Annotated in this window: 47 protein-coding genes and 1 tRNA gene; 27 read left to right on the forward strand and 21 right to left on the reverse strand. The window is 36.0% G+C overall.

Annotation, left to right across the window (positions count from 1 at the left end; all coding sequences use genetic code 11):
- The first annotated feature begins 1,092 nt into the window (after positions 1-1,092).
- Positions 1,093-1,386: a hypothetical protein gene (locus tag QNJ66_RS11560; protein WP_300506733.1), complete on the forward strand. Its 294-nt coding sequence runs from the start codon at positions 1,093-1,095 to the stop codon at positions 1,384-1,386.
- Between the two features lie 69 nt (positions 1,387-1,455).
- Here QNJ66_RS11560 and rpiA read toward each other — a convergent pair whose 3' ends face one another.
- Together rpiA and QNJ66_RS11570 are read right to left on the reverse strand one after the other, a co-directional pair.
- A complete protein-coding gene (rpiA, locus tag QNJ66_RS11565) occupies positions 1,456-2,157 on the reverse strand; it encodes a ribose-5-phosphate isomerase RpiA (RefSeq protein ID WP_300506735.1) in 702 nt (233 codons plus the stop codon).
- Between the two features lie 127 nt (positions 2,158-2,284).
- Positions 2,285-2,737: an RNA-binding protein gene (locus QNJ66_RS11570; RefSeq protein WP_300506738.1), complete on the reverse strand. Its 453-nt coding sequence runs from the start codon at positions 2,735-2,737 to the stop codon at positions 2,285-2,287.
- Positions 2,738-3,436: 699 nt separating this feature from the next.
- On the opposite strand from QNJ66_RS11570, the gene QNJ66_RS11575 reads away from it, so the two are divergent.
- On the forward strand, positions 3,437-3,601 hold the full coding sequence (locus tag QNJ66_RS11575) for an NblA/ycf18 family protein (RefSeq protein ID WP_300506739.1): 165 nt from the start codon (positions 3,437-3,439) through the stop codon (positions 3,599-3,601).
- Positions 3,602-3,657: 56 nt separating this feature from the next.
- Positions 3,658-3,834 (forward strand): NblA/ycf18 family protein, encoded by a 177-nt coding sequence (locus tag QNJ66_RS11580; protein WP_300506742.1) that lies wholly within the window; start codon positions 3,658-3,660, stop codon positions 3,832-3,834.
- Between the two features lie 493 nt (positions 3,835-4,327).
- On the opposite strand, the gene QNJ66_RS11585 is transcribed toward QNJ66_RS11580, so the two are convergent.
- A complete protein-coding gene (locus tag QNJ66_RS11585) occupies positions 4,328-4,654 on the reverse strand; it encodes a hypothetical protein (RefSeq protein WP_300506744.1) in 327 nt (108 codons plus the stop codon).
- 60 nt (positions 4,655-4,714) lie between these two features.
- Here QNJ66_RS11585 and QNJ66_RS11590 point away from each other — a divergent pair, with 60 nt between their 5' ends.
- Positions 4,715-5,335, forward strand: coding sequence for a molybdenum cofactor guanylyltransferase (locus QNJ66_RS11590; protein ID WP_300506747.1), 621 nt, complete (start codon positions 4,715-4,717; stop codon positions 5,333-5,335).
- A 79-nt stretch (positions 5,336-5,414) separates the two neighbouring features.
- Positions 5,415-5,732, forward strand: a complete 318-nt coding sequence (locus tag QNJ66_RS11595) for a hypothetical protein (RefSeq protein ID WP_300506750.1) — start codon at positions 5,415-5,417, stop codon at positions 5,730-5,732.
- A 24-nt stretch (positions 5,733-5,756) separates the two neighbouring features.
- Here the strand turns inward: QNJ66_RS11595 and QNJ66_RS11600 are convergent, their stop codons facing one another.
- The 4 genes from QNJ66_RS11600 to QNJ66_RS11615 all read right to left on the reverse strand — a co-directional run bounded on the left by QNJ66_RS11600 (position 5,757) and on the right by QNJ66_RS11615 (position 8,120).
- Positions 5,757-6,089, reverse strand: coding sequence for a hypothetical protein (locus tag QNJ66_RS11600; RefSeq protein ID WP_300506753.1), 333 nt, complete (start codon positions 6,087-6,089; stop codon positions 5,757-5,759).
- 113 nt (positions 6,090-6,202) lie between these two features.
- On the reverse strand, positions 6,203-6,295 hold the full coding sequence (gene psaM, locus QNJ66_RS11605) for a photosystem I reaction center subunit XII (protein ID WP_300506756.1): 93 nt from the start codon (positions 6,293-6,295) through the stop codon (positions 6,203-6,205).
- Positions 6,296-6,394: 99 nt separating this feature from the next.
- A complete protein-coding gene (locus tag QNJ66_RS11610) occupies positions 6,395-7,249 on the reverse strand; it encodes a universal stress protein (RefSeq protein WP_300506759.1) in 855 nt (284 codons plus the stop codon).
- 85 nt (positions 7,250-7,334) lie between these two features.
- Positions 7,335-8,120 carry a pentapeptide repeat-containing protein gene (locus QNJ66_RS11615; protein ID WP_300506762.1) on the reverse strand — a complete coding sequence of 262 codons (786 nt, stop codon included), beginning with the start codon at positions 8,118-8,120 and terminating at the stop codon, positions 7,335-7,337.
- Positions 8,121-8,288: 168 nt separating this feature from the next.
- Here QNJ66_RS11615 and QNJ66_RS11620 point away from each other — a divergent pair, with 168 nt between their 5' ends.
- Together QNJ66_RS11620 and QNJ66_RS11625 are read left to right on the forward strand one after the other, a co-directional pair.
- Positions 8,289-8,834, forward strand: coding sequence for a Uma2 family endonuclease (locus QNJ66_RS11620; RefSeq protein WP_300506764.1), 546 nt, complete (start codon positions 8,289-8,291; stop codon positions 8,832-8,834).
- Between the two features lie 7 nt (positions 8,835-8,841).
- A complete protein-coding gene (locus QNJ66_RS11625; protein ID WP_300506767.1) occupies positions 8,842-9,714 on the forward strand; it encodes a sulfotransferase domain-containing protein in 873 nt (290 codons plus the stop codon).
- 8 nt (positions 9,715-9,722) lie between these two features.
- Here the strand turns inward: QNJ66_RS11625 and QNJ66_RS11630 are convergent, their stop codons facing one another.
- The 5 genes from QNJ66_RS11630 to QNJ66_RS11650 all read right to left on the reverse strand — a co-directional run bounded on the left by QNJ66_RS11630 (position 9,723) and on the right by QNJ66_RS11650 (position 14,029).
- Positions 9,723-10,277, reverse strand: a complete 555-nt coding sequence (locus QNJ66_RS11630) for a Uma2 family endonuclease (protein WP_300506770.1) — start codon at positions 10,275-10,277, stop codon at positions 9,723-9,725.
- A 66-nt stretch (positions 10,278-10,343) separates the two neighbouring features.
- On the reverse strand, positions 10,344-10,709 hold the full coding sequence (locus tag QNJ66_RS11635) for a hypothetical protein (RefSeq protein WP_300506773.1): 366 nt from the start codon (positions 10,707-10,709) through the stop codon (positions 10,344-10,346).
- A 15-nt stretch (positions 10,710-10,724) separates the two neighbouring features.
- A complete protein-coding gene (locus tag QNJ66_RS11640) occupies positions 10,725-11,204 on the reverse strand; it encodes an aspartyl protease family protein (RefSeq protein WP_300506775.1) in 480 nt (159 codons plus the stop codon).
- A 97-nt stretch (positions 11,205-11,301) separates the two neighbouring features.
- Positions 11,302-12,045: a response regulator gene (locus QNJ66_RS11645; protein ID WP_300506778.1), complete on the reverse strand. Its 744-nt coding sequence runs from the start codon at positions 12,043-12,045 to the stop codon at positions 11,302-11,304.
- Positions 12,046-12,220: 175 nt separating this feature from the next.
- A complete protein-coding gene (locus QNJ66_RS11650) occupies positions 12,221-14,029 on the reverse strand; it encodes a GAF domain-containing sensor histidine kinase (protein ID WP_300506781.1) in 1,809 nt (602 codons plus the stop codon).
- Between the two features lie 121 nt (positions 14,030-14,150).
- On the opposite strand from QNJ66_RS11650, the gene cbiT reads away from it, so the two are divergent.
- Both cbiT and QNJ66_RS11660 read left to right on the forward strand, forming a co-directional pair.
- Positions 14,151-14,741: a precorrin-6Y C5,15-methyltransferase subunit CbiT gene (cbiT, locus tag QNJ66_RS11655; protein WP_300506784.1), complete on the forward strand. Its 591-nt coding sequence runs from the start codon at positions 14,151-14,153 to the stop codon at positions 14,739-14,741.
- A gap of 143 nt (positions 14,742-14,884) precedes the next feature.
- Positions 14,885-15,772 (forward strand): phosphatidate cytidylyltransferase, encoded by an 888-nt coding sequence (locus QNJ66_RS11660; protein WP_300506787.1) that lies wholly within the window; start codon positions 14,885-14,887, stop codon positions 15,770-15,772.
- 48 nt (positions 15,773-15,820) lie between these two features.
- Here QNJ66_RS11660 and QNJ66_RS11665 read toward each other — a convergent pair whose 3' ends face one another.
- Entirely contained in the window at positions 15,821-16,873 is a 1,053-nt protein-coding gene (locus QNJ66_RS11665; protein WP_300506790.1) for a dipeptide epimerase, read from the reverse strand.
- Positions 16,874-17,074: 201 nt separating this feature from the next.
- Between QNJ66_RS11665 and QNJ66_RS11670 the strand changes: the two genes are divergently transcribed.
- The gene (locus tag QNJ66_RS11670) at positions 17,075-17,320 is read left to right on the forward strand and encodes a HypC/HybG/HupF family hydrogenase formation chaperone (protein ID WP_300506792.1); all 246 of its coding nucleotides are present in this window, start codon (positions 17,075-17,077) and stop codon (positions 17,318-17,320) included.
- 17 nt (positions 17,321-17,337) lie between these two features.
- On the opposite strand, the gene QNJ66_RS11675 is transcribed toward QNJ66_RS11670, so the two are convergent.
- Positions 17,338-18,096, reverse strand: a complete 759-nt coding sequence (locus QNJ66_RS11675) for a response regulator transcription factor (RefSeq protein WP_300506795.1) — start codon at positions 18,094-18,096, stop codon at positions 17,338-17,340.
- A 106-nt stretch (positions 18,097-18,202) separates the two neighbouring features.
- Between QNJ66_RS11675 and QNJ66_RS11680 the strand changes: the two genes are divergently transcribed.
- Complete coding sequence (locus tag QNJ66_RS11680) at positions 18,203-18,949, forward strand: creatininase family protein (protein ID WP_300506797.1); 747 nt, start codon at positions 18,203-18,205, stop codon at positions 18,947-18,949.
- On the opposite strand, the gene QNJ66_RS11685 is transcribed toward QNJ66_RS11680, so the two are convergent.
- A complete protein-coding gene (locus QNJ66_RS11685) occupies positions 18,946-19,935 on the reverse strand; it encodes a glycosyltransferase family 2 protein (RefSeq protein ID WP_300506800.1) in 990 nt (329 codons plus the stop codon). The two genes, QNJ66_RS11680 and QNJ66_RS11685, sit on opposite strands and share 4 nt — an antisense overlap.
- Positions 19,936-20,079: 144 nt before the next feature.
- Between QNJ66_RS11685 and purM the strand changes: the two genes are divergently transcribed.
- From purM to murD, 5 genes are all read left to right on the forward strand, one after another.
- Positions 20,080-21,102: a phosphoribosylformylglycinamidine cyclo-ligase gene (gene purM, locus QNJ66_RS11690; RefSeq protein ID WP_300506854.1), complete on the forward strand. Its 1,023-nt coding sequence runs from the start codon at positions 20,080-20,082 to the stop codon at positions 21,100-21,102.
- A gap of 90 nt (positions 21,103-21,192) precedes the next feature.
- Positions 21,193-22,107: an ABC transporter permease gene (locus QNJ66_RS11695; RefSeq protein WP_300506803.1), complete on the forward strand. Its 915-nt coding sequence runs from the start codon at positions 21,193-21,195 to the stop codon at positions 22,105-22,107.
- A gap of 91 nt (positions 22,108-22,198) precedes the next feature.
- Positions 22,199-24,904, forward strand: coding sequence for a family 10 glycosylhydrolase (locus QNJ66_RS11700; protein WP_300506805.1), 2,706 nt, complete (start codon positions 22,199-22,201; stop codon positions 24,902-24,904).
- A 390-nt stretch (positions 24,905-25,294) separates the two neighbouring features.
- Positions 25,295-26,242, forward strand: coding sequence for a homogentisate phytyltransferase (locus tag QNJ66_RS11705; RefSeq protein ID WP_300506808.1), 948 nt, complete (start codon positions 25,295-25,297; stop codon positions 26,240-26,242).
- Between the two features lie 250 nt (positions 26,243-26,492).
- A complete protein-coding gene (gene murD / locus QNJ66_RS11710; RefSeq protein WP_300506811.1) occupies positions 26,493-27,869 on the forward strand; it encodes a UDP-N-acetylmuramoyl-L-alanine--D-glutamate ligase in 1,377 nt (458 codons plus the stop codon).
- A gap of 162 nt (positions 27,870-28,031) precedes the next feature.
- Here the strand turns inward: murD and QNJ66_RS11715 are convergent, their stop codons facing one another.
- Positions 28,032-29,096, reverse strand: a complete 1,065-nt coding sequence (locus tag QNJ66_RS11715; protein WP_300506814.1) for an LOG family protein — start codon at positions 29,094-29,096, stop codon at positions 28,032-28,034.
- A gap of 165 nt (positions 29,097-29,261) precedes the next feature.
- Here QNJ66_RS11715 and QNJ66_RS11720 point away from each other — a divergent pair, with 165 nt between their 5' ends.
- Positions 29,262-29,819 (forward strand): metal-dependent hydrolase, encoded by a 558-nt coding sequence (locus QNJ66_RS11720; RefSeq protein WP_300506817.1) that lies wholly within the window; start codon positions 29,262-29,264, stop codon positions 29,817-29,819.
- Positions 29,820-29,979: 160 nt separating this feature from the next.
- Here the strand turns inward: QNJ66_RS11720 and QNJ66_RS11725 are convergent.
- Positions 29,980-30,066: transfer RNA gene (locus QNJ66_RS11725), tRNA-Ser, on the reverse strand.
- 152 nt (positions 30,067-30,218) lie between these two features.
- Here QNJ66_RS11725 and psaK point away from each other — a divergent pair.
- The 3 genes from psaK (at position 30,219) to QNJ66_RS11740 (ending at position 31,500) form a co-directional block, all read left to right on the forward strand.
- Positions 30,219-30,479: a photosystem I reaction center subunit PsaK gene (gene psaK, locus QNJ66_RS11730; protein ID WP_300506819.1), complete on the forward strand. Its 261-nt coding sequence runs from the start codon at positions 30,219-30,221 to the stop codon at positions 30,477-30,479.
- A gap of 253 nt (positions 30,480-30,732) precedes the next feature.
- Positions 30,733-30,963 (forward strand): DUF4327 family protein, encoded by a 231-nt coding sequence (locus tag QNJ66_RS11735; RefSeq protein WP_300506821.1) that lies wholly within the window; start codon positions 30,733-30,735, stop codon positions 30,961-30,963.
- Positions 30,964-31,035: 72 nt separating this feature from the next.
- On the forward strand, positions 31,036-31,500 hold the full coding sequence (locus tag QNJ66_RS11740; protein ID WP_300506856.1) for a biopolymer transporter: 465 nt from the start codon (positions 31,036-31,038) through the stop codon (positions 31,498-31,500).
- On the opposite strand, the gene QNJ66_RS11745 is transcribed toward QNJ66_RS11740, so the two are convergent.
- Positions 31,497-31,820 carry a muconolactone Delta-isomerase family protein gene (locus tag QNJ66_RS11745; protein WP_300506824.1) on the reverse strand — a complete coding sequence of 108 codons (324 nt, stop codon included), beginning with the start codon at positions 31,818-31,820 and terminating at the stop codon, positions 31,497-31,499. The genes QNJ66_RS11740 and QNJ66_RS11745 overlap by 4 nt on opposite strands.
- A gap of 91 nt (positions 31,821-31,911) precedes the next feature.
- Between QNJ66_RS11745 and QNJ66_RS11750 the strand changes: the two genes are divergently transcribed.
- The 6 genes from QNJ66_RS11750 to QNJ66_RS26180 all read left to right on the forward strand — a co-directional run bounded on the left by QNJ66_RS11750 (position 31,912) and on the right by QNJ66_RS26180 (position 38,898).
- Positions 31,912-33,603, forward strand: a complete 1,692-nt coding sequence (locus tag QNJ66_RS11750) for a hypothetical protein (protein ID WP_300506827.1) — start codon at positions 31,912-31,914, stop codon at positions 33,601-33,603.
- 117 nt (positions 33,604-33,720) lie between these two features.
- Complete coding sequence (locus QNJ66_RS11755; protein WP_300506829.1) at positions 33,721-33,933, forward strand: aspartate kinase; 213 nt, start codon at positions 33,721-33,723, stop codon at positions 33,931-33,933.
- A gap of 311 nt (positions 33,934-34,244) precedes the next feature.
- Entirely contained in the window at positions 34,245-36,887 is a 2,643-nt protein-coding gene (gene topA / locus QNJ66_RS11760) for a type I DNA topoisomerase (protein ID WP_300506832.1), read from the forward strand.
- A 472-nt stretch (positions 36,888-37,359) separates the two neighbouring features.
- Positions 37,360-37,926 (forward strand): sigma-70 family RNA polymerase sigma factor, encoded by a 567-nt coding sequence (locus tag QNJ66_RS11765; protein ID WP_300506835.1) that lies wholly within the window; start codon positions 37,360-37,362, stop codon positions 37,924-37,926.
- 202 nt (positions 37,927-38,128) lie between these two features.
- A complete protein-coding gene (locus tag QNJ66_RS11770) occupies positions 38,129-38,425 on the forward strand; it encodes a hypothetical protein (protein ID WP_300506838.1) in 297 nt (98 codons plus the stop codon).
- Positions 38,426-38,787: 362 nt separating this feature from the next.
- A complete protein-coding gene (locus tag QNJ66_RS26180) occupies positions 38,788-38,898 on the forward strand; it encodes a PEP-CTERM sorting domain-containing protein (protein WP_366146281.1) in 111 nt (36 codons plus the stop codon).
- Positions 38,899-39,014: 116 nt separating this feature from the next.
- Here the strand turns inward: QNJ66_RS26180 and QNJ66_RS11775 are convergent, their stop codons facing one another.
- Both QNJ66_RS11775 and uvrA read right to left on the reverse strand, forming a co-directional pair.
- The gene (locus QNJ66_RS11775; protein WP_300506841.1) at positions 39,015-39,245 is read right to left on the reverse strand and encodes a toxin-antitoxin system HicB family antitoxin; all 231 of its coding nucleotides are present in this window, start codon (positions 39,243-39,245) and stop codon (positions 39,015-39,017) included.
- 176 nt (positions 39,246-39,421) lie between these two features.
- Entirely contained in the window at positions 39,422-42,283 is a 2,862-nt protein-coding gene (uvrA, locus tag QNJ66_RS11780; RefSeq protein ID WP_300506844.1) for an excinuclease ABC subunit UvrA, read from the reverse strand.
- A 382-nt stretch (positions 42,284-42,665) separates the two neighbouring features.
- Between uvrA and QNJ66_RS11790 the strand changes: the two genes are divergently transcribed.
- Positions 42,666-42,869 carry a hypothetical protein gene (locus tag QNJ66_RS11790; RefSeq protein ID WP_300506849.1) on the forward strand — a complete coding sequence of 68 codons (204 nt, stop codon included), beginning with the start codon at positions 42,666-42,668 and terminating at the stop codon, positions 42,867-42,869.
- 44 nt (positions 42,870-42,913) lie between these two features.
- Here QNJ66_RS11790 and QNJ66_RS11795 read toward each other — a convergent pair whose 3' ends face one another.
- Positions 42,914-43,078 (reverse strand): hypothetical protein, encoded by a 165-nt coding sequence (locus QNJ66_RS11795; RefSeq protein WP_300506852.1) that lies wholly within the window; start codon positions 43,076-43,078, stop codon positions 42,914-42,916.
- Positions 43,079-43,170 lie beyond the last annotated feature (92 nt).

Consider the following 43,170-nt stretch of genomic DNA (forward strand, 5'->3'; position numbering starts at 1 on the left):
TGTCCTTGATTGATAATAGTTGATCTGATTAATTTCCCCCCGTCTCCCCATCTCCCCGTCTCCCCGTCAAACTCCAAGAATAAGTTTTTTGCAAAAATGGGATGCTCCCAAAGACAGGAGTTGATCTCTCTCAAAATGTAAATTAGTTATTATTTACTAACCTGATTTATCTAAATACAAATACTGTGGTTGATTTACCCAAGTATTGTCGTGTTTTTACTATTACTAAATTGATGAAAATGAAGATAAGATAAATTCATGTTGATTGAGAGCAGACCAATTTTACTGATGATACGATTTTAGGATATTTATTATCTTCATCTGCCGTTGCTCCGTCGAGATACACTTATAGCAATGGTCTGCTCCTTATTTATTTAAACCATATCTAATAACTTGTGTCATTTCATTTATCATTTAACATTTATCATTTATCATTCGTTTGAAAGTAGGCTTGAAACCTCTCTCAAACTTCTTTTTCCCTAAAGGGAGAGGTTTGAAACCAAAATGTTTAATGTTCAATGTTCAATGTTCAATGTTTGGTTAAGATGCTTTACCTTGACAGAAATGGGGTGGAATCATAGCTGATTCTCTCCTTTTTAAATTAAACAGAAGAATGATAAAATGGAATAGATTACATTATATTCTCAAGTATAAATGCTATGAGAAGATAACCAAGCGTGTGCCGATTAAGCCATGAGAAAAGGACATCTTGTCTTCCTTGTCTTGGTTTTGATTAGACTAATGTAGCTTGGTGGAAATAACCCACCAGTCGCAAAAGCCTAAAATCCTTACCAATCGATACTTTTGCCTTTTGACTTTTTACTTTTTACTTTCGCGTAGCGGCACTAGGCTCTATTCTTTACATTTGAATACAAAACTTCATATAAATTAACACTAAGGTTAGATAACTTGATGAAATGTAGCAATATAGGCACATTGACATATCATTTAATTGCTGTTTACCAAGTTTTTTAATAAAGATTTAAGATTTTGTCACATTAGCCCCTAGACAAACAAAAAGAAATTATTGTAAAAGGATAGCAAGTGAAACTAATCCCACTGTGAGATTAGTTAGGCTGTATTAATTGGGAGATGACCACCGTGTCTAACTTATTTCGTTCCCTACTCTTAAGTGTCTTGCTCAGTTTCGTTACCCCTGTCTTTTTTCTCGGGGCAGTTTTGGGAGCATTACTCACCCTCAGTTATATTCCAGGAATTGCCTTATTAGGTCAAATGGGACAAGAACTGGTTTTATCGTTTCTTTCCACCTTTGGAGAAGGATATCCCCTACAAGGAGTCTTAACCATCGGGGTAACTTGTGGAATGGTTGGCGGTTTATTCGATGTTTTTAATTTTTGTTTATATCAGGATATTCGTAGTCAATAGCTAATTAACTAAATACACCAAAAAAGAGGACAAAAATAATTGTCCCCAGAATATTGCGAGAATATTGGTTTAAATTTCTCGAACAACAGGCTTATTATCAATAATTTCACCCACTAAAACCACATCTGTCACCCCAACAAATAAACCATTTTCCAGAACACCAGGAATGTTATTAATGGTTTTTTCAAGGGTTGCAGGGTCGTCGATGCTGTCAAACTTAACATCAACTACTAAGTTACCTTGATCGGTTACCACAGGGCCAGCTTTTTTAACTCCCATGCGTAAATCTGGTTTGCCGCCTAACTGTTCCAACTTGCGCATCACAGGAACAACGGCTTTAGGGATAACTTCCACTGGCAAAAGAAAAGTTGAACCCAACTTATCCACCAGTTTACCGCCATCAACAACTACAATAAACTCTTCTGCCAAACTATCGACAATTTTTTCTTGGGTATGTGCCGCGCCACCACCCTTAATTAAATTCTTTTGAGGATCAACCTCATCAGCCCCATCGATGGCTACGTCGATGCGATCGACCACATCTAGGGTGCTTAAAGGGATATTATACTTTCTCGCCAAGACTTCTGCTTGAAACGAAGTGGTAACACCAACAATATTTTTTAAGTCTCCCGATTGCAAGCGTTCACCAATATATTGTATGGCGTAGGCAGTGGTTGAACCTGTCCCTAAACCAACAATCGAATCTGACTTAACGCGGGCTGCTGCTGCTTTACCCACCTCTTGTTTCATCATCACAACCGGATCTGACATGGACGATTTCCTATAATAATCAATGGTGTCATTTTATACAGTTTTGAGAATTAAGAATAGGGGATAAGTTGGCCTTCAATCAACTATTTCAGGCCACTGAGTCAATCCCTTATCTTTTGTCCAATCCTTAATTATTAGAAGAAGCGGTCAACATTTCTTTGAGTTGAGCTAATTGATCAGCCCAACGGGGATCGGGTTGAAAGCTTTCGTTAGAAGAACCGCCACTGGATGAGGTAGAACGATTATTGCGTTTTTTGCCACCACCTTTTTTGGACTTGGTTGGTGCAGGTTTACTTTCTACATTTTCCTCTTCACCCTCTTTCCCTTTGCTACGAGGTAATGCCTTCTCAATTTTGAGAGGATTATCCATGAAAGTCTGACCATTGTATTTTTCAATAAATGCGTCAGCTAATTCGTCATTGGGAACGGTAACGAAGGCAAAACCACGACATTTGCCGGTCTTGCGTTCTTTAATGACCTTAATAGATACGATTTCGCCCCCATCCACGAATAATTCTTCTAGGGTTTGACGTTCTAGATTGTCCTTGGGTAAATTACCTACATATAAGCGAATAGGCATTTAAGAGATACCTCCAGTAATTGAGTTGATAAAAAACTTGCTCAAGCTGCCTGTTTGGGGGCTCGTTTGGCTAAAAGTCCATAGAAAATAAGAAACGACTCTACTATGACTTTCCAAGCCATAAGAAAGGCTTAGTTGCCCCTTATTGGCTTGTGCCATTGAAATCACTTTTTCTTTAACGATACTAAGATCAGACGATTGCATCATTGAGACTTGGCTTTTTCCTGTTCTATTGATAGAAATGGATTGAACGGATAATGCCCTATTAGATTATTACAGATTGTATAGACGATTCGTCAAATTATCCTCTAAAAAAAAAATAATTTTCTTATCAGCTAATTAGATAGCTTGACTCGCTGCTATCTATTATCCACTGTTTCTTGCCTAAAAGCTAGGGTTAAACTTTCTGTATATTGTTATCTTTTCAGTATATTTTTACCACTATTGTTCACTTTGAGCAACTTTTTGTTAAAAAACTTGCTAAAAATGATGTTGTGTGCATAGTCATGCAACTTGCCTGGGTACTCTAAAAACGAACAAGGAACTTTGACCCACAAGGATGAGTCACCGTATTTCACACACAAGGTAGACATTCTGTCAATTCTTTGTTACATTACTTTATTATTGAAGGTAAGTTATTGAATTAACTGCTCACTCAAGTATTGCAACAGCAAATCTTTGATTAAATAAGGAGCCATTATGGAAAACACTTCATGTAATTTAACATTAGAACAACAATTTGAAATGAAACGGATGCGTGATGCTGCCAACCAAATGAGTCGGGAGCAAGCATTAGATTTATTAATGCAAGCATCAAGATTACTAATGGTTAAAACCAATGTTATTCGCAATTTGGGCAAATAACTCCTTTTTTAACCGTTAATACCGAGCTAATTTTTAATTAACATAGAGAGGTCATTATGGACGCAAAAGCATTTGAATTGTCCCTAGAACAACAATTTCAACTCCAATGTTTACAAAAGGAGTTCCAAGACTTAGAAAGAGACCAAGTCATCGATTATTTAGTTGAGACAATGCAGCAAATCATGGCTAGAGACAATCTGATCAGAGATTTGATGAAAAACGAACTCTTCTAGTGTCTTTAGATTAGACATTCTCCATCTCGTGTCAAGCTTCTGCTTCATGAAACCTACACAAACCTACACGGGTTTACTGCTCAGTCCCTATGTCGACCGATGTAGACGACTCCTTATAGTCCACAGGAGTTCATCGATAAGCTAACGGCGTTTTCAACAAATTATTGTTGTTTTTCGAGATTAGTAACAGGTTTCTAGAACTTATTGATAGTTTCTTTCCTTTACTTTTTCCAGCTTGGTCTTCACTCATTTGAGGAAGGATAACCTGAGTAAGCCTCTGTTGTAACCGTAGTCATTCTAGCACTTAATTTCAAGGTAAGTCAATGTTTGACTGATAAAGGTTTGTTAATAAAGACTAGACACTAGGTCTAGTATTGTAGAGATTTTTTTCTTGTAGAAAAAGCTATTATCTTCTACGCAAATGCAGAAGAGGGACAAGGGGTGTTGGGAGGTCAATCTATAGCTCGAGACTCTATGCTAAGGAAATGTTATTTTAATTTTTTCTTCGCCAAACCCGAAACATCAACCCCAAACAGACTAAAATGTAACCCGATGTGAGCAGGCCGTTAAAATATAGTAATCGGAATGTAAGTGTTTCCGATGTTTGTAAAGAGCTTAACCAGAGTAAGCTATAAGCTATTGCCCAAATAAAGGTTAGTTTGAGGGAAAAACGACTGGCCGACAATACTTTATTGCTCCCTTGATGATGGTAAACTGTCCAAAGCGCAGGAACCCAACCAACTACAGGGATAAGACGGGTTATTTGTGCTAACTTTTCTAGTTTTTGCTCTTGAAATGGATCATTATGGCGATTCTTCATTATTCTAGCCCTTAAATGATGGACAATTGATAAATAATTAATTGATTATATTTTGATAATATGGAAACACCTTTGAAAAGGGATCTTAGTGCCATTATCCTTGCAGGAGGAAAAAGTTCTCGTATGGGTAAAGATAAAGCACTGATAGAGATACAAGGTGTTCCCTTATTACAGCGTACTGCTACCTTTATTAAAGGATATGCTAACCCAGTTTATATTATTACCCCTTGGATAGAACGTTATCAAAGGATTGTTCCTGCAAACTGTCAGTTATTGCGAGAAAATTGTCCTTCTGGGAAAACTCAAGGTCCCTTAGTCGGATTCGCTCAAGCATTAGTTTATGTTAAGACAGAATGGGTTTTGTTGTTAGCCTGTGATTTACCTAATCTAACCATTCAAGCAGTAGAAGAATGGTTAAAACAGTTACAGAAAGTTGATGATCAGGCCATCGCTTGTTTACCCCGTCATCAAAAAGGATGGGAACCCTTGTCTGGGTTTTATCGTTCTTCGAGTTTAACTTCCTTAGATAGCTTTATTCAAGCAGGAGGGCGATCATTTCAACAATGGTTACAACTTCATTGTGTTCAAGAATTATTGGTGAGCGATCGCTCAGTTCTTTTTAATTGTAATACCCCGATGGATCTTACAAGAGTGACATTCTCGCACGCTAACTACGTTTAGGGTACTTGACCATAGACATTTGAGTATTTTTTGTCTTAATATGGATGTACGATACGCCTGAATAGCGAGAAGAAGATTAATGTCAACAGTAACCGAAAATGATCTCAAACGACTGGAGGAATTGATCAACAACCGTTTTGATCGCTTAGAAGAGGGACAAAAAGCTTTAGAAGAGGGACAAAAAGCTTTAGAGAAAGGACAAATAGAGATAAAAGAAAGATTAGCAGTCATCGAAACTCGTCAAGAAGACTGGAAACCATCCATTGACAAAATATCAGATTTAGCTGAAAAAGTCGGAGAATTAAAAAATTGGAGACAAATAGTAATTATCGCTATTACAGCAAGTATTAGTGGTGTTGTTGGTTGGGTACTTCGGGGAGGAACTTTTAAACCCTAAATTAATCTAATTTAAGATTTTTCATTAATTCAACCAAAAAATCTTTCTTTGTGTTGGGTGTAAACGGGGACTTTGTTCTTCCATCACTTTATCAATTTTATGGGGATCAAAATTGTGTCGAAAATCATCCCTTAACTGAGAAACTCGTTTTTCTGTTTCTTCTACTTCTACTCTAATCTCTTTTAACTGCGCTTTTTGTGACCATTGATGGGGAATTAATTGAAATAAGCTAACCATGGCCACGGCAGATAAAATGCCATTAATTGCTAATTTAATTGTGATTTCTGTGGCTACCCATTGATGTTCAGAGTTAGCAGTGGCAACTGGTTGACGACGGGAACGACGTTGTCTAGACATGGATGTATGTTAAACAGATAACTTTTCTATAACAATCTATCCACCCCAAAGAAAAACCGAAAACAATGGCTTTTATTGGGATGAATAGCTATCTGTTTTATTAAACGAAACAGTTACTTATAAAGTTCCGTGGCTAAGCGAAAAGCGAGAAAGCCGGGAAGCAAAGAAATCAGTAAAGCAATTACAATTTGGGTTTCAGATAACATCGATAGTGATCTCCTAGAATCGGATTAGTTTTATCCTTACTTTGCATCATCAATGCCTCTTTGTGAAACATTCTGTTACAAAGGTTTAACTTTTCTTGTCTACAGGCCCTCTTTACGAACCATGAGGACAGGACAGTTTGCTTTAACCCGAACATAATCTGATAGAGATGTTCCTAAGAGGCGATCCAAGTCTGGTATTGCTTTGGCGATGGAAGGACGGCGATCGGGCGATCCCAACAACAGTAAGTCCACGTTGTATTCTTCTGCCAAACTACAGATTTGTTCGGCCGGCCGACCCCCTGTGACAGCACAACGATAAGGAATACCCATCCGTTTCACTTTTTGCGCTGCTTCTGAGACAATGGGGTTATTCTCCATTTCTGCTTTTGAGAGAGGCAGTAAGTCTGATTTAATATCAGGGTTAACCCTACCAAGGATTAATTCTGCTCCTTGATAGTCTCGTAATAGATACAAGGCTAAATCTAGGGCATATTGGGACGCAGGAGACTTATCTAGGGCAACCATGACCCGTTTAATCTTTTTCACATAGACATCATCCTTAACCAACAACATGGCGTGATTGCTGAGTTGGAAGACGTATTGACTGACAGATTGGTTTAAGATGGCTTGGAGACGTTGTAGACCCCGTGAACCCATAATAATTAAATCGGCATCGATCTCATCAGCAACCTTACAAACGGTGTCTTTGGGGTCTCCTTGGCGTAGCATGGTGGAGACACGAGTGGGATCTAATTCCAGTTTTTCGAGGGTACTGGCCACCAATTTTCCCCCTTCTTCCCATTTATCGCTGATTTCCGTGGTGGTGATCTGAGGAGGGACAACGTGCAGAATATTCAAAGCTGCTCGTTGAATAGCAGGAAGATCCATCAACACTTCCAGCATTTCTTGGGTTTTTCCTTTTCCTGATTCAGTATATAAGATTTTTTCGAGCATGGATTGAATCTCAATTATTAACCATGATTAACTGTTTATTACTATTAGAATACTGCTATTTTTTGCCATTATATTTAACATTTTATTAAGCTCGAATGGTCTCTGATAGGTCTACACCCCTTAAGTTAGTTTGTTCTAGATTGGTTCCTACTAAATTTGCTCCCCGTAGGTTGACTCCTTCTAGGTTGGCATAACTGAGATTAGCATAACTCAAATTTGCTCCTTGTAAACTCGCTCCTTGTAGGTTAGCGTGGGCTAAATTACTCCATCTTAAATCCAGGCGATCGCCTTTAATTTCTTGTAGATTGGCATGAACAAAATAACTATGACATAAATGGCATTGAATCAATTGTGCCTGAGATAAATTAGCTCGATAAAAATAAGATGATTGTAATTCAGCTTCATACAAACTAGCTTGGGAAAGATTGGCTTCACAAAAGTTAGTTTCTTGTCCATAAACTTCACTTAAGTTAGTACGATTGAGTTGAGCTTGACTAAAATTTGCTTTTTGGATTTGACTATTTCTTAGGGATGTTCCAATTAAATTTGCTTGATATAAATGAGCTTGAATTAAGTTACTTTGGCGTAGATTTGCTCCCATTAAGTTAGCTTGTTTGAGGTTGGCGTAACTGAGGTTTGCTGCGGTTAAGTTGGCCTGGTTTAGCTGTGCTTTTTCTAAGTTTGCCTGGATGAAATTGACTCTTTCTAAATTAGCTTTACTTAAATTAACTTGGCGAAAATTCCCTTGTTTAAGATTTTTTCCTCTTAGATCAATTTCTTGTAAATCTGGGCTAATTTGAGGGTTATTTTTTCGCCAAACCATCCATATATTTTCTTTTTCTAAGATTGCTAAATGTTCTTGATTGGCCATAATTATACTTGCTTTTTGAATTGCCTTTATTAATACTTTACCAAATTATGGTAAGGTTTGACTTTTTTTTATATATTTTAGACATATATTTTCAAATTAAACAAATATGCTAAGATGACAAAGATCAAGATTGTCGTGACAATTATTTGAGGAGAATTAACAATAATTATGTATAGTGTTGCTAAATGGTCAGTAGCAGATTATCACAAAATGATTGAGGCGGGAATTTTAAGCGATCGCAGTGTAGAATTAATCTCAGGAGAAATACTAGAAATGAGTCCAGAAGGTCCTTTTCACCACTATCTTAATATTAGTATTGTTGAGTATCTACGGTCACTGTTAGGAACAGAAGCTGTTATTAGTGAGGGACATCCTATTACTTTAACTGACTCGGAACCAGAACCAGATATTGCTGTTGTTCGTTCCCCTTATAAATTGTATCTTAATCATCATCCTTACCCAGAAGATATTTACTGGTTAATTGAAATTGCTGATAGCACTTTAGGCAAAGATTTAGGTATTAAAAAAACAATTTATGCTACCGCTAATATTCAAGAATATTGGGTAATTGCTCTCAATTCAAAAACATTAAAAGTCTTTCAATATCCTGAAAATAATGATTATAAAATCAAAAAAGACTATAATAGTGGTTTTGTTTCTCCCTTATCCTTTCCTGAAATTAAAGTCTCTGTTAATACACTATTAGGAAATTAGATTAAGTATGTCAATTACGAGAAAAAAACCAAGTTATTACAATCATAACGGATTTTTAATGCCGATGGGATTCCCCGTTGAAGGGTTTACTTCTGCACTAAAATATCAAGCACAACCGTCAGATATTTTTCTTGTTACTTATCCTAAATGTGGTACAACTTGGACACAATATATTCTATTGTTAATGCAGCATAAAGGAAAACCTTTATCCCCCTCAGAAAAATTAGAAACTTATATCCCTCATTTAGAAGAAGTAGGAAAAGAATCTATAGAAAAGTTACCTCAACCTAGAGTTATAAAAACCCATTTACCTTATAATTTAACCCCTTATCATCCACAAGCAAAGTATATTTATGTTGCTAGAAATCCTTTTGATTGTGCGGTATCATTTTATCATCATACTCGGGGTTTTATTAAACATTATAATTTTGCTGATGGAAGTTTTAATGACTTTTTTGAATGTTTTATAAGGGGAGAAGTTGACTTTGGAGATTATTTTGATCATTTAATTCCTTGGTATGAACATAAAGATGATGAAAATGTTTTATTTTTTACCTACGAAAGCATGAAAGTTAATCTTAAGATAATAATTATAAAAATAGCAAACTTTCTAGGAGGAGATTATTTAAACTGTATAGAAAATGAGCAAATTTTAAACAAAATTATTGATAATAGTTCGTTAAAAAACATGAAAATCAATCAACAGCGTTGGTCTAGTAAACGTCCTGAAAATATGCCATCTTTTATTAGGAAAGGAGAAATAGGAGACTGGAAAAATTATTTTTCGGATGAACAGCAGCAAAGATTGAAAGAAAAGTTTATGATGAGATCTGCTGGAACTAGATTAGAAAATATTTGGTTAGATAAAGGTATTTTTTAGATAATTAACTATTCTAAAGCCATCAACTTTTTAACATCAATTTCTACTTTTGGGAAAGCAAGAGGATTGATAATTTCTTCTTGATATGTTTTGGTGATTTTATAATCATCTGCTTGAGGATTTTGGAAAACGTATAATATTTTATTCTTAATATCAATTACCCAGTATTCAGTAATATTAAATTTAGCATATAAAGCCTTTTTGTCTATTAAATCTTTATTAAGGGTACTATCTGCAATTTCGATAAGCCAATAAATATCTTCAGGATAGGGATGACGATTAAGATATAAAGTATCTGGACTGCGAACAATGGTAATATCTGGTTCTGGTTCTGAATCTAATAATGTGATGGGATGAGATTCCATAATTTCTGCTTCATTGCCTAAAATTGATCGTAAGTATTTAACCCCTCGATGATTTAGAAAACGATGAAAGGTTTCTTCAGGACTCATTTCGATAATTTCTCCTGAAATTAATTCTACATGATGATTATTGATAATTCCAGCTTCAATCATGCGGTGATAATCTTCTATTGTCCATTTCATTAAAGTGTATGTGGTCATATCATTAAACCTGTTAAAACAAGTTGAGAAAGATTATTATAAAGAGATGTTTTAATTTATAATATTTTATTTATTTTGATCAACCTGAAAAAATGCTCCTAAAATTCCACCAAACCAACCTAAAGTAGTAAAAAATACGTTTTGCATAAAATCAGGTGTTGATTTATCTGGATAAACCAAAGAATAAATAAAGATAAAGACAAACGAAGTGATACACACCCCCATTAATAGTTTGTTGATCTGAGTAATAATTCTAAGTTTTATTTCTCTCTCAGTAAGTTTTATTTCTTTCTCAGAAGGCTCCTCTGTATTAACTTCATTAATCTCAATGATCCTAGTTGCATCAACATTGACTTTTTCTTGATTAAAATTAGTTTTACCTAACCAAATAAACCTAATATATTTAGAGAAAAACTCTGTTAATTTATTCATTATTTCCTATTACTCCTAACTAGAGGTATCACAAGATCCTGGACACTGATAAATCCATCTTTTCTCTTGTCCATCAAACATTACTTTATTTTGGTTAAGAATATCTCTACCAATTAGTCCATAGCTTTTAGGAGTAGCTATCACTTCAATATTAGAAAAGCTCTCATCTCCCAATCTAATATTAACAAAATAAGTTGTTCTTTCAACAGTAGTATCGTTAACACCACGAACATTAACGGAACTATAGTTTAATCCACCTAGTTGTTTAATTTTTTTTTCTGGCAAACAAGTCATCACTGCTGCAGTATCAAAAATAGCATCAATATCTATCTTTTTTGAATCATCAGATGGGTTAAAGACTGTGATAACAGTATCTGGACTGGGTAAATCTTGATGTTGAAGATTTCCATATTTTCCTTTTATGGGCATGGGAATGATTTTGTGAAAAACTAAATATTCTTCATGATAAGACCACGAAGAATACCATGATAACAATATTTCTAATGAAAATCAAAACCTTGTCTTAAGTCGTAAGTTAGACAATATTTTTTGATTATCAAATAAATTTCAAAACTGAGTTGTTATTAACAATTTAGACTAGCTCATAATAGGGTAACTCAATGGTATCATTATATTGTTGAATTTTTTTTAAAAAACAGGATTCTTTAGGATGATGGTGTTGTAGTCGTTGAAGTAATTTTGTTTTATTCAAATCACTATCAATAATGTTTCCATTTAGAAAAGCAATATACTGACCTTTATATTGATTTAATGATTCCTTTGAATTAATCAAATTTTCATAAGCTTGAACATTAGGATCTAATTTTTTGTAAAGTTTTTCAAGTTCATCTCGAGTATCTTGTAAACCCGCTTCTAAAACTTGTTCATGGGCTTCTAAAACTCCAAGTGCATGCTTCAAAATTTCAGGTTCTATTTTACTACGAATAACTTCTTTTAAATCTGCTTGTTTGTGGATAAAACCATCAGCATTCAAGTTATTTGCAAGTGTTTCATATTGTTGATGAGCAGATAGAACAAACACAGGAATATTACTATTAATTCCTTTGATTTCTTCTAAAGCATTCAATCCTTCTTGTTCTCGACTTTCTCCCATGTGTACATCAAGAAGAAAAAAGTACGATTCTTGATCACCTGCTGGAGAAACTGTTGTTTGTGTCTTATCAATTAGAGAAACTGCTGTTTGTGTATTATCGATTAAGGTAACACGAAAATTCAACTCTTCTTCTAAAATATCTTTGACCGTGTTTTGAATTACACTATCATTTTCCATTAAAATGACTTCTACTCTTGGTCTTGGAATCAAAGGAAAAACCATTTTAAAACCTCCTTAAAAATAGAGAAACTAAGTTTATATAAGTAGTTAGACAAAGTTAACATGAACTATGAAATCAATGAACAGGAAATAAGCACAAGACAATAGTTTAAGCTTAATTGATCTGACACTTGCCAACACAAAATCTTCTATCTATGACTACTGATAACACATTTTCCTAAGATTTTGTTGTTATGTAACGTCTCAGAGGGATTTTAACATAAAATTTACTTCCTTTTCCAATTGTAGAATTAAAATAGATTTTCCCACCATATTGATTTAGTATTTGCCGCACAACATATAGACCTAATCCCGTACCGCCTTCACTTTTTTTCGTTGTAAATCCTTTCTCATATACTCGCTCACCAATATCATTACTAATCCCTATTCCATTATCTTCAATAGTAATTAAGATATATTCAATTGTTTGCGACCTGTCAATACAGGTTTCAATGGAAATCTCTCCTTTTTTGGGTGCGGCTTTATGAATAGCTTTTTCAGCATTAGTCAGCAAATTGAAAATAATATGTTTGATTTTTCTCTCATCAATAGCAATAACAGGAATTGTATCATCAGATTTTAGATTAACTTCAATGTCTAAATTACTTAAGTCAAACCAAAAATTTTGAATAACTTCTTTGATGGCTACATTAACATTAACAGAAATAGGTTCATCTGTTTTTAAGTCATTAATTACTTCTTTAATACGTCGATTGATAAACTGCATTTGTTTTTCAATTAAATCTCTATTTCTATTGCTTAGATTACCATTATGAACTAATTTTTGACAAACCTGATAAAAGTTAATTAATTCGGTTTTGTATTGATGTAAAATCCTATGAGATAAATTATCAATACTTATCAAAAGAGATATATTTCGCTGATTATTAAGCATTTCATTGATTTTTTTGAGTATATGAATAATTTTTACCCTAGAAATAATTGCTGCTGTTAAAAAGGCGATTTGCTCTAGAAAATTTTTATGATCTTGATAAAATTTGTGTTTATATTGGGTATAAACAGATATAGTTCCAACGCATTCATCTTGGACATATAAAGGAAGACAAGCAATAGATTTAAGATGATTATTTTTAATCCATTCTTGATTATTAAATCTTTTGATTTCAAACTCATTAATATCCTCAATATATATAGGCTTTTGGCTTTCATAAACTTGTCCAACAATCTTACTTCCCGCTTTCACAGAACCATCTTTTCTTCCTTCCCAAGAAATATTATGAGTGCTAGATCCAATTTTAAGATATAAATCATTGTTGTCATCAGGAATACGAATAATACATACTTGATAAGGCAAAAAATCTGCTGTTAAACTTTTTCCAACTAGATCATAAACTTCTTGTAAATTAAAGTTTCTTTGGGAACGTTCTAACTCAACTAATTTTTTAATTAATCTTTTATCAATGCCTAAAGATTGTTTTTGCTTAAATAAAGAAATAAAATCAGCAACCACTCTACCAATCATCATTAACCAATAAACATCTTCTCGTTTAAATCTTTTTGATTTTCTTTTATTAAAAACTGTAAGGGTACCAAAGGTTCGATAGGAACCATTTAGAGGAACTGAAATTCCGCACTTTAATTCACCTAATTTTTCTTTATACAAATCTCCATTTACCATTGAATATTCCTTCTCAAGGTTATTAGAATATTGGGGATCTCCATGACCATACTCAGCATCATAAGGAGGAATAGCTTTTCCTGAAAAACTTTCTCCTGGTAGATATTGTTCATCAGGAAACCAGGAATTATCTATTTTATTTCCATCTTTATCAATGCCATCAATTCCTATTCGTTTAATTATGCCATCTTTAGAAAACAAAAATAAAGAAGCAACTTGAACATTCAATTGTTTACGAACTTCAGCTAATGCCATCCTAACAACTTCATCAATACTCTGACAGTGCGTTAAATTCTTACTAATATCATTGAGATTTTTTAATTCTTGACGAAGTTCTTCAGTGTTCATTTTTAATACTCAATGTAATTTCTGACAATCCACGTTCTACAATATTAAACAGCCCAAAAAGAAGATTCCTAACAGTGGGACAAATTGTTACTTTATTTAACTTCCAAAAGGTTATACAATCATGCTTTGGCCTTATAAAACCCCTGGTATTCCTGATAATCTCTTTGCAAGACTACCAGGTATCCCCCTCAGTAAACGAGAAGTGCGTCTACTGCTCATTTCCGCCTTAAGATTGAAACAAAACTCAGTAGTGTGGGATATTGGTGCAGGAACCGGTACTATTCCCGTTGAACTTGGCCTATTATGCCCTGATAGTCAAATTATTGCAGTTGAACGAGACGAAGAAGTGGTTAGTCTCATTGGTCAAAACTGCGATCGCTTCGGTGTAAAAAACGTGAAGATTTTTGAAGGACAAGTCCCTAACTGTCTCAACGAACTAGATCCATTACCTGATCGCATCTGCCTCGAAGGGGGAAAACCCATCAAAGATATCCTAACAGAACTTTGGCAACGATTAAAGCCCGAAGGAAGGCTAGTAGCCACTGCTTCTAACTTAGAAAACCTTTATCTGATTTCAGAGGGTTTATCAGCCCTCCAAGCGCGGAATATAGAGGTAGTTCAAGGAGGGGTGAACCGTCTCGAAACCAGAGGAATTTCTCAAACTCTGGCTGCGGTTGATCCGATATTTATTCTCAGTGGTGAAAAATTTTAAGGTTTTGTAGGATAGAAAAAGAGGCAATTACTAAGAATTCTGGAAAATTGGTCGGGTGAAGGGAAAAAAATTTGTTAACCTTTCATAAGGAATCCTTAATCTTATTGGTTCATAACTCCTCACCTTAATCTATTTCTATCATTATGCCTTGGACTCGAATTATTACGGCCATTGTTGCTATTTTCCTCGCCTTGGGAATGTTAATTGTCGGGGGATGGTATTTTACCGTCGGACTCTGTGTTATCGTCTTTTTGGGACAACTGGAGTATTTTCAATTAGTTCGCGCTAAAGGGATCGCCCCGGCAGCGAAAACAACTCTGGTGGTATCTCAAATATTATTGATCAGTTCCGCCATCGCCCCACCCCTGACGGACGCTTTATTTCCCTTAACTGGGGCTTTAATCTGTTTTTACCTATTATTTCAGCCAAAATTAGCCAGTATTGCTGATATTTCCACCTCAGTCTTAGGACTATTTTATGGAGGTTATTTACCAAGTTATTGGGTAAGATTACGAGTAGGTTTTGCCCATGCTGTTCCTACTGTGGATGTAGCGAGTAGCAATTTACCGTTTATGGGTTATTGGCCGGAATCCTGGACCGAACCCAAATTATTTCCCCCTGCTTTAACCGTCACTTGTTTAGCGTTTGGTTGTATTTGGGCGGCGGATATTGGGGCTTATATTATGGGAAAATGGTTAGGGAGAACCCGTCTGTCTGATATTAGTCCCAAAAAAACAGTAGAAGGGGCATTATTTGGCTTATTAGGAAGTATTATTGTTGGAGAAATTGGTGCTTGGTATTTGGGATGGCCTTATTGGTATTTAACAGGAATGGTTTTAGGGCTATTAATTGGTATTGTTAGTTTATTGGGCGATTTAACAGAATCGATGATGAAAAGAGATGCGGGAGTTAAAGATTCTGGTCAATTAATTCCTGGCCATGGTGGCATTTTAGATCGAACGGATAGTTATGTTTTTACTGCCCCTTTAGTCTATTATTTTGTTACTTTATTCTTACCTTTATTACAGTAAATAGAGTTAACTGTCTTAACAGTGTCAACCTCACTCCTGCCTCCTGCCTCATGCCTCCTGCCTCATCTCAATCCCTAATCCAGCTAAATTATTAAGGCTTAATTTTCCTTCTTTTAGACTAACTCCTTGAAAGGGATCATCTATTAAGTTTAAGTGACTATCTAAGTCTAAATAATCAGCATAAGCAGCTAAATGAGTCATAGCAGTATTAGCTAAACTACTATCAGAATAACAACCATACATAACTTGTAATTTACAAGTTTTAGCTACGGCGATCATTCTCATTACCTCACTTAATCCTCCTGCTTTCATTAGTTTAATATTAATGCCATGAATATAGGGAGATAGTTTGATAATATCTTCACTTTGAAAACAACTTTCATCCACAAAAATAGGTAAAGGCGATCGCTGATATAATTGGGGTAAATTGCCCTCATCTCCTACTTTTAAAGGTTGTTCTAAATATTTAACATTTTGTTTAGCTAACCAATCACTCATAACAATAGCTTCTTTTAATGTCCATCCTCCGTTAGCATCTACTGTTAAAGGAAGATGGGGAGTTGCTTCACGGATAGCTAAAATCATCGCTTTATCTGCTTCTATTCCCTCTGGAGAACCCAACTTAATTTTTAATAGTTTTACATCCATAAAATTGAGCCAATTTCTCACTCTTTCAACTGCTTTTTCTGGGGAACTAATTCCAATTGTTACAGAGGTAGAAAAACAGCGATCGTCTTTTAATCCCCAAAGTTTCCAAAGAGGTAAATTAACCTTTTTTCCTAACCAATCATACAAAGCAGTATCAATGGCAGCGCGTAGGGAAGAATTCAGCTTACTTTCTAATAAAATGCTTTCTATTTCTTGTCTTTGTAAGGGATGATATTTTTCTAGATTAGGAATAATTTTTATTAATTCTTGTTTTAATTTTTCACTATTTATACTACTTTTTTTTGTTACTGAGAAAGGAGAAGCTTCGCCCCAACCTTCTATTTCTTCTGCTTCTATTTTGATCCATAAATTAGTATTTTTAGCAGTAGTTCCCCGACTAATGGTTAAAGGAAAGCGTTTATGAACGGTAAAAGGTTGAATGGTAAGACGCATCAAATTTACGAAAGTTTATTAACAAGCAACAAACCCTAAAAAATTAATTAATCAACTAAGGGAATATTTATTGTTACTGTATCATAAAAGCTAATCCATCAGGTAAATTTACTTATGGATTATTATCTGAGAGTCTTTAGCAGAAAAGAAGACAGAGAACACATTTCTATCCCATATCCATCCATTGAGGTTTAAATAATTATGTGTTTAGCGGTTCCTGGAAAAGTGGTTAGTATTAGTGGAGATGATCCCTTATTGAGAAAAGGAAAAGTTAGTTTTGGGGGAGTCATTAAAGAGGTTAGTTTAGCTTATGTTCCCGAAGTAAAAATTGATGACTATGTAATTGTTCATGTGGGGTTTGCCCTTAGTATTTTAGACCAAGAAGCAGCAGAAAAAAGTCTCGCCGAATTTCGAGAAATGGAAGCGATTTTATCAACAGACAATTGATAACTGTTAACTGTTAATTATCCAAACCGATAACCAAACCCCCGAACCGTAATTAAATATTGGGGTTGACTGGGATCTTGTTCCAATTTTTCCCGTAACCAACGAATATGAACATCAACAGTTTTGGTATCTCCTAAAAAATCCGGTCCCCAAATTTGTTCAATCAATTGGTCCCTTGACCAAACCCGACGGGGATAACTCATAAACAATTCTAATAAACGATATTCCTTAGGGGAAAGGTTAACTTCTTGTTCCCCTAGTGTCACGCGACATTCTTGGGTGTAGAGGGTAATATCACGAAACTGTTTAACAGAACTCGATGAAGAACTGGTGAAGTTTTGACGGCGAATTAAAGCCCGACAACGGGCGACTAATTCTCGCATACTAAAAGGTTTAGTCAAATAATCATCCGCCCCCACTTCTAAACCCAAGACACGGTCAGTTTCGCTGGCCTTGGCACTGAGAATTAAAATAGGAATAATATTGCCGTGATAACGCAAGAGACGACAGATATCTAAACCATTCACTTGAGGTAACATCAAATCTAAAACCAACATATCAAATTCCGTTGCTGTTGCCGTCGGATTTTCCTCTTCCTGTTGTAATAGATTGAGTGCCGTTCTTCCATCGCTAACTGCGGTGATGTCATAACCTTCCTCTTCCAAGGCCAGGACAATCATATCTCTGATCACGTCTTCATCTTCCACCACCAGGATGCGGTGAGTGTTGACTACAGAAGAGTTAGGGGGATTTTGATTGGTATCAATAGACAACATAATTAACCTAATTTGTGATTCTATGCCAATATAGACAACAAAACTAAACCGTTAGAATGGAAAACATTCTCATCCTTGTTATACCACTGAATCAGGATTAAGTACTATGTTGCTACATTTAATGACCTGGCCCGAAGTCCAAGACTATTTACAAACCAATACAGGGATAATTCTTCCCATTGGTTCAACCGAACAACACGGACCAACCGGGTTAATTGGAACCGATGCAATATGTGCAGAAGCGATCGCTAAAGGAGTAGGAAAAGCGACTCAAACCGTAGTTGGACCGACGATTAATGTAGGGATGGCGTTACATCATACGGCCTTTCCTGGCAGCATGAGTTTACGACCTAGTACCCTGATTCAAGTAATCCTTGATTATCTTACCAGTTTAACAGCAGCCGGATTTACTCGTTACTTTTTTATTAATGGTCATGGCGGTAATATTGCCACTTTAAAAGCTGCTTTTTCTGAAAGTTATTATCATTTATCCCATCTCAATCTGCCCCAAGCAGATCAAGTTCGAGCTAAGGTAGGGAACTGGTTTATGTGTCGTTCAGTTTACCAAAAAGCTAAAGAATTATATGGAGCTCAAGAAGGATCTCATGCGACTCCTTCTGAAGTAGCTGTAACTCAATTTGTTTATCCTGAGTCTATTAAAAATGCTTCTTTATCTCCTGATGTTAATTCGGGTTATCCTATTTATGGAGCAACGGATTTTCGCGCCCATTATCCTGATGGTAGAATGGGATCAAATCCAGCTTTAGCAACCCCCGAACATGGTAAAGAATTGTATGAATTAGCTGTTAAAGAATTGAGTGAAAGTTATTTGAAATTTGCTCAAGCTGATTAACTTAAATTAGAGTTTTCTAACTGTTTAGAATCTTGTTGATTCTCAAACCCGTAACGTTCTCGAATTAAATAGAGAGGACGTTGTTTGGTTTCTTCATAAATACGGCCTAAATATTCTCCGAGTATTCCTAATGTAATTAACTGTACACCCCCAATAAAGAGTATTGTAACCATCAAAGACGCATATCCAGGCACATCGATGCCTAAAATAATCGTTCTAATAATGAGAAAACTACCATAAATAAAAGCTAATAAAGATAAAACAACTCCTAAATAACTCCAAACTTTTAAAGGCACTAAACTAAAAGAAGTAATCCCATCTATGGCAAAATTCCATAACTTCCAATAATTCCATTTGGTCGTCCCTTGGAGTCGGTTGGGGCGATCGTATAATACATAAGTCTGTTTGAAACCAACCCAAGCAAATAACCCTTTCATAAAACGAGTCCTTTCCGGCATGGTTTTGATCGCTTCTATAACTCGTCTATCTAGTAAACGAAAATCTCCAGTATCACGGGGAATAGGAACACTACTAATACGACCAATTATACGATAAAAGGCATTAGCTGTTGTCTTTTTAAACCAACTTTCTCCTTGTCGTGAACGACGTTTTCCAGAAACAACATCGTACCCTTCTCGCCATTTTTCAACAAATTGTTCGATTAATTCAGGGGGATCTTGTAAATCAGCATCAATAGGGATAATAGCCTTTCCTTGAGCGTTTTCTAACCCTGCGGTTAGGGCAATATCTTTGCCAAAATTACGAGAGAGACTAATAACTTTAATCTCTGGACAACGATGATGATAATTAATTAAAAGTTCTAGGGTTCGATCTTTGCTACCGTCATCTATACACACAATCTCATAGGATAAGCTTAGATGATTTAAAACCTTGAACAGCCTCTCAAAAAGCACATCAAGACCCTCTTCCTCATTGTAACAAGGCACAATAATTGATATTTCTACTTGATTAGGATTAAAAGACATAATGCTATTGCCAATTCTTAAGAGACTATATCTCGATAAATAAGTTAATTATGAAAGTTTTAGAGGATAAATTCTTCTGAGATATTTAAGAGAATATCAGTTACAATGACTGAATGCAAGTTAACAGAGTTTCTCCAGTTTTCTATGGACTATCAAGACGCAGGGGTTAATATTGAGGCCGGTCGTTCATTTGTCGATAAAATTCGTCGTTCTGTGGAGAGTACCTACAGTTCCCAGGTTTTAGGAGGATTAGGGGGTTTTGGAGGTTATTTTGAGTTACCCACAGGTTATGAAAATCCTGTTTTAGTTTCTGGTACCGATGGGGTAGGAACTAAGTTAAAAATCGCTCAAGCTATCAATTCTCATCATACTATTGGTATCGATTTGGTGGCTATGTGTGTCAATGATATTTTAACTTCTGGGGCTAAACCTTTATTCTTTTTAGATTATTTGGCTACAGGAAAATTAAACCCTCAACAATTGAGTGATGTGGTAACAGGAATTGTGGAAGGATGTCGTTTGAGTGGTTGCTCTTTATTAGGGGGAGAAACCGCAGAAATGCCGGGTTTTTATGGAGTGGGTGAATACGATGTGGCAGGATTTTGTGTGGGTATTGTGGAAAAAAGTAAACTGCTGGATGGTTCACAAATTCAGGTTGGTGATGTGGCTATTGGGTTAAGTAGTAGTGGAGTTCATAGTAATGGTTTTAGTTTAGTTCGTAAAATTGTTGAAGTTAATGATATAAACTGGAGCGATCGCTTTGATAAATTAGGTGAGAAAACTTTAGGAGAAGTTCTCTTAACACCGACACAAATTTATGTTCAACCTATTCTAGAAGCGTTAAAATCAGGTTCGGAAATTAAGGCTATGGCTCATATTACAGGAGGGGGTTTACCTGAAAATTTACCCCGTTGTTTAAAGGAAAATCAATCTATTAAAATTAATCCAGAAGCTTGGCCAGTTTTACCTATTTTTCAATGGATTGCTGATATGGGAAATGTTGAATCTTCTGCTATGTTCAACACTTTTAATATGGGAATTGGTTTCGTTATTATTGTTCCTAAAAATCAAGCAATTAGTACCATAGAATGGCTTAAAAGTAAAGATATATTAGCTTATGAAATAGGTGAAGTTATGGAAGGAAACAGAGAGCTAATTGGAATATAAGTAGTCGGACATAAATATAGCTGTAAAGCTACTCCTGCCTCCTGCCTCCTGCCTCTTCTCAACTGTAAAGTTTATTTTTTTGTTTCTGAAATGAGTTTTTTGGTGGATTATTTAGCAGCAACAATTCGTTTATCTATTCCTCTTGGTTTTGCTGCTTTAGGAGGAATGTGGTCAGAACGTTCTGGGGTTTTAAATATTGCTTTAGAAGGAATGTTATTAACAGGAGCTTTTGTGAGTGCTTCTATTGCTTTGCTAACTAATAATGCTTGGTTAGGATTAATACTAGGCTCTGTAATTGCTGGATTAGTTGCATTATTACACGCTTATTTATCTATTACTTTAAAAGTCAATCAAATTGTCTCAGCTTTAGGAATTAATTTATCTATAAGTGGATTATCTGCTTTTTTGAGTCGCCTTATTTTTTCCCAAAGAGCTACCAATACATTACCTAAACTATCCATTTTTGATTGGTTAACTTCTGAAAAATACAAGTTGATTTTATCTGTTGAAAACTTATTTGTATTTTTCTTGATTTTTTGTGCATTTTTTAGTATTCATATCTTATTTGATACAAATTTTGGCTTGTCAGTTAGAGCCGTAGGTCAATATCCCTTAGCCGCAGAAACAGCAGGAATTTCTGTTAACTTCATTCGTTATATTTGTGTAACTTTATCGGGGCTATTATGTGGAATTGGGGGAGCTTATTTAGCCCTAGTTCATATCCAATATTTTGCTGAAGGAATTGTCTCCGGAAAAGGATATATTGCCCTAGCTGCCGTAATTTTTGGAAGGTGGCACCCTCTGGGAATAATGGCAGCTTGTTTTTTATTTGGAGCAACAGAAGCCCTACAGTTAAGAATACAAGCTTTTAATCTCAATATTCCCTATCAATTTTTGAATGTGTTGCCATATCTTGTTGCTTTATTAGCATTATTAGGATTAGGGGGTAAAGTCTCCCCACCCAAAGCCTTAGGGATTGCTTACAATAAAGAAATTAGAGAATAATGCTATTACGAAATGCCACCATAAGCACAGTTTACGATAGAATAATCGAAATTTAAAAAATGCCAATAAATCAGATAGTGAGGAGTGTGTTGTGTTGAGGAAAGTCAAAAGGGAACAAACTAAGCCATTGAAGAAAAAAAAAGTAGTTTTTAGTCTAAAATCCCTACTGAAATTACTTTCACCCCTCATTGCTTCGAGTTTCTTAATCACACCCTCCCATGCACTCCTGGGTAGAGTAGGAGTAGTGAGAAGTCCCGAAAATCAACAACAGTGGACATCCATTCGGAATCGTCTCCTCGCCACCGGAATGCAATTTTGTTTGCTCGAAGCAGAAAATTGGCAGACAGCAGAAGACCTTAGAAACGTTCGCACCCTATTTCTGCCCAATATAGAAACCATTACCGGGCAACAGGCAGAAGCCATAGAAAATTTGGTATCAAGGGGCGGAAATCTGATTGTTAGCGGACCAACGGGTAATTTATCTGAATCTGCCGTTAGAGACCAGTTACGGGCTTTATTTGGGGCTTATTGGGGCTTTTCTACCTCCAGTCCTTCTACCATCAGAGTTCAAGATACCAGTCAACTTGGCTTCGTTAACCCGGCCAGTCTCAGTGGTTCTTTGATCGGGGGGGTGATCATTCCCAGTTCCCTTACTGCTCAACCCCTTGCTGTCTGGTTAACAGAAAACAAACCTCCGGCAGTCATGATCAATGAGCAAACCATTTTTTTAGGGTGGCGTTGGGGGTTTAATGGTGTAACCTCTGCCGCCTTTGATGTTACTTGGTTAAAAACTGTTTTAAATCGCTATGGTATCAACGAAACCAATCAATTAGTCGCAGAAAATAGTGGAGAAATTCCCCCTTGCAATATAGTAGATTTCAATACCCCTCAGCAATCTTCCCCCATTTTGCCCCCTGTATATCTTCCCCAACCAGAAAAACCTCAAACCACCCCAGAACAAACTTTAATTAAAATCGATCTCACCCCAGAGTCTTCTCTTCCCTCAGAAATTTTGATCAGCGATCGCCGTTCTCAAGGGTTGAATTATCGGCCAAATCCTGCCACAGTGCCGGGTATTTCCCCTCAACAAGCCCAAAACATGACAGAGGAGTTATCTAACCTCATTGTTCGCTTTGAAAGTACCCTGATCGCCTCCCTTGCCCATAACCAACCAATTTCCAACCAAAATAATTTAGCCCTGAGTCAGTCCCAAGAAGCTCTCAAGCAAGCTAAACTTAGTCTGCAACAATTTCAAGGATTATTACAACAAAAACAAGACAAACAAGCGCGACAAGTCTGGTTAAAGGCCCGTCGTAGTCTCTGGGATAATTATCCTAGCGATCGCTCTGTGGCTCAACCGGAAGTGCGGGCTATGTGGTTAGACCGGGGCAGTATTGTCAAAACCAGTTCAGAAGCGGAGTTAGCGGTATTATTCGACCGTATGGCCGAAGCTGGTATTAATACGGTTTTCATGGAAACTGTCAACGCTAGTTATCCTATTTATCCTTCTAAGGTAGCACCGGAACAAAACCCCTTAACTAAAGGTTGGGACCCCCTCAAAGTTGCCATTAAATTAGCCCACGAACGCAACATGGAACTTCATGCTTGGGTTTGGGTGTTTGCGGCAGCTAATCAAGGTCATAATAAGGTCTTAGAACAACCGAAAAATTATTTAGGGCCAGTGCTTTCCCGTAATCCTGATTGGGGAATAACGGATAAAAAGGGTAATTATTTTGATCAGGGGCAACAATTTAAAAAGGCTTTTCTTGACCCTGCTAACCCCAGAGTTCAAGACTATTTACTGTCATTATTTGATGAAATTGTTCGGAATTATGATGTAGATGGAATTCAATTTGATTACATTCGTTATCCCTTTCAACAACCGCAAATTAATCAAACTTTTGGTTATAGTAAATCCTCTCGTTATCTGTTTCAAGAAATGACTGGGGTTGACCCTATAGAAATTTCTCCCGGCCATCGTTTATGGAATCAATGGACGGAGTTTCGTGTTAATCAAGTTGATAGTTTTGTGGCCAGAGCATCTCGTCATTTAAAAAGGGTTAAACCTGAGTTAATTGTTTCTGCTTCTGTCTTTCCTATTGAACAAAGAGATCGCGTCTTTCGTTTGCAACAAAATTGGGAAGAATGGATGAGACAAGAATGGGTTGATATGATAGTTTTGATGACTTATGCTCTCGATACTGATAATTTGGAAGAACGGATTAAGTTAGTTTTTGATGATAGTTTATCTCGCTCTGCTTTAGTGATTCCTGGGTTACGTTTATTGAAGGTTCCTGACCCTGTGACTATCGATCAATTACAATTTGTTCGTAATTTGCCTATTAGTGGTTTTTCTCTCTTTGCTACGGAAAATTTGACTCCTTCTTTACAAGGTTTATTGAGTCGGGTTCAAAGTTCTGAAAATACCCAACCTTTACCCTATCGTCAACCTTTTAAAACGGCTTTATTCCGATATCAATCTCTACAAAAAGAATGGAGATTTTTAGCGGATAAACAAAGGTTAAAAATGGATAAAAACACCTTAAAAAATATTGATAATCAAGGACAAAATTTAGAAAAAGCTTTGGAACAACTAGCAATGAAACCATCACAGCAAAATTTAAAAATAGCTCAACAAACTTTAAGGGAATTTAAACAACAGTTTCCTAACTGGATGAGAAACCATAAACAAATTTATACTTATCAAGTTCAAGTTTGGGAAAACAGACTAGAAACTTTAGATAAATTATTAGTTTATGGAGAAAGAAAAATGATTAGCAATTCTCGACTAAGATAAGAACAATTATAGTAGTTCCCATACTTGTGAGGTACATAGTTTTCTAGTTTTAGGAGTTCGGAGTTCGGAGTTCGGAGTTCGGAGTTCGGAGTTCGGAGGAGCGATATTAGGTGTACCTCATGAGTCCGGGAAACGCTATAAGGTTGAATTTTATTATTGATGACACGACAAATTATCATTAATAAGTTAAGAATATTCGTTGTTCATGGGAATGATAATTTAGGAATTTAACCAAACTATAACCCGAACCACCCCTAACCCCTCCCAGGAGGGGAATAGGAGTAGAATATAGAATTAATTTTGTTGTTAATTATTCCTGATAATTAAAAGTAGGAATATGAAAAATGTAGTAAAATAAAACAATTACAGGCTTAATTTAGTTAAAAATTCATGTCTCAAACCTCTATTAATAGTCCTAGAATTTTTTGGAAAAATCCCCTCGCTTGGTTATCAAGTTTCTGGGAATTTTCTCGTCCTCATACCATTGTTGGTACAAGTTTAAGTGTCTTCGCTTTATATTTAATTGCTTTATCAACTGTAGATAGTATGGTTAATTTGGAAAATATTCAATATTTTTTAATTGCTTTATTTCCCTGTTTATGTGGCAATATTTATATTGTTGGATTAAATCAATTAGAAGATCAAGAGATAGATAAAATTAATAAACCTTACCTTCCTCTAGCATCAGGAGATTTTTCTCAGGTTCAAGGACGTTATATTGTCGGTATAACAGGAATTTTAGCTATAATTACTTCCTGGTTAGGAGGTATGTGGTTAGGGATAACAGTGGTTCTTAGTTTGCTTATTGGTACTGCTTATTCTTTGCCTCCCATTAGGTTAAAAAGGTTCCCTTTGTTAGCTGCTTTTTGTATTTTTACGGTTAGGGGAGTTGTTGTTAATTTAGGTGTATTTTTATACTTTATTTACTCTTTCACTACCACACCTTTTCTAGTGCCTGAAGTTTTAATTTTGACTGCGTTCGTGGTTATTTTTACCATTGCGATCGCCATATTTAAAGATGTTCCCGATCTCGAAGGGGATAAGGAATATAATATTAAAACCTTCACGATCATACTAGGAAAAAAAGCAATTTTTAAAATTTCTTGTGGTGTGATTATCTTTTGCTATTTAGGAATGATAACAATTGGATTTTTATCAAAGTTTAACATCAATCAAGTATTATTGATAGGTTCTCATATTGCCTTACTAATCTTACTATTATGGCGTAGTCAAAAGGTTGATTTAGAAAACAAAAATTCCATTGCTCAATTTTATCAGTTTATCTGGCGATTATTTTTCTTGGAATATTTATTATTTCCTCTTGCTTGTTTAGTTTGATGTAATGTAATATATAGTGTTTTTCAGACTCATGAAGTACACCTAATATCTAACTCCTAAAACTAGAAAACTGTGTACCTAAAAAGTATGAGAACTGCTATATTATTTACATTTTAAATTTGAACACTAACACCCTTTTCTAGACTGTACAAGCAGGAGAGTGATTTTACATTTGTAATCTTGAGTTTAATCCTGATAAAGTGGTAAAATAACCCATAATTTATCAATAGACAAGGAAGCCATAAAAACGATGGCCATAGCTTATATTATCGGACTAGGTAGATCAGGTATTGCTGCAGCAAAATGTCTCAAACAAGACGGATGGGAAGTGATAATTAGCGATCGTGCTACTTCCGAGAGTCTAAACCCTTTACAGCAACAATTGCAAGCAGAAGGAATTACAGTTAAATTAGGTCATACACCTAACTTAAATTCTAGTGCCTTACCTCAATTAATTGTCGTTAGTCCGGGTGTTCCTTGGGATATTCCTTTGTTAATAGAAGCCCGTGAAAAGAATATTGATACTATAGGAGAAATAGAATTAGCTTGGCGATATCTTAACTCATCTCCGTGGGTAGGTATTACAGGAACAAATGGCAAAACCACCACCACTGCTTTAGTTACAGCTATTTTTAAAGGGGCAAAATTAAATGCACCTTCTTGTGGCAATATCGGTTATGCTGCTTGTGAATTAGCCTTATCTAAATTACAAAAAGATAGCACATCTAACTATGATTGGATAATCGCAGAAGTTAGTAGTTATCAATGTGAATCATCTCAAGAATTAAGCCCTAAAATTGGTCTTTGGACAACCTTTACTGCCGATCATTTGAGTCGTCATAAAACCCTGGAAAACTATTACGCAATTAAAGCATCTCTCTTATATCGTAGTGAATATCAAGTCTTTAATGGTGATGATCCTTATTTACATCAAACCGGTTTACATCAATGGGCCGATGCTTATTGGACAACTATAAAAGGCAAAGATAATTTACTTTGTGATCCTAGTAAAGGGGTTTATATTCAAGATAATTGGATTGTAGCTTTTGGAGAATTAATTTTACCTTTAAATCTTTTTAAAATGCCAGGTTCTCATAATCAACAAAACCTTTTAATGGCTATTGCAGCAGCTAGATTAGCAGGTATTGAAAAAGGGGCGATCGCCTCAGCAATAGCAACATTTACCGGTGTTCCTCATCGCTTAGAATATATCATAACAATTGATGGAATTGACTTTATTAATGATAGTAAAGCAACTAATTATGATGCAGCAGAAGTTGGTTTATTATCCGTAAAATCTCCTGTAATCTTAATAGCAGGAGGAGAAGGGAAAGAGGGAGATAATAATAAATGGATTGCCCAAATTAAGTCAAAAGCTGCTAAAGTATTACTGATCGGTGAAGCTGCTGAAAATTTTGCCAAATGTCTTCATGATGCTAAGTATCATGATTATGAAATTGTAGAAACAATGGATAAAGCAGTAGTAAGAAGTTTAACTGTAGGACGAGAACTTAAGGCAAAAGTAGTTCTTTTATCCCCTGCTTGTGCAAGTTTTGATCAATATCAAAGCTTTGAACATCGAGGGAATCATTTTAAAGAATTATGTCAACAACTAAAAGAAAATTGATTTCTGGGATAAAACTCAATTATTATAGCCTTACCAATTAATATTAGGACATTTTATTTATTTTTGTTTCGTTTTTACCTATTCCCTAAAACAAAAATTTATATGTCCTAATATTTTTTTACAAGTCAATTAATTATCAACTATTAACTGTTAACTGTTTAACTATTTCCATTCGGGATGAGGTTCAATGGGTAAACAAGTACCAAATTTATTAATTTGATTAATCATTTGATAAAGTCTTCCTGAATTACGCCGATTAAAATGTAAAGTTAAACGGGGAAGATTTAGGGTTTCATCGTTTATTTCTGGAGGCAATTCCGAACTTTTTTCAATTTTTCCTTTAACTAAAATATCAGTGTATTCTTCATTCAATTGTTCTACTTGTTCATAGGTTAATTCTGTATTAAGTCGCAACACTAATAAATCATCGATATAGCGACTGGAATGATAAACACAATAAAACTCACGAATTACATTACAAGCTGTGGCTAAACTATCAGTAATAGTATAAAGACTAGAATCCTCTGCACTAATTAAACCCCGTGACAATAAATTGTTATAATTATATTCATTCCAAGTTTTCCAATAGTCTCCCCCAGGTTCATCAATTAAGACTAAAGGACAAGGGCCATATTTTCCAGTTTGACAGAGAGTTAAAGTTTCAAATGCTTCGTCTTGAGTCCCAAAACCACCAGGAAATAAAGCCACTGCATCACTTTCTTTTAAGAAGAAAAGTTTACGGGTAAAAAAGTATTTAAACTTAATTAATTTCTCATCTCCAGCAATAAAAGGGTTGCTTCCTTGTTCAAAGGGTAAGTCAATATTTAAGCCAAAAGAATGTTGTCTTCCTGCACCCTCGTTTCCTGCCTCCATAATACCGCCTCCGGCCCCTGTTAAAACCATAAAGCCAAACTGAGTAATATAACGGGCAAATTCCACTGCAAGGCGATATTCTGAACTTTGGGGGGATAAACGGGCCGACCCAAAAATGGTAACCTTACGAGTGTGACGATAGGGATAGAATACCTCAAAGCCTTTTTCTAAGTCTTCTAAGGCAGTAGTCAGTATTTTCCAGTCTAAACTATCAACTTCTTCCCCAGCAATGCGTAATAGGACTCCTAATGCCCGCTCTATCAATTTACCATGTTGATGTTCGGCTAAATTGTCTATCAGTTTTTCTATGTCTGAGGTGAGAGAAGATTGATGATGATTAGCAGATAAGGTCATAATTGAGAAAGTAGAACTAAAATAAAAAGATTATGGATACATTAATAATCTGGAAAGATTGGATTATTTTCTGGCAATCTATTTTTGTTTACTCTTATTCTACCGAAGTTATGGTCTAATGTTAAATAGTTAGATTTTCATGGTTAATAATTCTTATTAGTTATAATGGCATCTCCCATTGGTCATAGTTTGGCAGGTTTTTTAGGCTTTTTTTTAGTTTCTGAAAATGAGCAATTTTTGAAGTATTATTCATCAAAACGATTGATTATCACTGCTATTTTAATCGCTAATTTGCCCGATATCGATTTTATTTTGGGTTATTTATTATATCAAGACTTTAATATTATTCATCGTCAATTTACTCATAGTTTTTCTGTTGGATTTATTGTTTGTATTATTCTTTATTTTTGCCTAAGATTTTCGAGAAAAATCCCCTATTTATTTCTTGTTTGGTTATGGGGACTTTATTTTAGTCATACTGTATTAGATATGTTAGCTGATGACAGTAACCCTCCGGCTGGAGTACAATGTTTTTTTCCTTTTACTACTAATTATTTTGCTTTTCCTTTTCCTATTTTGGGGAGACTTACTTTCACAGGAGGAATTATCCAACTCAACAATTTTTTAGCTGTCTTACAAGAAACAGTTGTAATTTCTTCAATATCTTTTCTTATTCTCTTAATTGTCAAAAAATTTAAAAAATGCGACACAATTAATAATTAATCCTATATTGGTAAGCTGTTGTGCATTTAAACCGCATATCATGAAGTTAAGCAACAAATTAGCAAACCTTCTCCCCGTCTCCCTTTCTCCCCGTCTCCGGTATCAGTCTAGTATAGTAAATTAGATGCTTAACCGGTTAGGGTTGGTTGACTTGCTGAAACGGAGAGGGAGGGATTCGAACCCTCGATGGGTGTTACCCCATAACTCCTTAGCAGGGAGCCGCTTTCAACCACTCAGCCACCTCTCCAAGGCACAGTATATAATCATAACAGATAAATCGGGTTTCTAGCAATTTTTTTTTGTTTCGTTAAGTATTGCAACATAATCATTGACACAAATCCCTTAATTCTTAACATTAAAAACTAATAGACATCTTTTTTCTAGGAGAACTCACCTCTGATGTACTCAACTCTTTTTTTGGCTGTTACAGGTACTACCGTCCAATGGAGTCCCAAAGTTGCCTTAGTTATGATCGCTTGTAATGTTTTGGCCATTGTCATCGGCAGTTACACCATTGCCAAACCCAACGAAGGCCCCGGTTTGCCGGCACCTAATATGTTTGGTGGTATGAGTTTAGGCGCATTACTAGGAACCACTAGCTTTGGCCACGTTCTGGGGGCTGGTGTTATCTTAGGTTTAGCTAGTAGTGGCTTACTCTAAGTTTAGTTTTGTTTAACCTAATGTGGGGCATAATTCTCTTATCTTTTACGGGTTAGGGAATTCTGCCCGACCAGCAAACAAAACGGCTTAGCCTCCACTCTGTCAAGACTTGTGCTATTGTTAAAGGGTGGGACATTTGTGTCTTTACGTTAAAAATTGTTTTATTTTGTTGAAACTGTATCTTTGATGACGGATAATTGGGTATTAGTCATTATTAGTGTCGTGTTCAGCAAGCTTTGCGAGGCAGTTCGTTATGGTTAAGATCATTCAGTCTCCCACCACCTACACCATTGATGTCATTAAAGGGGAGGCAGCTAGGTTAGTTCGAGAAAGAAGACTTCATCAACGACAACCTATTTATACTCTTTGCAAATATATTCCTGCCCGTGAATGGCCTGGTGTAGAATGTGAACTGGAAAGACATGATTTTCTTCTCAGAGACTCTATCATTGATTTATTAAGTAAGCAAGAATGGCGCGATTAGAAGATATTGGCTGATATTTTGTCCATTTCTGTGAAAATCCGTTTTCGTATTTTTATATTTTCTACTCTGTTCATGGGGATGATGTTAAGTAGCTGTCGTCACCCCCTTCTTATCACCCCAGAAATACCCACAGGAGGACTGAATACTAAGTCCCCTGAAGAATACCCAACTTATAGCGGAGACGGTCGTTATTTGGCGTTTGCATCGGAACGTAAAGGTCATCGGGACATCTATCTTTTCGATTTACAAGAAAAACGTCTTGTCTCTTTACCCAATCTTAATCGCAGAGATTCCAGTCAGGATCAACCTGGTTTAAGTTTTGATGGACGTTATCTGGTTTATGTTTCCACGGAACGGGGTAAACCAGATGTCATGGTTTACGATCGCAACAAACAGCGATCAACTCTACTCACGGCCAATGTTCGGGGTTCTGTGAGGCAACCTACCATTACAGGGGATGGATCTCAAGTGGCCTTTCAAACCAGTCAACTAGGAGAATGGAATATTGCGATCGTTGACTATCAAACCACTCCTTAACTGTTAGCTTCGTTTAGCCATTGATTGACATCTGCGGCAAAATCTTCATAACGACGTAGGGATGTTACTTTCACTTTAACATACTGTCCCATTGTTTTCATAATGGGTAGAGTAAAGAGGATTTGATCAAGCATATCGGGAGAGTTTACGTTAACAATAGCAATAACCCGTCTTTCTCCCACACACTTCCATAAGTCTACTACAACACCAGCTTTTTTGGCGTTTAAAGCTGTTTCTGCTTCTTGTGACCAAATAGAGAAGAGATCGGTTTGGGTCATTGTGGGACCGTATTCTACCTGAAAATCGAGAAGATAAAGCATTTTTCATCCTTGTAATTACTAATTATTGGGAACATATTTTAACTATTTTGTTCCTCAATAATAAAAACAATCAATATAGCAAAATAGAAAAATGGATAACAGAGGAGTGGTGAGTATCCCTGATACAAAAAGACTAACTGCTTTAGAAGAGTCATTGACTAAACAGTTAGAACAGTCTGGTTTATCTCCTGTACCTTTATGGGTCAATTGTTTTTTAGGAGAGGTTTTGCTTGTTTTAGTGGAATTTTCTGATAATTATTATTTTAATTTAGAAAAAATTCAAGCTTTCTTATATAAAAGACTCAAAAAAGAGAATTTATCTCAAGATTATTTTGTGGAAATTTATTATTTCATTGATGGTAAATATTGCTCCTTAGAGTTAGATAAAAAAGCAAATTCATTAATTACATTATCTTCTGAAATATTTAATAAATATAGAAATTTAGGTTTAAAATGGCAACAAAAACCAACTGATTCTTCTAAGAAAAAAAATCAGGCTAATCAATTATCATGGTTAGTGATGGGTTGGAGTTTGGCAACTATCACAACTATTAGTCTTGTTTATGGGTTAACTCGTCCTTGTGTTTTTGATAAATGTTCGGACATTTATCAAGCAGAAAAACTTTTTTCTAAGAGTGAAATATTGTTGCAGAATCCCCTGAATGATGCTGAACTTAATCTAGTTAAAAATAATTTAAAATCAGCTATTAATTTATTGGCTAAAATTCCTTTCTGGTCAGATTATTATCAAGAATATTCTCAACTTAAGAATCAATATCAACAACAGCTAGATGATATTTTATTACTAGAATCTGCTAAAAATAAACAAGCAAAAGCAATATTGTTATCTCAACAATCATCTCTATCTATTCAACAATTAGAAGCAGTTAAACAAAAATTAAAAACTGCCATTGCAAAGATAGAATTGATTAACGATAACGATGTTTTAGAAGAAGTAAAAAACAAAGAATATCAAGAATATTCAAAAAATATTCAACTCATTAATCAAAAAATAGTAAGAGAAAAGCAAGCTAATAAGAGTCTAAAACAAGCAAAATTAGCAGCATCCTTAGCTCAAAGGAAAGAAAATGCTGCCGACAATCTAAACAGTTTACAATTAGTTTATAACAGTTGGAAAATAGCTATAAAAAGTTTGCAGGAAATACCAGCAGAAACAACTAGTTATCCAGAATCTCGTCTTCTTTTAAAAACCTATATATCTAATAAAAATAGAATTGGAAAACGAAAAGAACAAGAAAGTATCGCAGTGAAAATGTATGAAAAAGCGAATAATTATGCTAAATTAGCTAAAAAGTCAGAGCAAAATAATCAATGGTTACAAGGAGTTAACTATTGGAGTATGGCTACAGTTCATATTAATAAAGTTCCTAGAAATACCTTTAAATGGAAAGAGGTTCAACCGTTAATATCAACTTATAAACTATCATTCGCTAAAGCTCGAAATAAATCAAATGAAATCAGAAAATTAGAGAAAATTTCATCAGAATTAGATGCAATTTGTAACAGTGAAGAGCCAATATGTAAGTATGATATTACAGAAAAAATAATTAAAATCCAACTAAAATCCAACTATTTAGAACAACTATGGATGATTGCCTTACAAGCAAAAGCAAAAGGAAATTTACAAATTCAAGTGGAACTTTTAAAACATCTTTCTACCTTTGAACACCGCTTACAAACAATGAGTAATCAAACAGGAAAATCAATAGAAGTCTATAATCCTCAAGGAAAATTAATGACTGTGTATCATAGACAACAGTAGAGAGATCCCATCGATGCCAGAATTTTAGCGTGATGGACTATACACGATCGCACCTGATTGGTTATACTGGACATCGCAAAGCAAACAATATAAGTCGATATACTTAACTTAACATCAATGACAACTCAAACTCTTTCCCGTGTATCTTCCGACTCTTCTAAAACAACCACCAAAAACTCTCATAATCAAACTTATGGGGTCAAAGATGGAGAGAATCGGATGATGAAAGTGAGAGAAACCTATTCAGTAACACAACAAGTCAAATATTTACATTTACAAGCTGAAATTGATGTACTTCTGCAACAACTACAAACCTTAAAACAAAATTAAGGAAAAATTCTCTATAAATTAAACGATAAATTCGACATTTAAGCGTTTTTCGACCTAATCTCCTTTAACAATCTTTCTAATCTCCTGTAACAATCTTTGATTGGACAGGAGGTTTTTGTGTTATGGGTCTTCAGAAAATTCTCATTAAATTAAATATAACTTAAGGAAAGCTCGTGTTAAGTTACCTAAAAGGGGTTATTTTTTATAATAGATGTTCCGATTACCTTTTTCTGTAATTGATAAGCTAGGAATAAGCCCATTACCCAGGCTTGATGAGATCCGCTAAAATTGCTTGATTATTAACAACGATTATGTCAACCCTTGTTATTGTTGAATCACCAACCAAAGCCCGTACTATTAGAAATTACTTACCCAAAGGATACCAAGTCGAGGCATCTATGGGCCATGTTCGGGATCTTCCGGCTTCAGCCGATGAAATACCCGCCTCCTATAAAGACAAAGATTGGGCTAACTTAGGGGTCAATGTCGAAGATGGCTTTGAACCCATTTATGTCATCCCCAAGGGCAAAAAAAAGGTGGTTCAGGGGTTAAAATCAGCCTTGAAAAGCGCAGATGAATTAATCTTGGCCACTGACGAAGATAGAGAAGGGGAAAGCATCAGTTGGCATTTATTACAACTTCTCAAGCCCAAAGTTCCCATCAAACGCATGGTGTTCCATGAGATCACCCGTGAAGCTATCCAAAAATCCCTGAAAAATTGTCGGGATATTGACGAAAATTTAGTCCATGCCCAAGAAACTCGCCGTATTTTAGACCGTTTATACGGTTACACCCTTTCACCCTTACTCTGGAAAAAAATCGCTTGGGGACTGTCCGCCGGACGGGTTCAATCGGTGGCTGTACGTTTGCTGGTAAAACGGGAACGGGAACGCCTCGCTTTCCAATCTGGGGGCTATTGGGACCTGAAAGCCTTACTGGAAAAAGAAAAAAGTCCCTTTGAAGCCAAGTTAATCACCCTTGAGGGCAAGAAAATCGCTACGGGTGCTGATTTTGACCCCAACACTGGTAAAATCGCTCAGGGGCGCAAGGTGGTGCTTCTCAGCGAAGAAGAGGCCAACGCCCTCAAAGATAGATTAGAAGGGAAAACTTGGACTGTTAATAAGAAGGAAGAAAAAGCTACCACCCGTAAACCCTATCCTCCTTTTACTACTTCCACCCTGCAACAAGAATCTAACCGTAAACTGGGTATATCGGCGCGAGATACCATGCGCATCGCCCAGAAACTCTACGAAGAAGGTTATATCACCTATATGCGGACGGACTCGGTTCATCTGTCTGATGAAGCCATTAAAGCAGCTAGAAGTTGCGTTGAGGAAAAATATGGTAAGCAATATTTAAGCCCCAAACCCCGTCAATACACCACCAAAAGCAAAGGAGCCCAAGAAGCACACGAGGCCATACGTCCGGCTGGTAATCGCTTCCGTACCCCCCAAGAAACGGGGCTATCGGGTCAAGAATTTGGCCTTTATGACCTGATTTGGAAGCGTACTGTAGCTTCTCAGATGGCTAACGCTAAATTAACTCAAATTACCGTTCTTTTGGACGTGGAGGACGCAGGGTTCCGTTCTTCGGGGAAACGGATCGATTTTCCTGGGTTTTTCCGTGCCTATGTGGAGGGTTCTGATGATCCCGATGCTGCTATTGAAAACCAAGAGGTGATCTTACCGCCTTTGGAAGAAGGTGATCATCCTGACTGTAAAGAGCTAGATGTCTTGGGCCACGAAACCCAACCTCCGGCAAGATATACGGAAGCTTCCCTGGTGAAAATGTTGGAAGGGGAAGGGGTTGGCCGGCCTAGTACCTACGCCAGTATTATTGGGACTATCCGCGATCGCGGTTATGCCCAAATGCGCGGTAAAGCTTTAGTTCCCACGTTTACTGCTTTTGCTGTGGTCAGTTTACTGGAAACCCATTTTCCTGATTTGGTAGATACTCAATTTACCTCGAAAATGGAACAAACCCTGGATGAAATTGCTACAGGGGAGGCCCAATGGGTTCCCTATCTGAAAAAATTCTATTCGGGGGAAGAAGGGTTAGATACTCAGGTTAAGGTACAGGTTGATCAAATCGATCCTGGGGTAGCTAAGGCGATTAATTTGGAGAATTTGGACGCAACGGTAAAAATTGGTAAGTTTGGTCCTTATGTGGAAGTTTTGCAGGAGGAGGAAAAAATTACCGCGTCTATTCCCACTGATTTAACACCTTCGGATCTCGATCCTGAACAGGTTAACAAGTTATTGAAACAGAAAACGGAGGGACCGCAAAAAGTAGGGTTACATCCAGAAACTGGAGAAGCTATTTATCTTTTGATTGGTAGTTACGGTCCTTATGTACAGTTGGGAGAAGCTAGTGAGGAGAATAAGAAGCCAAAACGTGCTTCTTTACCCAAAGGAACTAATGCGGAAGATGTCACCCTAGATATGGCGGTGGGGTTATTGGCCTTACCTCGTTTACTGGGAACCCATCCGGAAACTGGGGCAAAAATTAAGGCCAGTTTGGGACGGTTTGGCCCTTATGTGGTGCATGATCAAGGGAAAGAGGGGAAAGATTATCGATCGCTGAAAAAAGAGGATGATGTCTTAACTGTTACCTTGGAAAGGGCTTTGGAATTATTAGCCCAACCCAAACGGGGACGGGGTGGTGGTCGTACCAAGAAACCTTTAAAAGAGTTGGGGGTTCATCCTGAAGATAAAGAAGCGGTTAATGTTTACGAGGGTCCTTATGGGGTTTATGTTAAACACGGTAAGGTGAACGCTGGTTTACCGGAAGGGGAAACCGTTGAAACTATTACCTTAGAAAAGGCTTTGGAGTTGTTAGCAGCTAAGGCTACAACTAAGAAGAAAACTACTCGTAAAACCACTACTAAGAAGAAAACTACCACAAAACGCACGACTAAGAGTAAAAGCAGTACAACTAAAAAGACAGATTCTTAAGGTTCATCATGTCTGATAGATGTTTGTATTTGTAACAGTAGTAGGGTGGGCAATGCTCACCCTACAGGGTTTTGTAAGAAAGAAAAACTAGAAGTGAAATTAAGATAATGGTTAACTTTTCCGTGAAGATTAGAAATTTTTGTCTTTACTATATTGTTTTTCCTAGTGCGATCGCTTAATTAATCTTGAGTCTTAATAATACAAAATAACTGTTTTACTCAAGATGGGGTTGGGGCGATCGGTATTTAGAAAAAATATTTTTGAGCTATTCTAAACCCTGTAAGCTTTTCAGAGACAGGGTTTGGGGAGAATACTATAGAAAAAATTTTTATCTTCCTATCTTATAGTGTCACATTCTTGGGTTTTGTGACACTATATAGGTGAAATATAAAAAATTGCGCTATAGAAGTTGCGCTAAGAACTTTCACAACCAAAGGAGGTGTGTACAATGTCACCATAAGGAGCATTTTCCATGACGAAACCAAATGATAACCCACTTGCCCTCTATCTATCAACACTTCTAAAACCGGAACCAGGAGAACAACTGAAGCAATCAAACTACTTTTTTGCTTATGTTAAGCGGTTACTTCGGCAGTATTATTTAACAGATGTTGATGCTCATGAGGTTTTGAGTGAGTCAGTCCTTCGTGTAATTTCTTACACGAATAAACATGAAATAGAGGTAAAAAGCTATGAAGCAATGTTAAAGAGATTTAGTCTCAATGTCATTCGCGAAATGAGTCGAAAACAAAGACTTAAATATCGAGTTGACTATGACTCCATAGAACATAAACTAACTTCTAAACAGTCTGGTGGTGAACAAGTTTATCAAACCATAGATAACTTACGTTCATTGGATACTTTGTGGAAGCAATTATCTCCACTAGAAAGTGAACTTCTAATCTTACGAATCATGAGAGGACTGAATTGGAAAACAATTTCTACATTGTTTTCTGACAAGAAAGTTAGTTGCACTCCCTCATCTTTAAGAAAACGATACGAACGTCTTATCAAACGTTTACGTCAACAGATGAGTTAATGCAAATCTTTCAAGTTTGATTGATGGGGCTTTCATGTTTAAACACTGTTCCACTACGCATTAAAGTGAGGACATAAACAAAGCAGGAAAAACTTTTAATAGTTTTTACCTTTTGCTTTTTGCCTTTTGCCTTTTGCCTTTCGCGTAGCGGCATAGCCCCCAATCTTACTGATTATAAATAATAGCATACAGGTAATCAGCAATGAACAATCTTATTGTCAATGAAAAGCTGATGAAATTAGCTCAAGAATATAATTTCTTGGGAAGGTTATCGCAGCTATCTGAATCACAGCAAAAACGTTTAGTAGAAATTCTCAAAGTAGCAGAATCTGATCATAATTTCAGTGAAATGCTGAATAAAATTGATCAGACACTTGCTGAAGAATTAAACCTTCTAGATAAGAATAGTCTTGATGAATATGAAAGTCAGCGAATGAACATCAGTAAAACATTAGTTTCTAAACTTCCTCAAGATTATCGTCTCCTGCTAGAAGATTAAGTTATGTACTTAATTTTCAATCCAGTGTTTCTGTATCTTACAAGTTAGAAAGATGGGAAGACCCATCTTCTTGTTTTTTAAGGATTCAATAATTGAGTCATAACTAATAAAGTTAAACAGTAAGATACAAAAATAGTGTATAAAACTAATACATTTATAGGAGAATCTTTTGCTTGCTTACTTTGGAAAGCTTTTTCAGTAATTGTCTTCAATACACTGCTCAAGCTATTCAAAAAGTAAATCATAATTTGCTCTCTCAACTACTTTCAATAAATAGTGATTTTGAACAGAGGTTTTGTGACAGGAAATATTATCTTTGAGTATTCACAGGTGAAATCGGTTCTTTCAGCCAAATTAAAACCATTACCGTTAATCTTGTACAAGATCCCCAATCTACTCCCGAACCCAGTACCTTAATTAGTTTAGGGTTGCTTAGTTTAGCAGCAAATGCACCTAAACGTAAAGCGAGTTAAGCATGGTTTTGGTGGGAAAAAATAACAATAAGACTATTTTGATACACTTCTACTAAAGATGTGTTTCTTGTAGGGGTTAACGGGCGTTAATCCCTACGGAAATGTGTTCATCATACTTACCTAAAATTTTTCACTGTAGCTTTTTGAGGCAATGGGTGTGGGACTTTCTCTCCATTAGCTTCGAGATCAGCTACGACATCTTTTACCAAGTTTGTAATACCTTCAAGTGCAGCATAACGATCTTCATCAAGATAGGACAAACTAGGATATTCAACGCATAATCCTACAAATTCTTCGTCTTCAACTGACCAAGTAACTCTATAGTTATAGTTATCGCAGTTAACCATCTTCCATTTCCTTATAGTATTAATAATGATACTAAATAGGTAGGTAAAAATAAATGTAAGTTTGTAGTTAGTCCTTTAGGACCAGAAAGATAGTCATCATCAAGGCTAAAGCCTTGACTACCTACTTTTCTATTTTTTATTTAATTACACCTACCTATTTATGTCAAGCTTTAAGGTTAATCTTTATCAGTTGATATGGGATATTGTTTTAAGACTTCTTTTAAATATTGTCCTGTGTAAGAAGTGGGATGTTTTGCTACATCTTCAGGGGTTCCAAAGGTAACAATATTACCTCCTTGATCGCCTCCTTCTGGTCCTAAATCAATGATCCAATCTGAACAGCGAATCACGTCTAAATTGTGTTCTATGACTAAAATAGAATTGCCTTTATCCACTAATCTTTGTAAGACATTTAATAAGTGATGAACGTCATAAAAAGACAATCCTGTGGTGGGTTCATCGATTAAATAGAGGGTTTTTCCTGTTGCCCGACGAGACAATTCTGAGGCTAGTTTAACCCGTTGTGCTTCTCCTCCTGATAAAGTGGGTGCCGACTGTCCTAATTTAACATAACCTAAGCCAACATCTACTAGGGTTTGTAATCGTTTGACGGCTTTTGGTATATTTTCAAATACGCTTAATGCTTCTTCTACTGTCATGTCTAAAACATCAGCAATGGAATAACCTTTATATTTAACTTGTAGAGTTTCTCGGTTGTATCTTGCCCCTTTACAAACTTCACATTGAACATAGACATCGGGTAAAAAGTTCATCTCAATAACATTAACTCCTTGTCCCCCACAATTTTCGCATCTTCCTCCTTTCACATTGAAGGAAAAACGACCTGGTTTATAACCCCTTGCTTTGGCTTCTACTGTCTGAGAAAATAATTCCCGAATACCATCAAAAATACCTGTATAAGTTGCAGGGTTGGATCTCGGTGTTCTGCCTATTGGTGACTGATCAATTACAATTACTTTATCAATAGCATCGAGTCCTGTGACTTCATCTAAGGACTTGGGTAAGGGTACTTTTTTGGTTAGATGATGTTGGAGGGAAGGATATAATAATTCATTAACTAAGGTAGATTTTCCTGACCCTGAAACTCCAGTAATTGCTACTAATTTTCCTAAAGGTATTTCTACATCAATATTTTTTAAGTTGTTAGCATGACACTGTTTTAGACAGAGTTTATTTCCATTTCCTGCTCTACGTTTTGCTGGCGTTTTAATTACTTTTTTGCCAGATAAATAGTCAGCAGTTACAGATGTTTTTGCTTTTAATAGGGTTTTCAAATTACCTTGAGAAACAATGCTTCCCCCATGAATTCCTGCTAAGGGACCAATATCAACTAGGTGATCGGCGGTTCGGATAGTTTCTTCGTCGTGTTCAACTACGATTAATGTATTACCTAAATCTCTTAGTTTTTTGAGGGTATTTAGTAAACGTCCGTTGTCCCTTTGATGTAAGCCGATACTGGGTTCATCTAATACATATAAGACTCCTGTTAACCCTGAACCGATTTGGGTGGCGAGACGAATTCTTTGTGCCTCTCCCCCTGATAATGTTGCCGTTCCTCGGTTTAGGGTTAAATAATCTAAACCGACATCAAGTAAAAATTGTAAACGGTTTCTAACTTCTTTTAGTGCTAATTCCCCAATTAATTTTTGTCTGGGGGTTAAGTCTAAGTTATCTATTCTGTACAAACATTTATCAATGGAAACACTGGTCAACTCATCAATGCTACATTCTCCTAAACGGACGGATAAGGCTTCTGGTTTAAGACGTTTTCCGTGACAAACTTCGCAAGTTTGATCAACGATATATTTGTCCATCTTTTGTTTAATTAGCTCTGAGTTAGTGTCTTTATAATTACGCTCTAATATTTCTAAAATGCCGTCAAATTTTTTATAGTATCCTTTCCCACTATCAAAGCGAGAGTCTTGCTCAAACCAGATAGGTTCTTCGCTTCCATATAGTAATAAGTCTTGTTGTTCTTTGGTTAAATGATTCCAAGCGGTTTGTATTTCAAAGCCGTGAGCTTGTCCAATACTATAGAGTAAGGATAAATAGTAAGAATTATCTTTTTCTGACCAAGGAGCAACAGCAGAATATAAAGGAGCGTTGGGATCAGGTATTACTAAATCAGGAGAAAATTTCCGTAAACTTCCTAATCCATGACAATTAGGACAAGCACCATAGGGAGAATTAAAGGAGAATAAACGGGGGGATAATTCTTCCATAACTGCCCCATGTTCGGGACAAGCAAAGTTTTCAGAAAACATGATTTCTGAAGGGTTATTATTATCTTCATCTCCGAGAATATCTATGACTGCTAATCCGTCAGCATGGGTTAAACAAGTGCTTAAAGAATCTGCTAATCTTTCTTCTATTCCTTCTTTTTTTATGAGGCGATCGACAACTATTTCGATGTCATGATAATGAGTCTTTTTCAATTCAATATTATCGGAAAGTTCTCTCACTTCCCCGTCAACTCTTACCCGTACAAATCCTTGGCTTGCTAAACTGGATAAGAGTTGTTTATGGGTTCCTTTTTTCCCTCGTACTACAGGGGCTAAAATTTGGAATTTTGTGCGATCTGAAAGTTCCATAACCCGATCGCACATTTGATCGATGCTTTGGGGTGCAATTAAGCGATCGCAGTGAGGACAATGGGGTTCACCAGCACGACCAAATAATAAGCGTAAATAGTCGTATATTTCTGTTACCGTTCCCACCGTTGAACGAGGGTTATGAGAGGTTGATTTTTGGTCGATAGAAATAGCGGGACTTAACCCTTCGATCGCATCTACATCGGGTTTATCTAACTGTCCCAAAAACTGTCTTGCATAAGCACTCAGAGACTCGACATAACGTCGTTGTCCCTCAGCGAAGATGGTATCAAACGCTAAAGATGATTTTCCCGAACCGGACACCCCTGTAAACACAATCAGGCGATCGCGCGGTAGTTCGAGATCGATATTTTTCAGATTATGTTGTCTCGCACCCCGGATACGTATGCTGTTTGACTCGTCCATATTCTCAAAGCTTAACACTCCTTAACTTTTTTATCATAACGTCAATGATGGACAATTGATAATGGATAATGAATAATTGTCATTGGTGAGGTACGAAAAATCTATTTTTCTAGTAGTGCAAGCATCTTTCTTGCTATCTTTTTATTTACTATTTCGTTATAATATAATTAACTAAATTCAAATCCTGAAGGAAGATAATTGCCAACTATAGAGCAAGCGTTAAGCTGTGTACGGGTTTGTCAAATGTTGTCAAATCTTTATCAGCAAATTTATTTATTTCGCTATGATTCAAACTTTAAAACCATTTTTATTTTAACTAGAAATGAAAATGATGAAGAATTACAAATTGTAATCTTTTCTAATGGTATTTGGAGGTTTATTGATGACGAGACCCAACTATAAAAAAATGAGTCGTGCTGAATTAAAACAGTATCTTTTATCTAATAGAAATGATCAAGATGCTTGGAATAGTTTCTTTGAAAAGTTAAGTAATTTAGATCCAGATATTGGTTACTCATCTGACTTATCTTCAGAAGAAATGGAGAAACTTTTTAAAACAAAACTAAACCAAACAAATTTAGAGTAACTTAGTCGTAAAATAATGTTAGTTTCTAAGAGAAATTTAATGGATTAATATTTCTCATAAATACCAGCATGACTGACTGCATAATCAGACAATAAGGGTGTATCGTCATTATGACTTTCTGCCCATTCTTTGATAGCTTTAAACCGTTCTTCAGAAGTTAGTATTTCAGAGACTGTTTGTAAAGAAAAGATAAAGAAATTAGGCGGCACAGATTTGTGGTTATAAAACTATGGAATAAGTTTTTATGACAGTTTTATGAAGAGACGTTCTTATCCGTCAGATATAACAGATTCCCAATGGG

It is taken from the genome of Crocosphaera sp., from assembly GCF_030064895.1.
Taxonomy (GTDB): domain Bacteria; phylum Cyanobacteriota; class Cyanobacteriia; order Cyanobacteriales; family Microcystaceae; genus Crocosphaera.

Coding starts and splice junctions, on each gene's coding strand:
- QNJ66_RS11600 (WP_300506753.1), bottom strand. CDS start 6,089: ATGTCTAGACAACGTCGTTCCCGTCGTCAACCAGTTGCCACTGCTAAC.
- QNJ66_RS11625 (WP_300506767.1), top strand. CDS start 8,842: ATGTCAATTACGAGAAAAAAACCAAGTTATTACAATCATAACGGATTT.
- QNJ66_RS11675 (WP_300506795.1), bottom strand. CDS start 18,096: ATGTTGTCTATTGATACCAATCAAAATCCCCCTAACTCTTCTGTAGTC.
- QNJ66_RS11720 (WP_300506817.1), top strand. CDS start 29,262: ATGGCATCTCCCATTGGTCATAGTTTGGCAGGTTTTTTAGGCTTTTTT.
- QNJ66_RS11595 (WP_300506750.1), top strand. CDS start 5,415: ATGTCAACAGTAACCGAAAATGATCTCAAACGACTGGAGGAATTGATC.
- QNJ66_RS11560 (WP_300506733.1), top strand. CDS start 1,093: ATGACCACCGTGTCTAACTTATTTCGTTCCCTACTCTTAAGTGTCTTG.
- QNJ66_RS11745 (WP_300506824.1), bottom strand. CDS start 31,820: ATGCTTTATCTTCTCGATTTTCAGGTAGAATACGGTCCCACAATGACC.
- QNJ66_RS11775 (WP_300506841.1), bottom strand. CDS start 39,245: ATGGTTAACTGCGATAACTATAACTATAGAGTTACTTGGTCAGTTGAA.
- QNJ66_RS11695 (WP_300506803.1), top strand. CDS start 21,193: ATGAGTTTTTTGGTGGATTATTTAGCAGCAACAATTCGTTTATCTATT.
- QNJ66_RS11585 (WP_300506744.1), bottom strand. CDS start 4,654: ATGAAGAATCGCCATAATGATCCATTTCAAGAGCAAAAACTAGAAAAG.
- topA (WP_300506832.1), top strand. CDS start 34,245: ATGTCAACCCTTGTTATTGTTGAATCACCAACCAAAGCCCGTACTATT.
- QNJ66_RS11735 (WP_300506821.1), top strand. CDS start 30,733: ATGGTTAAGATCATTCAGTCTCCCACCACCTACACCATTGATGTCATT.
- QNJ66_RS11715 (WP_300506814.1), bottom strand. CDS start 29,096: ATGACCTTATCTGCTAATCATCATCAATCTTCTCTCACCTCAGACATA.
- QNJ66_RS11635 (WP_300506773.1), bottom strand. CDS start 10,709: ATGAATAAATTAACAGAGTTTTTCTCTAAATATATTAGGTTTATTTGG.
- psaK (WP_300506819.1), top strand. CDS start 30,219: ATGTACTCAACTCTTTTTTTGGCTGTTACAGGTACTACCGTCCAATGG.
- QNJ66_RS11680 (WP_300506797.1), top strand. CDS start 18,203: ATGTTGCTACATTTAATGACCTGGCCCGAAGTCCAAGACTATTTACAA.
- cbiT (WP_300506784.1), top strand. CDS start 14,151: ATGCTTTGGCCTTATAAAACCCCTGGTATTCCTGATAATCTCTTTGCA.
- QNJ66_RS11705 (WP_300506808.1), top strand. CDS start 25,295: ATGTCTCAAACCTCTATTAATAGTCCTAGAATTTTTTGGAAAAATCCC.
- QNJ66_RS11740 (WP_300506856.1), top strand. CDS start 31,036: ATGGGGATGATGTTAAGTAGCTGTCGTCACCCCCTTCTTATCACCCCA.
- QNJ66_RS11750 (WP_300506827.1), top strand. CDS start 31,912: ATGGATAACAGAGGAGTGGTGAGTATCCCTGATACAAAAAGACTAACT.
- QNJ66_RS11645 (WP_300506778.1), bottom strand. CDS start 12,045: ATGGTTTTTCCTTTGATTCCAAGACCAAGAGTAGAAGTCATTTTAATG.
- QNJ66_RS11580 (WP_300506742.1), top strand. CDS start 3,658: ATGGACGCAAAAGCATTTGAATTGTCCCTAGAACAACAATTTCAACTC.
- QNJ66_RS11660 (WP_300506787.1), top strand. CDS start 14,885: ATGCCTTGGACTCGAATTATTACGGCCATTGTTGCTATTTTCCTCGCC.
- QNJ66_RS11620 (WP_300506764.1), top strand. CDS start 8,289: ATGTATAGTGTTGCTAAATGGTCAGTAGCAGATTATCACAAAATGATT.
- QNJ66_RS11765 (WP_300506835.1), top strand. CDS start 37,360: ATGACGAAACCAAATGATAACCCACTTGCCCTCTATCTATCAACACTT.
- QNJ66_RS11670 (WP_300506792.1), top strand. CDS start 17,075: ATGTGTTTAGCGGTTCCTGGAAAAGTGGTTAGTATTAGTGGAGATGAT.
- QNJ66_RS11790 (WP_300506849.1), top strand. CDS start 42,666: ATGACGAGACCCAACTATAAAAAAATGAGTCGTGCTGAATTAAAACAG.
- QNJ66_RS11575 (WP_300506739.1), top strand. CDS start 3,437: ATGGAAAACACTTCATGTAATTTAACATTAGAACAACAATTTGAAATG.
- QNJ66_RS11755 (WP_300506829.1), top strand. CDS start 33,721: ATGACAACTCAAACTCTTTCCCGTGTATCTTCCGACTCTTCTAAAACA.
- QNJ66_RS11650 (WP_300506781.1), bottom strand. CDS start 14,029: ATGAACACTGAAGAACTTCGTCAAGAATTAAAAAATCTCAATGATATT.
- murD (WP_300506811.1), top strand. CDS start 26,493: ATGGCCATAGCTTATATTATCGGACTAGGTAGATCAGGTATTGCTGCA.
- QNJ66_RS11665 (WP_300506790.1), bottom strand. CDS start 16,873: ATGCGTCTTACCATTCAACCTTTTACCGTTCATAAACGCTTTCCTTTA.
- purM (WP_300506854.1), top strand. CDS start 20,080: ATGGACTATCAAGACGCAGGGGTTAATATTGAGGCCGGTCGTTCATTT.
- QNJ66_RS11615 (WP_300506762.1), bottom strand. CDS start 8,120: ATGGCCAATCAAGAACATTTAGCAATCTTAGAAAAAGAAAATATATGG.
- uvrA (WP_300506844.1), bottom strand. CDS start 42,283: ATGGACGAGTCAAACAGCATACGTATCCGGGGTGCGAGACAACATAAT.
- QNJ66_RS11590 (WP_300506747.1), top strand. CDS start 4,715: ATGGAAACACCTTTGAAAAGGGATCTTAGTGCCATTATCCTTGCAGGA.
- QNJ66_RS11630 (WP_300506770.1), bottom strand. CDS start 10,277: ATGACCACATACACTTTAATGAAATGGACAATAGAAGATTATCACCGC.
- QNJ66_RS11570 (WP_300506738.1), bottom strand. CDS start 2,737: ATGCCTATTCGCTTATATGTAGGTAATTTACCCAAGGACAATCTAGAA.
- QNJ66_RS11770 (WP_300506838.1), top strand. CDS start 38,129: ATGAACAATCTTATTGTCAATGAAAAGCTGATGAAATTAGCTCAAGAA.
- QNJ66_RS11610 (WP_300506759.1), bottom strand. CDS start 7,249: ATGCTCGAAAAAATCTTATATACTGAATCAGGAAAAGGAAAAACCCAA.
- QNJ66_RS11685 (WP_300506800.1), bottom strand. CDS start 19,935: ATGTCTTTTAATCCTAATCAAGTAGAAATATCAATTATTGTGCCTTGT.
- rpiA (WP_300506735.1), bottom strand. CDS start 2,157: ATGTCAGATCCGGTTGTGATGATGAAACAAGAGGTGGGTAAAGCAGCA.
- psaM (WP_300506756.1), bottom strand. CDS start 6,295: ATGTTATCTGAAACCCAAATTGTAATTGCTTTACTGATTTCTTTGCTT.